Source organism: Flavobacterium shii, from assembly GCF_025847235.1.
Lineage (GTDB): Bacteria > Bacteroidota > Bacteroidia > Flavobacteriales > Flavobacteriaceae > Flavobacterium > Flavobacterium shii.
In genome coordinates, this window is the sequence record NZ_JAOZEW010000015.1 from 1 (window position 1) to 57,671 (window position 57,671).

A 57,671-nucleotide genomic window follows, 5' to 3' on the forward strand; every position below is an offset into this window, starting at 1 on the left:
AAAATTAGGATCAAGACATAAATGAATCAGGATCAAAAGTTGGGGATTAGGTAAAAATCTATTTTTCTCACTCTATAAAATTGAGATCAATCCCAAAACCTTCAAACAAAAAGCCACAAGACCATCTGTTTTTTGTATTTTTAATCCCAAATAAATTTTATCATGAGATTTTACATCAATACTGAGTATTTGAAAAAAGAAATTGAATATCCTAAACGATATCAGTCTCAAAATCTTATAAAAAGCTCAGTTGTTGTGTTTCTGATCATTCTAATTTTTCTTTTATTGTTCAAACCATTTGGAGTCTACGATCCGGAACTTAGGATGCATTATTTTTTTATTTGTTTTTTGCATGCCTTCATTCCTGCTCTGGTTTTATTACTTTATTTTGGAGTATTATATTATTTTAGAAAAGCAAAAAACAGGATCAAATGGACTTTACTCAAAGAATACATTAACATTGGAATCCTATTTATTGTAATAGGCACATCCAGCTTTTTAATTCGGGATTTACTTTATAACAATCCAAACAACTGGTCGTGGAATTATTTTTTTGAAGAAATCAGAAATTGTTTTGTTGCAGGTATATTTTTTTATTTTGTTCTTAGGTTATCAAGTTTTTATTTTGAATCAAAAAAAGGATCTTCATTTGTTCTTCAATTTATTCCTTTGGTGGCTGAACCGAAAAAAACAAGTTTAAACCCCAATATTTTTATTAGTACGCAGGTAAAACAAGATGATTTCAGCCTGGATATTGATCAATTACTTTTTGTAAAAGCAGATGGCAACTATATCGAGTTGACAAAATACAGCGGCGATCAAATTACCACAGAAGTAAAGAGAATTTCTTTAACTCAATTCGAAAGTCAAATAGCTGATTACCCACATTTTTTTAGATGTCACAGAACCTATTTAGTTAATATCTTTAAGATTCAAAATGTAACCGGAAACTCTCAAGGGTATCTATTATCTTTTAATGAAACTGATCTGAAAATTCCAGTTTCCAGGAAACAAATCGATAGTTTTAATAATTATTACCAAGAGCTTCGCAAGAAATATATTGCCTAACTTGTTACTCATCACAAAAGCTAGTTCGCAGTAACAAGCCTTACTGTAACTGTACTTTCTTGTTGTACGTTTGCCATAAATAACGATAACCCAATTTATTATGTCAACCGCAACTGTTACCTTAAATGAAGATTCTGGTGCTTCAAATCAATTACTATACATAGACAATATAAAAGTGCTATTGACAATATTAGTAGTGCTTCATCACACATTTATTGCTTATAGTTATTCTGATGGCTGGTATTATTTGGAACCAACTAGTTCTATTGTAGCACAAATTCCTATGACAATGTTTATAAGTATTAATCAGTCCTTTTTTATGGGATATTTTTTCCTGTTGGCGGCTTACTTTACCAGTTCTTCTTATTCAAGAAAAGGAACTTCGAAATTTATTAAAGACCGTCTTGTTCGATTGGGAATTCCAATAGTATTCAATTCCTTTATTCTTTCCCCGTTTATCAGTTATCTTGTTTATTATTTCGCAAAAGAAAATCATATCAACTATATTGAATATCTAAGCAGATACGATAGCTGGATTGATTTAGGGGTTACATGGTTCTTGGCCGCATTACTTCTTTTTAGTTTAATATATGTAGCGGTAAAAAAAATATTCAAAGTTAGTTTCAGTAAATCATTAGCAGTACCGAACACTTGCACCATTTTATTGTTTGCATTAGCATTAGGTACAATTAGTTTTTTGGTCAGAATATTTTTTCCTGTTGGATGGGTTTTGGAACCAATCGGATTTCAGCTTGGGCATTTTTCGCAATATATTGCTTTATTTATTATTGGATTACTGGCGGCTAAAAATAATTGGTTTGATCAATTTTCTGACAAAACAGGCAAACAACTTAAAAGATCGGCTTGGTTGTGTTTATTATTTTTTCCGGTATTTTTTATTATAAAGTTTAAACTCAACACACCTTCTTCTTGGTTTTCTGGCGGTTTTCACTGGCAGGCATTATTATATGCAGTCTGGGAGCAATGGATTGGCATTTCTATATTAACATCATTATTAATTAAAGGAAAAAGAAATTGGAATACTACTTCCAAACTGCTTACTAACGCGTCACGCAGTAGTTTTGCCGTTTACATTTTTCATCCGTTAGTAATTGTTGTGTTTACATTAGCTGTAAGGAACTGGACTATTGATCCTGCAATAAAACTTTTGGTTGTGGCACCTTTAATAGTATTAGGTAGTTTTGTATTTGGTTTGCTTATTTTATTGATCCCAGGAGTCAAGAAAATTATTTGATATATCATTTAAGTGACTGAAAACATAATTTAGAATTCATTTATAATCTTCAAATTTTCGAACAATTGGTTCGGATTTTGTGCCATCAGGGCCATAAGTATATTGTAAAAGCCTGTAAATATTTTGTTTACAGGCTTTTTTTGGTTCGATAAAATCATCTATAATTTTGATCAAAATCCTTATTTTGTTGAGTTTAGCGGTTCGAGTCCTTTAATTTTTTTGAACTTAGATGTTAAACTTTTGTACGCACTTGATTTATATCATATCTTTTTTTTTTAGCTTAGCCACATTTCCAATTTTAATTAACTCGCTGTTTGCTTTTTATGAGTTCTTTTACATTGGATGGGCAAATAAAATACACTGACAGTGTTAAGTGAGACATCCTTATTTTTCATATTTGTTTTTATTTGAATATTCAATGTTCACATATAAAATCAGAGTATCTTTGGCCATGATTAATAAAGAATATGTACATGATTGAACAGCTTTTCTTTTTATAACTCAGAATTTTTGTTTCGAGTCATAAAGTTATAATAAACAAAATTTAATAAATAATAACGATTGCTAGTTCTAATTCCTTTAAGGGTTTTTATTAGTTTTCACATCCAACCTTAACAGTTATAACATATGACTTTGATTTCCAAAGAAAAATTTTCTAAAGCGGCCGGCCTTTCTAAAATTCCTATTCCCGGATTGTCCCCTTATTTAATGAAAATAATGAAAATTGACAATTTAAATACTATTGTAAAAGAGGCAGGCAATCTTGAGGGAGCTGATTTTGCTAATTATGTTTTAATGAAAATTGGTGTGAAAGTCCAATTTGATGCTGCTGAATTCCTAAATATTCCTCGCGAAGGAGCATTTGTAGTTGTTGCAAATCATCCCTACGGTGGTATCGAATCATTAGCTTTATTAAGTACAATTGCAAAAATACGTCCTGATACAATGTATATGGGAAACTTTTTGCTAAAGGAAATTCCAAATCTTGAAAAATGTATTATTGGAGTAAATCCATTTGAAAACGTGCAAAATTCTGCGAGTATTACGGGATTAAAAATGACACTCAAAGCTCTTGGAGATGGTATTCCTGTTGCAATATTTCCTGCGGGAGAGGTTTCATCTTATAATTTTAAGACGAGTGAAATTACAGACCCGGAGTGGCATCCTGTTGTAGGGAAAATTATTAGTAAAGCAGGTGTGCCTATTTTACCTATATATTTCCACGGAAATAATGGTTTTTTCTTTAGTATGTTAAAATCAATTCATCCTATGTTGCAAACTTCAAAACTGATCTCGGAACTTTTTAACAAACAAGGATATGCTCTAAAGATGACTATTGGAGAAGCTATTGTTTTACCAGAGACAAAGGGCAAAGCCTTCGATCCTTTAATGTTGAAAAATCTACGAAATAAGCTATACGCTCTTAAGACCAAGCATCTAATCAATTAGACAAAACTTAAATAAATCTATGAGGAAAAGTAATTTAAAACTCGCACCAGAAGTATACGTTTTAAATTAAGAGGTGTAGATCTAAGTCTATTTAATCCTCATTGCAAAGGTTTAAAATCAAATGCTTTTCTTTTAAATTTTTGTAAAATGGACTGAAATATGAAAATATTTAAGTAAAAGCTTCAAATTTTCAGTAAGATGCACAATAAAAAAATCTCCTAAATTCATTGATTTAGGAGATTTTTTTTTGGCTCCAATGTTGATTGCAAATTAGTGTGATTGTTGCCCTGCATGCTAAGGATGTTTAAGATTTGAAATGAAAATAAGTATTTAATGTCAATGTATTCTGGTGGTTTTGTAATGACCATAATTCTTACTAATCTTATTTTAAATTGTTAATGATCTCGTTGTTTTGTTTAAAATAGGAGTCAAACTGCTCTATTTTTCGTACCTTAAAAATCTAACCAATAAAAACGTGAGATGAAAAAATTACGAATTTCATTAATCAATATTCATGGACTCTTGAAAGGTTCAGGTCTTGAGATTGGTAGAGATGCTGATAATGGCGGACAAACTAAGTATGTTTATGAACTTGCTGAATTTTTATCGCAACATGAAGCTGTTGAACATGTCCATTTATTTACAAGATTGATAGATGATAAGAATCTTTCTCCAGAGTATGCTGTGCCTATCGAAATCATTAATGAAAAATTAGACATAAGACGAATTCCTTTTTTAGGAAAAAAATACAAAGCAAAAGAACAATTATGGGAAGGTTTGGACACTTTTGTGGATGGGGTTGTTCAACATATTAAACTTCATGATATATTCCCCAATTGGATTCATTCACATTATGGAGATGCAGGATATGTAGCTAGTGAATTATCAACAATATTAAATATTCCTTTTGCTCATACGGGACATTCTTTGGGTTTTCATAAAAAGAAAAAATTACTCGAAAGTGGTTTGAGTGAAGATGAAATTGAAAAGAAATTTAAATTTGAACAAAGAATTGCTGCTGAGGATAAAACATTAGAATTATCGGAATTTATTGTTACCTCTACAGAGCAAGAAATTGAAACTTATAAGCCCTATAAAAATTTTGAATTAGCGAAGTACCATGCGATTTCTCCTGGAATTGACACCAGTAAATTTGTTCCCTATTATCATCAAGAACAAGATTCGGATAAACAAATGGAAGAAGAACAAAGAAAATATTGGGTGTCTGAAACCATTTCTAAATTTTTAATAAATCCGCATAAACCTTTTATTCTAGCTCTTTCAAGACCTGATCGTCATAAAAATTTGCATACACTCATAGAGGTTTATGGTAAAGATAAAGAACTACAAAGCATAGCCAATTTGGTCATTTTTGCAGGGATTCGAAAAGATATTTCAAAAATGCCGGAATCTGAAAAAGATGTTCTAACAGATCTATTGTTATTAATGGATAAGTATGATTTATATGGGAAAATGGCAATTCCCAAGAAGCATGATGTCGAAAATGAGGTTTCGATTATTTATCGATATGCTGCAGAAAAAAGGGGTGTATTTGTGAATTTGGCATTGCATGAAAATTTTGGATTAACAGTCATTGAGTCTGCAAGTTCCGGATTGCCTGTTGTAGTTACTAAAAATGGTGGACCGTCTGAGATTATTCCCACGTGTCAGAATGGAGAATTAGTAGATCCGCTGGATGAAAATGAAATTAAGAAAGCATTACGGAATATTTTAACCAATGAAAGTCAATGGAAATATTACTCAAATAATGGAGCAATTAATATTCAAAAACATTATAGTTGGTTAAGTCATGTCAATCAATATGTTGAATTGGTTAATGAGAATTTATCATTATCATCAGGTTCAGGAATCAAGAAACAACATTACCCCAATATTAATATTGAGCGATTAAAAAGAAAGGTGGAGCATTTATTTGTTTCAGATATTGACGGGACACTTATCGAACCAAAGTTAAATAATCCGGGATTAAAAGAATTAAAAGAGCATTTAATTAATCGTACTGAAAAAATGGCCTTTGCTTTGGCGTCAGGAAGAAATTTGGCACTGGTTAAAAAAGTAATAGATGAGGAGCAATTTCCTTTACCGGATTTCATTATTTGCTCTGTTGGGACTGAAATTTATTATACAAATGGGAAAGATTATATTTTAGATAAGGGTTGGGCTACTTTTTTGGCAGGTCGTTGGAAAAGAAATGATATTGCAAATCGTTTGAAAGAGATTCCTTGGTTGCGATTACAGGAGAAGGAAGCACAAAATCCGTATAAAATCTCCTATTATTATGATGAAGAAAAATACAATCACGAGCAATTAATAGCCGTTCTGGGAAAAGAATGGTATAAAATAAATATTATTCCAAGTCATGGCGAGTTTATTGATTTTATCCCCAAAAGAGCATCAAAAGGAAATGCAGTTAAATTTTTGTGCCGTAAATGGGCTATTCCTTTATCGAATGTAATTGCGGCAGGTGATTCAGGAAATGATATTGATATGTTCAGAGGTTCTATTAAAGGAATTATCGTAGGTAATCGAAGTTCAGAATTGGCCAAATATGAAACAACCAAAAGTATTTACGTGGCTAAGGGTTCAGCTTCTTTAGGGATTTTAGAGGGATTAAAACACTATAAAATAATTAAGTAATATGTATTCAGGCTCAGGTTTTAGTAGTTGGGAAATAGGCGACGTAGATGTATTTATAGATGAAAACGGAGTTCATCATTTGTTTCATTTGATAATTCCAAATCATGATTACATTGCGCATGCAGTATCAAAAGATGGTCTCTCTTGGAAAAGAGTAAAAAATGCTTTGTTTGTTGGAGATCCCGGGGATTGGGATGATGATATGTTATGGACGATGCATGTTAGTAAAAATGCTGAAGGAGAAGGTTACGAGATGTACTATACAGGTTTAAAGCGGAAAGACAAAGGAGTTATGCAAAAAATAGGGAGAGCAGTTTCTCCTGATTTATTTCATTGGACAAAAGAAAATCGATATGGTTTGCCTTTAAAAAGTAAAGCACCTTATTATGAAAGCTCAGATAATAATCCCCGTCAATGGCTTAGTTTTAGAGATCCTTATAAATACCAATTTGAAGGAGAAGATTATTTACTTATTTGTGCTCGAAGCGCAGTAGGACCTACTTATAGAAGAGGTTGTATTGGCGTAGCAAAAAGAGATGCAATAGATGGTTTTGTTCTTCAAAAACCGTTGCATGTTGCTTATGTGTATGATGATATAGAATGCCCCTGCGTGGTAGAAATAAAAGGAATGCATTATTTGTTAGGTTCAATTCGGGAAGATATTAAAGTTCGTTATTGGTTTTCTCCAGATTTTAAGGGAGAGTACCATGCTTTTCATAACAATGTGTTGATGCCACAGGGTAATTATGCAGCAAGAATTGTAAAAGAAGGGGAATATTATTTAATTTATAATTTTTATTTTGTTGGTGGAAATGTTAATACACTTCGCGTAATTCCTCCTCCTAAACAGTTGGATGTTGATTCTAATGGAAGGCTTTTATTAAAGACTTATCATCATTGGCAAACACTTTATCAAAGAACAATTTTTCAAAAAAACTTACCAACTCCAGTCCCTATTTTAGGAAATCCTTCGGCAAATTTTGATATGGAGATTGAAGGTAAATGGAGATTTGGCTGTAGAAGTGGTTATGAGGTTTTTTGCTTCGATAAACCTTCAGAAAATTTTGTTTGGGAAGGTACATTGGCTGTTGAAGGAATGGGGAAAACAGGTTTTGTTATTGAATGTGATAAAGAGGGAACGGCATATTATATATCAATTGATTTTGTAAATGGCTTTGTTCAATTTAGAGCGTGGGGATTTAACGAAAAGGATGTGAAGAATAATTTTGTTTTTGAAAACATTCAAACAAATCAATTTGAAATAGTAGAAAACAAAGAAATTTATTTTAAGATCATTCGTTATGGGAATTATTATGAGCTTTCTATCAATGAAATTGTAAAATTAACATTGTTGGATTTTAAATATAGTGATGGTAAAATAGGTGTTTATGTTTGTTCTGCTATTGTATCATTAAGTGATTCAAAAATTCACATAATTCCAGAACCCGAGAATGAATACGCTACTTCTGACCCTACTAAAGCATTAGATGAATATAATAAAATAACCCAAATTTAGCTGTATTTGATTTGATAGATGGGATATAGTTTTTTTGTTTTTAGTTGGTGAAGATGTTATTCTTGCCAGTTTTATGGCTAAAAAAAAGTAGAGATGATTTTATATCGTCTCTACTTTTTTTTAATCAAATTTTAATTTTTTATCCAAAATAGATAAAAAATTAGTTTGTATTACACTTTAAAAATCATTTTGTTTTTATAGAAAACCCATAGTATAACCGACCAGAAAATGGCATATGATATCGCATAAGTTAATGATGAGTTTAATGGATTTTCAAAGCAAGTTGCAATTCCAAATTTGTAAATTAAAGTTTGAAGATTGATTTGTTCTGCAGCCATTTCTGGATTTTGAACTTTAATAGAGCTTAAAACTCTTGGGATTATACCCGAAAAGAAAAATACAATCATAGGATTTACTCCCCAAATTAAAAATAGGTTAGTCCATTTTTTATAGTTTGCTACATCTATTATGTAATATAATAAACTCAAACATAATGTTGCTATACCAGCGGTATACAAGACATAAGAACTTGTCCAAAGTGATTTGTTTATTGGGAATATGATGTCCCAAAGTAAACCGGTAAGCAATAGAACAATTCCTGTGATTGCTGTTTTTTTTAGAATTTCGATTTTGTTAATCTGTAAGTTTAGTATTTGTCCTATGAACATTCCAAGAATTCCTGTACCTATTGCTGGCAAAGTACTTAAAATTCCTTCTGGATCCCAAGTTTTAGAAAAACTCCATAAGTGTCCGTTTAAGAGCAAATTGTCTAACCAAGCAGCTAGATTAGTTCCTTTTTCAAAATTGGCAGCACCAAAACCTGGAACAGGTACAAAAGCCATTAGAATCCAATAACCCAATAAAATTGAAGCGGCAATTAGAAGTTGTGTTTTTAGGTTTGTTTTTAAATATAAAAGTGAGGTAAAGAAATATACAATTCCTATTCGTTGTAAAACACCCGGGATTCTTACGTCTTGAAATTCTTCGATTTGACTGTATGCCAAAAATAGTAGTATTGCCAAGATTCCTAAAACAAGGTAGGTTTTAACTTTTAAACTAAAATTTCCTAGAAGAGCATAAGCTACTGTAAAAGTTACTGTTAGTCTAAGTAGTAATAAAGGTATTCCTTCTAAACCAAATAGAGAGATTCTGCTAAAAGAATTCAAAAATAATCCTAAACAGAAAATTCGTAAGGAACGAACCATAATTTTATTAAAAACACTTAAGTCAAAATGTTTCGTAGGCATTGCAAATGGGATTGCGGTTCCCATTATAAAAACAAAAAAAGGAAAAACTAAATCGGTAGGAGTACAGCCGTTCCATTCTGCGTGTTCTAAAGGCGGATAAATGGAGGCCCAGCTTCCCGGATTATTGACAATTGTCATCAATAAAATGGTGAATCCTCTAAATACATCTAGTGAAATTAAACGTTCTTTTGTCATTGGTTTTGGTTTATTTTTTGGTTTCATTAATTATAAAAGTTTAAAACTTTTAATTGGTTTTTATTTTCTAGCTAGGAAAAGATATTTTCCCCATTGATACGGATGGAATTCCTTTGCGTGTTCCAAAATCTGAAGTCCCACCAGAAATGGTTTCATTTGCTAAAATGGCAAATAATATGGCTTCTTTTGCATCTCCGGAAATTCCTAAAACATCGGTGTTTGAAAATGTGCAAGGCAATAGTTCTTTTAACCAATCTACTAATAATGGATTGTGTGCCCCTCCGCCAGACATATAAATTGTAAAACTTTCAATAGGATATGCCGTATTGGTTATGGCTGTATGTATGGCACTGGCTATTGTTTCGGCACTAAATCGGGTTAATGTTGCCAATAAATCTTCAATAGTAATGTTTTGTGTTTTACTTTGAGCTTGTGCTTTTTTTACATATTCTATATTAAAAAGTTCTGGACCTGTTGTCTTCGGGAAAGCTGCAAGGAAGAACTCATCGGCTTTTAAAGCTTCCAAAAGAGAAAGGTTTATGGTACCTTGTTTTGCTATTTCGGCATCTTTATCATAGGCTTTGTAGGGAAACGAAAGTCTGGTAAAAGCATCAATTAAGGTGTTTCCTGTCCCTGTATCGGTAACAAAAACTTCTTCGGGATTACTACTTGATGGCAAGTAGGTAAAATTTGCAATACCTCCCATATTAAGCATAATACGATTCTCTCCTTTTTTTCCAAACAAGAAATAATCTCCATATACGGCAAGTGGTGCTCCTTCTCCACCTGCAGCAAGATGTTTTTGTCTAAAATCCGAAAGAGTTATAATTCCCGTTTTTACAGCAATATGATCTCCGTCGCCAATTTGTAAAGTAGCATTTGGAAATTTCTCTTGTTGGTGTAAAATCTTTGGAGCGTGAAAAACAGTTTGCCCATGTGAAGCTACCAAATCTATTTTATCGGTTGGGATTCCCCAACGATCTAAACATTCCAAAATCATATTGGCATGAAGAACTCCAATCCATTCATTTAATAAAATAAGTTTCTGAAAATTAATTGTTTGTTTCGCAAATACGGTTCTGATTTCTGATTTTATTTCTTCAGAATAATCAACGGTGTCAAATTGGATTAATTGGACTTCTGTGCTTTCACCAGAACCTGAGATTTCGCATAAAGCCACATCCAGTCCATCCAAAGAAGTACCAGACATTAATCCGATAATTGTTCGGGAAGGTTTTTGGGCAATTTTATGTAGTAATTCCAGATTTGCGTTCATGATTTTGGTTTTAAAAAGGTCATTTTAATATATTTTTTAAACCATGTAAGTAATGTAAGTTCATTTAAGCAGTATTTTGAGAAGGCTCTAATATGAACTTATATTTCTTATATGGTTAAATTTAATACAGGTTTTATTTAACGTTTGATTGATATAAATAATTCTTTTAATTCGTTTTTAGTGTAATTATTTTTTAACACATAACATAGCTTTTAAAACTCAAAATATTTTTTAAACCATGTAAGTAATGTGAGTTCATTTAAACAGTATTTTGAGAAGACTCTAATATGAACTTATATTTCTTATATGGTTAATTTTATCTTGATTTACTTGACCATAATAGCATCTTGAATTATTTGCTGAATATCTTCTCTAATTTTTCCTTTTGCTAATTTATTATCATCATTAATAGTACTCGGATAAGTTCTATTGGATAAAAACACATAAACAATTTCTGTTTCCGGATCAACCCAAGCGATGTCTCCTGTAAATCCTGTGTGTCCAAAACTAGAAGGAGAAACACAGGCGCAAGTAGGACCTTTTTCGGCTATTCTTTTATCAAAACCTAAGCCTCTTTGAACTCCTTTATCGACGTAATAGCAAGTGTTGAAGGTATCAAATGTTTTTGCTGAAAAATATTGTTTATTGCCGTAATTTCCTTTTTGTAAATACATTTGCATCATTTTGGCTACGTCCATAGCATTAGAAAAAATTCCTGCATGTCCAGCAATCCCACCTTCCATTGCTGCAGCCATATCGTGAACATATCCCTGAATGACCTGATGTCTGAAATAAGTATCGATTTCGGTAGGAGCAATGTTATTTTTATCAAATCGGTCTAGGGGATTGTAAAGTGTATTATTCATTCCGAGTGTGCTGTAGAAATTTTGCTGACTCAGAACTTCCAATTTTTCATGGGTTTTTCTTTCTAAGTATTCCTTAAGAATGATAAAGGTGAAATCACTATATCGGTATTCTTTTTTTAAGGATAACGGACTATCGGCAATGATTTTCATGATGGTGTCGTGATAGTCATTTCTAATAAAAAGATTATCTGCAACTTTTGTCGAAAAGTTGGATTCGGCTACTTTACGATAATATTTTTCCGAAGGCTTTCCTTCACTATCCAGTGTTGCTTTGTAAAACGGAATCCAGGCTTGAAGTCCTGCATAATGGGTTAGTAAATCCTTGAAGCTGATGTTTTCTTTATTTGTTTTTGCAAAAAGCGGAACCATATCTTTTAATTTGGTGTCCAGATTCACTTTCCCATTATCGTATAATTGCATCACATTAGGCAACGTCGAAATTATTTTTGAAATCGATGCAACGTCGTATAAATCTGAGTTTGTAACTTTTCTAGTATTATCATAGGTTTGACTACCGTATGATTTCTGGAAAATAACACTTCCTTTTCTAGCAACAAGAACTTGCATTCCGGGAGTCATTTTACCATCGATTGCTTTTTGGGCTACAGCATCAATTTTTGATAAAATAAGCGGATTCATGCCTACATTTTCTGGCTTTGTAAAACCCAAACGATTTATTTTTTCGGTGGATAAACCATCATTTACATTAAAGGATGTATTTATGGATACGGGTAATTTTCCTTTGGCTTCGATAGCTCCAAATAGTAATTCTGCAGAAACAATCTGGCTTATATCTGAGTTTTGGTATGAGACTACTAATCCTTCGATATCATCAAAATTTGTGATTGGCAATAGGGAATATGGTTTTGTAAAAATATCCAAAATCACTTTATTGCGCTTTGCAATTTCTTGTAACCAAAGCAATTCAGTATCTGTAAAATTCTGTTTTTCCCAAGGTTTATTTACCTTGTGAAAACCAATGATAACCGTATTGTAATTTTTTAATTCTTTGTTTAAACTATCAAGATTAGTGCTGGCTAATTCTGTAACTTCTGTATATTTTTTCAATGTGGTTACAAAATCACTGTTAACATCATCTCCTAGTTTTATATATGCAATTTTCTGATCTAAGTTTTTGATAGGAAGTATATCCTTTTCATTTTTTAAAACGGTAATAGCATTTTCATATAATTTATAATGCAAGGCATCATTTTTCGATGGATTAAGATCGTTGTATATGTTTGCCATATCCACAGGTTTGTATTTATTTAATCCTGCTTTAAATTTATAATGCAATATTTTTTTTGTTGAATGTGCCAAACGCTCCTCAGTAATAACCCCTTCATTATAGGCTATTTCCAATTTCTGGACGGCTACAGGTACATTATCGGAACAAAGTAAAATGTCATTTCCGGCAAGAAGCATAGCTATTTCCAGATCACCGGGGGCTTTAAAATTACTTGCACCTTTCATCGCTAAACCATCGGTGAAAATCAAACCTTCAAAACCTAATTCTTTTTGAAGCAGGTTTGTGACTACATTGTAAGAAGCTGAAGAAGGAACATTTGGTGTTGGTTCTAAGCTTGGAATATTAAGATGGGCAACCATAACAGATACTAAACCTTCATCGAAGATTCGTTTGTATGGATATAATTCGACTAATTCCAGTCGTTCTTTTGAGAAATTGACCAAAGGCAATGCATAATGCGAATCCGTTGATGTATCTCCATGTCCAGGGAAATGTTTTCCAGTACTAAAAACGCCCTGACTTTGTACGCCTTTCATTAACGCAATGGCTTTGTTGCTTACGTTAACTTTGTCTTCGCCAAAAGAGCGATTTCCAATAATTGGATTTTTAGGATTGGTATTGATGTCAAGAACTGGAGCGAAATTAAAATGGATTCCAATACGTTTGTTTTCGTTGGCCATGTTTCTTCCAACATTTTCAATTAAATTTAAGTCTTGAATTGCGCCTAAAGTCATATTCCAAGGATAACGATAAGTAGAATCTAATCGCATTGCCAATCCCCATTCGGCATCAATTCCTATGAATAAAGGAACTTTTGCTTTGGATTGGTATTGGTTGGTTAATCTGGCCTGACGAATGGGACCGCCTTGAAAAAAGATTATTCCGCCTACTTTATAGTCTTGAACTAATTTATTAATTTGATTCGAATGAACAGAATCTTTATTAGAATAGGCTGAAATCATAAACAGCTGACCAACTTTTTCCCGAAGTGACATCTTATTGTAAATACTGTCGACCCAAGCAGTTTCTCTATCAGAATCTTTAAAGAAAGTTTTTTTTTCTGATTTGTTTGGAGCAATATAAACGACTGTATCCTTTGAAAAAGAGTCTTTTTTTAAATCTTTAATCGTGTTATTCTTTTTGGAAACAGCACAATTGGTGATTAAAAATAAAAATGTGGCACAAAGGCTGATCTTTATGATGTAATCTTTCATGGTAATTATTTTTTGGCAATTGAATTCTAATTATTTTTAGTTTCCAATTGGTTAGTCGATTAGTTATGTTTTTAACGTGGTTTTAAAAACTTATTTTTTCGCTACTACGGGAACTTGTCAGGAATAATCCTAAGTAGGTTATTAGTCCGTTTAGTACTATTAGTTCATTATCGAATACATATCCGGAAAATAATATTTTTGAATTTTCATTTATTAAATACGTGAAGAAAGGGGATAACAGGCATATTAACGGAACTAGTTTATCATTTACGTTTCTTGATTTTTGGAACAGTCCAAATGCATATAATCCTAATAATGGGCCATAGGTATATGAAGCAACTTTGAATATCATTCCAACAACTGAACTGTCATTGATGGAATTAAAAATGAGTATTACGAAGAAGATCAATGCAGAAAAACTGATATGAACCAAATGTCTTACGCGTACTGAGTTTTTCTTATTGCTATTCTCGGCTTTATCCATGCCTAAAAAATCGACACAAAAAGAGGTTGTTAATGCTGTTAATGCCGAATCGGTCGTGGCAAACGTTGCTGCAATAATTCCTAATAAAAATACAATTGCCGGGATTGTGGCTAAATGATTTAAAGCAATTTCTGGAAAAAGTAAATCGGTTCTTGGTTTACCTGTGATTAAATCAACTGGGATCGCGATTCCGTTTTTATTAGCATAGATGTATAGTAAAGCTCCAACACTTAAAAAGAAGATATTGATAATAACGAAGATTCCTGTAAAGGTAAACATGTTCTTTTGTGCTTCGCCTATATTTTTACAGCTCAGGTTTTTTTGCATTAAATCCTGATCTAATCCTGTCATTGCTATAGTTACAAACATTCCTCCTAATATTTGTTTTACAAAATGGAATTTGCTTCCCAGAAAATCATCAAAGAAAAATATCTTTGAATAATTACTGTTTTTCACTTCTTCAAAAGCGCCAATAGCACTTAAATCCATGCGGTCACAAATAAAATAGATGGTAAGGAAAACCGAAGTAACAAGGAAAAAAGTCTGTAAAGTATCTGTTATAATGATTGTTTTTAATCCGCCTCTGTAGGTATAAGAAAAAATTAGAATTAAGGATATTAATACTGTAAAAGCGAAAGGAATACCATAATAATCAAATACGAAACGCTGTAAAACAATTACCACTAAGTATAGTCTGAACGCAGAACTTACGGTTCTGCTAATTAAGAAAATAGAGGCAGCTGTTTTGTAGCTGTAAAGCCCCATTCTTTGTTCTATATATCCATAAATAGAGGTTAAATTCATTCGGTAATATAGCGGTAATAATAACTTTGTAATTACTATAAATCCGATAGCGTTACCCAATACAAATTGAAAGTATTTGAATTGTTCACCACTCGGAGCACCTACTTCTCCCGGGACAGATATAAAAGTTACTCCGGAAAGAGCAGTTCCTATCATTCCAAAAGCAACTAAATACCATTTGGAGTTTTTATTGGCTGTAAAAAAAGCAGCATTTCCATCATCTTTTTTGCTGACTCTATGTGAGATATAGAATAATGTTCCGAAATAAATGATTATAAGGATAAGGATAGTGCTTGGTGTCATTTTATATCTTTAGAGGTTTATTCTTTTATAAAGCTATAAAAGATTTTAAATAGTTTAGGTGTTGTTTCCAGATTTTTATTTTTAGCAAGTAAAACGGCTTTTACGCTTTTATGTTTTTTAATAATTCCGATGCTAATTTCTCGTTAATCTGGATTGATGTTTTTCATAATAAATAAATTGTGGTTGTATTATAAAAAATCGAGGCATATCAAGATGCCTCGATTTCAGGAGGTTTTATAATGCAGGATCGGCAGGGGTGTTAGAATTATTATTTCTCTCAGAATCTGGGTAAGGATACCAATTGCGGTTTCTTTCGGCTCCAGTTGTTCCTGCAGCAGGACGTTCAAATCTTCTGCTATCTTCGAATTTTAGACTTGACATATACATTTCGATACAACGGTTTCTGTAAATTTCGGTAAGAATACCAGTTTTTGTAATATCTCCGGTGTATGGAGGAAGGTTTGCTCCAATTCCGTAAGCATCTGCTGCTGCTGTTTTTGTTAAAACTTTATTTAGTTCTATAATAGCTTGAGGTAAATTGTCTTTTCGGGCATATGCTTCTGCTACAATTAGCATCATTTCACCTGGTAAATAAACGGGTATTGATTTAGTATTAGAATCAAAAAAGCCAATTGCAGTTGTAGGATTTGAACCTGGTTTAATATAGAAATTTAGTCTTCCGTCAGAACTTACAGGAGCTAAACTTGCAGGTAATCCCAAGGTTAAATCTACTGGTTGAAATACATTGTTAGTCGTAATAGAAATGTACGCAATCGGGTTGGCACTAATTTGATCGAAAGCAAATACTGATTTTGCAGCGAGATCAACCTTACCAGCATATGCGATAGCGTTATCATAGTCTCCAATCATTAAATAAGTTCTGGCCAAAAGGGCGTAAACAGTATTTTTATAGTTAATCGTAGTTACCAAACCTGAAAATCCAGTTGCTTTGTCGAGAAGCGGTTCTGTTGCTTTTAAGATTTTAATAGCTTCGTTTAATACATCGGTTCTGGAATCAAAAGTGGCATTTTTTCCTGTTTTTAGAGGAACACTTTGAAAGTACTGTACAAGAGTATTGAGTGCTAGTGCCTTAAAAATAGTAGCATGAACGAGAACGCTTGCTCTTTCATTTTCTGCAGTTAAAACATCGACATGATCTATTACTTTTTGAGATTCAGATTTAATCACCAAGCATTGTGACCATAGATTATTTACAACCGTATTTTTTGTAGAGAGTACATCGCCACCAATAGAAAGTTCACCTTCATCTACATTTCCTGCGTTTATAAGTCGTAGTTCTTTTGTTGTAAACCCGTTGCCGGTAATGGTGTTGTAAAGGGGACTTGCTCTCTCAATAGTCCAAAGTTGCTGCAATCCATTTGCTGCACCAATGATACCATCTCTATTTCCAAAAACTAATTCTTGTGATGGTTTAGTCGGGTCTAAATAATCTTCATTGCAACCGGTTAAAAGGAATGCAAAGGCTACTATAGGGATGAATATTTTTTTCATGATATTTTTATTTGATTAAAATTGAACTTTTACTGCCAATGAATATGAGCTAGGAATTGGCACTGTTCCAAAATTATATTTCGCAACAGAAGATTGTCCGCCAGAATTTGTTTCTGGATCGAAACTGGTAAATTTATCCCATGAAACTAGGTTTCTACCACTTGCGGTAATCGTTAAATCATCAAAGAACTGGTTTAATTTTCCGAAAGAATAATTTAAAGAAACTTCTCTTAATTTTAGGTAACTTCCATCAACTACTCTAAATTCTTCGACGTTGTAAATAGACCAGATGTATCCACGAGGTAATTCTCCATTAAGTTCTTTGGTAACCAATGTTCCTGATCCAACACCTTGTCTGGTTCTGTAATCAGCATCAAAAACATCTACTCCCTGAACGCCATCAAATAATACTGATAAACCAAATTTTTTGTAATTAAAATTTGCCCCAAATGAAATAATATAATCTGGATTTGGATTTCCAATTTGTTTGTTCAAAATCGTTCCTGTAGGTTGCCCTGAAGCATCTCTTTGTGGTGCTCCTGTGTTTACGTTTCCTTTTTCGGTTTGAGGATATCCACTAGGAGTTAACAATAAACTGCCGTCTTCATTTCTTGCAAAGTAAGTACCGTAAAAAATCCCCACTGGTTTGTCCATTTCAACAAAAACGGGTGCTCCTGCTAAATTACTGTCTAGTTTAAAACGTGTTTGTGGTAATCCTGTTACTTTATTTCTATTACTGCTATAGTTTACAAAAAAGTCAAGATGTAAGTTCTCTTTTTTGATAAGATCATATTTAAGATTCACTTCGAATCCTTTATTGTTCATTTTTCCAATATTTTGAATCGTGTTTGTAGCTCCTTCAGAAGCAGCTAATTGAACAGGTAATAACAAGTCATCAATGTCGGCATTGTAATAACTAAAGGATAAGTTTAAGCGATCTTTTAAGAATCCAAAATCACCACCAACTTCATAAGTAACACTCTGTTCCGGTTTTAGATCTAAATTACCTTGTTTGAATCCCTCGATAGTAAAAGTACTATTTCCTAAAAGTGTTCCGGTAGAATAATTAGTAAAACGAGCATAAGGTTTAATCGCAGTTAAGCTTCCTGATTTTCCCCAAGATCCTCTAAAACGAACTGAACTCACAACATCATGAATGTTTTCCATGAATTTTTCATCAGAAAGAACATAACTTAAACTTGCTTTTGGATAAAACTGTGATCTGTTATTGCTGGAAAATATAGTCGAAGCATCTTGTCTTCCTGCTAACGTTATATATAATTTATCTTTAAAGCCAAAGGTTTCCTGAAGGTAATAACCCCATAAATTGTATTTTGACTGGCTAGAACTTGGTGAACCCGGAATTAAAGTGTTGAAAGCATTTATGGTTTCAATAAATGGTTTTAAGTTTCGACCTTCAATAGCTGCAAAATCATCACGGTAGGTTTGTACATTATATCCTGCGTAAGTTGTCATTTTCCAGTTTTCGTTGATATTCCAAAGATATCTTAAATTCAAATCGTTATTAAATTGTACAACCCTGTTAGTTGCTTCAGAAACGTAACCATCATTATAATAGGCAGGATTAACCACATATGGATATCTTGGAATAAATACATTTCCTCTTTGGTTGTAATTGTCTATACCAAAAATCAAATCGGCATTGAAGTTTTTAAAGGGCACGTAGTTTAATTGTAAATCGGAAATAATACGATCTGTATTTTGCTTTATTTTGAAAGTTTCGATTATAGATAACGGATTAATCCTGTTAGGGTCAACGCCTAATAAATTACCATTAGCATCTCTTCGACTAATATCATAAGTGTTATTGGTAATGTTAATAGAGTTAATTGGGCTCCAGAAAACGTTTCCATCCGGTTTTTCATTTGAGCTTGAATTAATATAATTCAATCCTACTGTTGCAGATAATTTCGAATTAAATTCATGTTTCAATCTTACTTTTGCACCTGCTCTTTTAAAATCTGTATTTTTTATAATTCCTTCGTTTACTAAATAGCCAAGTGAAGCAAAATATTTAGTTTTTTCATCTCCGCCCTGTAGCGAAAAGTAAGTGTCGGTTCCAATACCTGTAGTGAAAATATCATCTTGATAATCATATCGTTGAATGTTGGTGGTTCTGGTTTCTAGATCTCTTCCCAATACATTAACGGTAGTTGGACTGGCAGGATTTCCTTGTATAGGAAACAAAGCTGGGGAAGTACTTACAAATTGTTTATCGGACATATTCATGTCTAATTTTTTTCGAATTTGGTTTGAGGTCACACTAGTCGAAAATGTATATCTGGTTTCTCCGGCAACTCCTTTTTTAGTTGTAATTAAAACAACACCATTTGCAGCTCTTGAGCCATAAATCGCTGCGGCGGCTCCTCCGTTTAATACTTCGACACTTTGTATGTCGTTAGGATTAATATCTGATGATCGGTTTTGACCAATTTGCATATTAGAGTTTCCCGAAGTTACATTTAAGTTGGTAACGTTTGTAGTCGCATTGTTTAAAACAACTCCATCAATAACATATAATGGATCGGAAGATCCTAATATAGAAGAAGTTCCTCTAAGTTTAATACTGAATCCTCCGGCAGGATCACCTGAATTTTGAGAAACCTGAGCACCTGCAATTTTTCCTTGCAAAGCAGTCGAAAGACCTCCTGGTTGTGCCTTTACCAAGTCTTCACCTTTTAAGCTTGTAACAGCGTTTCCAAGCTCTTTACGAGTTGCACGAACTGTAGATCCTAATACTACAACTTCGGAAAGAGCGTTGAGTTCTTCGGTCATTTTAGTATTAATGACACTAGTGGTGGCTGAAATTTTAACTTTTTTAGAAGCAAATCCAACAAAACTAAAAACAAGTGTTTCATTTTCATTTGCAGCGATGCTAAATTTTCCATCTAAATCTGTTGAGGTACTCTTAGATGTTCCTTCAATTAAGACAGATACTCCTGGTAGAGAAAGTCCGTCGGATTGACTTGTAATTGTTCCAGTAATTGTTTTTGTTTGCCCAAATGTTACTTGAATGAACAAAACCAATAATGAAATGAGGAATAGTTTTTTCATGATTATTTGGTTTTTTTAGTGGTTATTGAACAAATATATTTATTTATTGCATATAAATGCAGTATTTTGTATTTATTTTTTGGAATTAACTAAAATAATGCAAAACAACGCATTTATGCTTGAATAATGTCTTTTTGTATATAACTACAGGGGTGAATATGCAAACTATTGCAGTTACTGGTGCGCTCTCTGCTTTTGAATTGAATTATTTGATATATTTGTGTTGAATTTTTAATTTTTAAAAAATGCTGAAAGCCGAAAGACATAAATATATAATGACTAAACTTATAGAAGATCAAAAGGTTGTTACAACAGATTTGGCTTTGGCTCTGGATTTATCAGAAGATACAATAAGGAGAGACTTAAATGAATTGGACAGCAAGAAACTGCTAGAGAAGGTTTATGGTGGTGCGATTCAGGCTACAGAAAAAACAGTTGATGTTTTTAATATTAATATAAATGCTGAAGATGAAAAGATAAAAATTGTTACAAAAGCATTGTCTTTATTACATGATGGACAGGTTATTATAATGAGCGGTGGAAGTACTAATTTGGTTTTTGCTAGGCTAATTCCTTCCGATTTAAATGCAACGATCTATACATATAGCTTGCCGATAGCGATGCAGTTGTCACAGCATCCAAATATAGATTTAATATTTATTGGTGGTAAAATGCAAAAAAATGCGATGGTTACTATAGGTATGGATGTGATCCAGATTTTGTCGAAGATTAAAGCTGATATTTGTTTTATAGGTGCCAGTAGTATTAATGTAAAACAAGGATTGACAGAAATCGGGTATGAAGTTTCTATTGTTAAAAAAGCAATGATAGAGTCTTCAGACAGAGTTGTTTCAATGTTTTCTTCTGATAAATTAAATACTAAAATGCCACATGTTGTTTGTGAACTTAGCCAGTTGGACACAATTGTTACCGATTTGGATCCAGAAGACTTAAGACTGGAGGAGTATAGAAAATCGGGGGTTTTTGTGTTGTAATTTAAGGTTGAGTTAAGTTTTTCTACTTTGTTTCACGTTATTAGATTTTATTTTTGTTAAGAAAAACAAGGAATAATGTATTCGATTTTTTAGGTGTATTATTCTATCTAACTCATTGCCAAAGGAACGCGAATTATGCGGATTCGCTAAGGCGATAACACGAATTAAACGGATTTTATTTTTGGTTATTTTTAAATCAGTTTTTAATCTGCGGCTTTATTTTTGTAAATCCGTTTCATCCGCGTCCCATTTAGACAATTTAAGTTAGTAACTCTTTGTTAAAGATCTAAATGTACTTTCTTTAAATCTGTGGTGCATTATCTGGATTAAGTAAATTCTTTAAACTATTTATGGTTCTATCAAAGACGGTCTTGTTAAGATATTTGAATCATTGTTAATATGATAGTTTAGATAATATTCTTTTTTTTTATAATACACTACAGATAAAATGTTTTATTTTTTTTGGAATTAATTTTCCAGATTTTTATTTTCTGCTAGTAAAACGGCTCTTACGCTTTTGTGTTTTTTTAGTAATTCTGAAGCTCGTTTTTCATCAATATGGAGTTCTTCTACAATCATTTCCACTCCTCTTTGTACTAATTTTTTATTAGACAATTGCATGTCGATCATTTTGTTACCATAAATTCTCCCTAGTTTAATCATGACCGATGTTGAAATCATGTTTAAAGCTAATTTTTGAGATGTTCCGGCTTTCATTCTTGTACTTCCGGTTAGGAATTCTGGTCCTACAATTAATTCAATAGGATGATCGGCTTGTTTAGAAATCAAACTGGCGCTATTGCAAGAAATGCTACCTGTAACGATATTGTTTTCTCTAGCTTTTTTTAATCCACCTATAACATAAGGGGTATTTCCAGAAGCTGCAATTCCTATAACCACATCTAGACTCGAAATATCGTAGGCAGATAAATCTCTCCAAGCTTGGTTAATATCGTCTTCGGCGTTTTCTACTGCTTTTCTTATAGCTGAATCACCACCAGCTATGATACCAATAATCCAATTGTCGGGAACTCCAAAAGTAGGAGGGCATTCTGAGGCATCAAGAACACCAATTCTTCCAGATGTACCCGCTCCGATGTAAAATAATCTTCCGCCAAGTTTCATTTTAGAAACGATAGCATCTACTAATTTTTCAATATTTGGAATTTGTTTTTCAACGATATCGGCTACTTTTTTATCTTCGTTATTTATATTGGTAAGTAATTCATTAGTACTCATTTTATCTAAATTCGAATAAAGTGATTCACGTTCTGTATCTGGATTTATTTTTGCCATTTTTTAATTTTTAATTTAATTTTTTTAATTTAATTTTTTTGGAGGATAGATTTATTATTGGTTTTACGCTGCAATAAATAAAGAGTTGATTTAGTAGATTAGATACTTCATGCGCATTTTTTTAAATTCTTCTAAATCCTTCTGCCAGGTCTTTCTGATTTTATCTTCAGAAATTCCGCTTTCAATTTGTTGTTGCAATTTTTTTGTTCCAGCTAGTTTTGTAAAAAAAGGATTGAAGAATTTAGTTTTATCACTGGTATTTTGATAGGCTTTTATTAGCCATTTAAGTTCCAATTGTTTTAGTTTTGGATAAGTAGTTAAGTCTTCACCAAAGCATTTTTTTCCATTATAAATTGGGTCTTTGGCTCCAAAATTTGGTTTAGGAGTAAAACTGAAATTAGTTTTCGTTAAAAAAGGAGAACCGTAAATCTGAAATTGTTTTTCGGTTCCACGTCCCATGCTTACATTAGTTCCTTCGAATAAACATAAACTTGCGTATAAGTTTATAGATTGATCATTTGGTAAATTTGGAGATGGTTTTACAGGTAAGTTATAGTCCATTTTTCGGTTATAATCAGTACAAGGAATAACGGTTAACTTACATTGGACTTCATTTTTAAGCCATTTTTCTCCATTTATCATTTGAGCATATTCTCCAATGGTCATTCCGTGTAGTAATGGAATTGTGTGCATGCCCACAAAACTTTTAAATTCTTTTTCTAAAAGAGGTCCATCTACAATACTGCCGTTGGGATTTGGTCTGTCAAGAATTATAAGCAGAATCCCATTTTCTGCACAAGCTTCCATAATATAATGCAGTGAAGAAATATAGGTGTAGAAACGTGCACCTACATCTTGTAGATCAAATAACATAACATTGATTTCTGCTAATTGTGCTGCTTTGGGTTTTTTATTGTCTCCGTAAAGAGAAATAATCGATAGTCCTGTTTTTGGATCTTTTCCATCTACAACATGCTCACCTGCATCTGCGGTTCCTCTAAAACCGTGTTCGGGAGCAAAAATGGTTTGAACCATAATTTTCTTTTCTAATAAAAAATCTACCAGATGGCTTTTGTTAGTCAAAATCCCTGTTTGATTTGTAACAACTCCTACTTTTTTATCTTTTAATAAAGGCAGGTATTTATCATAATTATCAGCTCCGGTTTTAATTACTGGGGCATTGATTTTTTGAGGGTGACTTTTTACAACAGTCTGTAATGAACTGGAATAGGAGGAGGTGTAAAATAGAGATGCTATAATGAGTATACTTTGTGCTATGAATTTTATCATTTTAAATTATAGTTTAATAGTTAGAAGGTGAAATTTACTAAATAAAATTTTTGATTATTTAATTGATATTCAGTTTTTTGATTGTTGATGATGGAATGTAGCTTATTTCGTCTATGTCTTCGTTGTACGAATATATAATTTAAAAATACTACCTCTGAGATTATCTGTACCCAGAGGTAGTTTATTATTTTATCAGTTTAGTAATTTGGAATTACCAACCTGGATTTTGTTTTAATTCTACGCCTTGAGCTTTATATAAATCAATATCATTTGTTGGGATATTCATTAAATAGTGTTTGGCTTCAAAAGTTCTAGTGCTTGTTGGGTATATTTTTATATATCCGTTGCCATCTACTATAACTTGTGTTCCAACAGGAGTACCTATTCTTGCGCCAAGATTTACATCTAGATTTTTTGAAGTATCAAGGTAATCTCCTTTTTTCCAACGGTAAATATCCATTTGCCTAAGCGTTGTCCAGCTCATAAATTCAATTTGACGCTCACGACGTACTTCCCAGATAAGAGGATTAACAGCGCCCGAAATTTGTTCTAAAGTAGCTGTTCTTCTTGGATCATCAATTTGTACTCCTCCTGTAAAGGCATTACTCCCGTCGGTAGTTAATGGTGCTATTCCTGCACGAACACGTACTTTATTGATAGATATATCAAGGTCGGTATTTGTCGCAGTACCAAGTTCTGCACAAGCCTCTGCGTAATTTAAATATACTTCGCTTAATGTAAATATTGGCGCATCGGTATAATTACGGCCTCCTGTTGTTACATCTGGACCTGTTGTTGCAGGATTGTTGTATAATTCAAACACATATCCTGACATTGAAGTTAAGGCAGCAGCACTAAATGATTTTCCTTTATATCCATAATTGGCAGGATTTACAGTTTTACCTAAACGGGGATCTCTATTAGCAAAAGTTTTGGTAACGTTATCGTCTCCTGTAAATTGAGTATTTCCTGCTTGTTGTATCGGTAATCCATTTGTTGTTACATAGCTCTCGGCAGCCCATTTTGTTAAACCATATTGAATAGTAGATGTATTGGTATAGTTTTGAAGAGAGTGCATTAATACGTTTGTTAAATAACGTTTTGCAAGTATCACCTCAGAGTTACCAGCCAATTCAACAGAGTTGTAAAGAGATTTCCAATCGGTGTTTAATTTATAACTTGTATTGTTCATTATTGCCAATGAAGCTGTTTTGGCTTTATTAAGATAAGCGCTTCCATCTTGACCTAAATGGTATTTTCTATAAGTTCCTTCGTAGATACAAACATTACTTAAGGCAGCATAAGCTGTATATTTATTTACAGTAGTATTTTTATCACCAGTATCCAGTAACAATTTAGTTGCTTCTTCCAGCTCTGCAATAGCTTTATCTATAATATCTGCTCTTTTCATTGCTAGCGAATATACTTCAGGATCATTTTGAGATAAATATTTATCGATATAAGGTACATCTCCCATTTTTTGAACTAAACGGAAATAAGTATACGCTCTGAAAAATTTAGCTACGCCTATGTAATGATTCTTTTTTGCCTCAGGCATAGGAACAGTAGGTATTTTTTCCAGCATCAAGTTACAACGACGAATAAGGGTATAGTATTCATTCCATGAAGTTGTATTAGTCGCAATTGGTGTAACTGGCATTTGATAAAAAACGTAAGCAGCCAGGTTATCATCTACTTTGGAATCGCTACCATGGAAATAGAAAGAAGAAAGTCCAATTCCCGTGCCGTTTCCGTAACCATAGAATGTATCATAGTTAACCCATGAAAAAGTTTTTACATTGTCTTCTGATTGCCAAAAGTTTTCGTTTGTAAATTTATCTGCAGGATCATCTGTTAGATAGTCCGAACAACTTACTGCGTTCATTGCTACTATAGTTGCAGCAAATATCAGCAGTAATTTAGATTTTATAATTGTTTTTTTCATTTTAAAATTTTTGAATTGTTAGTATTAGAAAGATAGCTCAACACCAAAAGATATTGTTTTGGTAAATGGATAAGCTCTTCCCCAGAAAACTTCTGATTCGTCAATTTCTGGATCTACAGGAAGACGGCTATCTGCCCAAGTCACTAAGTTTTCTCCCGAAGCGTATATTCTTAATTTTTCTAATCCTGCTTTTTTGATAAAATCCTTAGGTAAAGAATATCCAAGAGTAACATTTTTAAGACGTAAATATGACATGTTAAGCAAGTATCTTGATTGAGTTATGAAGTTATTCATACCATTAGTAGCACCACCAAAAGCAGTCGATTCATTCCCTGAATACGGATTAGGCCAGTACGCTTCTGTATTTTCAGGTGTCCAATAGTCTGCTTGGTTTGCATACATTTGTTGTGGCGCACGGTAGAAAGGTAATGCAGCATCTGAGGCAGCCCAGTAGTCACGTTTACCAACTCCTTGGAAGAAACCGGAAATATCAAGTCCGCGATATTTTCCACCTAAAGTTATTCCGTATTTGTAACGAGGAGTTGAGTTACCAATTTTACTTAAATCTCCATGATCATCTGCAGTTCCTGCTCCACGTGATATAACACCATCACCATTAGTGTCTACATAATGCACATCTCCAGGGCCGTATTTAAAATTACCAAGCATTGTTTTAGAATAGTCAACTCCATTAACCGTTTTACCATTATTGGTAAACACGTCACTAGATTGCAAAAGTCTATCACTTGTTAAACCCCAGATCTGACCAATTTCGTAACCATCATAATAAGGATATACACCAGGTGAAACTAAGCCTAGTAGTTTAGAAGTATTATTCCATTTTGTAATTACAGATTTGTAATCTGATAAAGCCACATCAACAAATACCGAAGCATTTTCGCTAATATTTTTATTAAAGTTCAAAGACAATTCCCATCCTCTTGTTCTCATGTTTCCTGAGTTTGTTTGTGCTGCGTTCTGGCCAAATGACCCCGGAAGTGTTATACCAGGAGCCAGCATTCCTTTTGTATCACGTTGGTACCAGTCAAACGAAGCACTAAGCATATCAAATATTCTAATATCTATACCTACATCCTTAGTATATACTTTTTCCCAAGTTAATGCTGGGTCTACATTAGAAGGTAACTCTGTAGAAGGAGGTAGTACAGACCCGCTATTTATCCACGATGGATTTTTAGAATTTAATACAGATAAGAAGGCGTTGTTTCCAATATTTTGATTTCCAATTGCCCCTATAGAAGCACGTAATTTAAGGTCGTTTAACCAACCACGTGTGCCTTCCATAAATGATTCATTAACAATTTTATATCCTATAGATGCTGATGGGAAGAATCCCCATTGTTGGTCTGTTGGGAATTTAGAGGAACCATCATAACGGGCGTTCACTTCTAATAAATAAATTCCGTTATAATCATAATTGATACGACCAAAGAAACCTGCGATTGAATAGCTTGTTTCTGATGGGTTTAAATCAGTATTTGCAGCTCCGGAAACAAATTGTTCTCCTACTGCAAGATTGAACTCCGGTTTTGATTTGTCTAACAGTGTATTTCTTCTTGCATAAGTACGAGAGAAATCTTGCCACTCCGAGTTGAAACCTCCTAAGAATTTAATATTATGTTTATTAAATTGTTTTTTATAGTTAGCATAAATATTAACAACATTTGTTTTTGTTTCTGCCTTCGATTGGGAAACAAAATCATTTCCAGCTTCAAGAGTTGTAGGTATAGCAGTTTGGATTGTTGTAGCGTCATAAGGCATTGCCGACCAGCTATCCCAAGCTTGGAATTTACCACCGTTTTGTTTTCTTGAATAATAATCGGTAACACTGCTTATTTCGGTTATTAAATTAAGGTCTTTTGCTATTTCTGCTGTAAATTTAGCACTTAACCTGTTGTTATATTGATTATTTTCGTTCATAGAGGCATTAGATAAATACCCTCCCGCTGTACGGAAATTATACCCTCTGTACGTTCCGAAATTCGGAGTGTATTGTCCCCAACGTAACGCATAACCAAAATAACCTGTATATTTTGAGTCATCGGTACCAGAACCTCCATAATAATTAAAAGGCTGGCTGTAATTATTGCGAATTGTCATTACTTTGAAATCTCCTGTAAGCCAATCGGCTAGTTTTGTAGTGAATCCTAAGTTTATATTTGTTCTTTTTCTGGTTTCCTGATTCACTCTTAACATACCTTCTTGATCTGTAAGTGAAAATGAAGCGTAGAAAGAACTTTTTTCTCCCAGATTACCTTGTGCAGAAAAGTTGTGTGAAGTTTGAACTGCATTATTTGCATACATTTCTTTATTGGCATCCCAAACTCTGTAAAAATAAGGTGTACCATTTTTTATTTCCCAATCCTCACCATAAACCATTTCATTGCTGGTACGGTTATTAGCATATTTTTCTTTCCAGGTTTTAATTCCTGCTAGTAAAGTACTGTAATTTGCTCCGAAAAATTCTGGTGTAGCTCCTTCAGAACGTGTTCCTGCTGCGATCAAGCCCGGAATTTCTTCTGTTGGATCTAAGAATTGTAATGTAGAAATAGGATTGGTAAAAGCAGTATTTCCGCTATAAGAGAATCGAACTTTTCCCTCTCCTGTTTTTCCTCCTTTAGTAGTAATAAGTACTACCCCAAAAGCAGCACGAGCTCCATAGATAGACGCCGAAGCCGCATCTTTAAGTACAGACATCGTTGCTACGTCATTTGGATTAATAAGTGCTAAATCCGTTGGAACTCCATCAACTAATATAAGAGGAGCATCAGAACCATTAATAGTTCCCGCTCCACGTATGTTTATCTTTGCTGCACGGTTGAGGTTTCCAGAGTCAAAGTTAATGTTTACACCGGGTGTAGTGCCTTGTAATGCTTTACTTATATCTGTTAATGGTCTGCTTCCTATTGTTTTAGCAACATCAATAGAAGCGACAGCACCTGTTACATTAGTTTTTTTCTGGGAAGCAAATCCTACAACAACTACCTCGTCTAGTTTTGAAGTGGTTTCTGCCAGATCAACATTGATGGTTTGTTGCCCTTCAATTTTGATGTCCTTAGTTTCGTAACCCATATAACTGAAACTAAGAGTTTGTCCAGGAGTTATGGCGATGCTGAATTTTCCATCAAAATCGGTAGAGCTACCATTTGCACTTCCTTTAATAAGTACAGTAACTCCCGGTATAGGAATTTTGTCTGCTTTGTTTTTTACAGTTCCAGTAATTGTTTTTGTTTGCCCAAATGCTACTTGAGCGAACAAAACCAACAATGAAATAAGAAATGATTTTTTCATGATTATTTGGTTTTTTTAATGGTTGTTGAGCAAATATATTTATTTATTGCGTGTAAATGCAATATTTTGTATTTATTTTCAAAAATTAACTTTAATAATGCAAAATAATGCATTTTTAACTGAATGATAACTTGTATTTTGTAATTGTAATTTTAAATGCGCAAACTGTTGCGGTTGCTAGGGTGTTCTCCGCTTTTGAATTGAATTATTTGATATATTTGTGCTGAAATTTTAATTTTTAAAAAATGCTGAAAGCCGAAAGACATAAATATATAATGACTAAACTCATTGAAGAACAAAAAGTTGTCACAACGGATTTGGCTTTGGCTCTGGATTTATCAGAAGATACAATAAGGAGAGACTTAAATGAATTGGATAGCAAAAAACTGCTAGAGAAGGTTTATGGTGGTGCGATACAGGTTATAGAAAAGGCAGTTGATGTTTTTAATATTGATATAAGTGCTGAAGATGAAAAGATAAAAATTGTTACAAAAGCATTGTCTTTATTGCGTGATGGACAGGTTATTATAATGAGTGGAGGAAGCACAAATTTGGTTTTTGCAAAGCTGATTCCTTCCGATTTAAAGGCTACTATCTATACGTATAGCTTACCGATAGCAATGCAATTGTCCCAGCATCCAAATATAGATTTAATATTTATTGGTGGAAAAATGCAGAAAAATGCAATGGTTACTATAGGGATGGATGTAATCCAGGTTTTGTCGAAGATTAAGGCGGATATTTGCTTTATAGGTGCCAGTAGTATTAACGTAAAGCAGGGCCTGACAGAAATAGGATATGAAGTTTCTATTGTTAAAAAAGCCATGATAGAGTCCTCTGATAGAGTTGTTTCTATGTTTTCTTCTGATAAATTAAATACTAAAATGCCGCATGTTGTTTGTGAGCTTAGTCAGCTAGATACCATTGTTACCGATTTGGATCCAGAAGATTTAAGATTGGAAGAGTATAGAAAATCCGGGGTTTTTGTACTATAATTTAAGATTGAATCAATCTTTCGTGCATTATTTTACTGGATTATAATTTATTTTTATTAAAAAACGCAAAATAATGTATTCGTTTTGTTTTTTGTATATATTTGTTAAACTAATTTTTTAACTAAGAGATATATTATGAAAACCAATACTTCTTTGGCATACGACATACCCGGAAAATTTGAAGAAACACGATTTGAAAAAAATCATAATGTGATTTTTGATAATTCAATTGTAGGTTCAAAAGCAGTTGCTCAGGAAATAGCCGAATTAATACGTTCAAAACAAGCTAAGAATAAAACTTGTGTACTTGGTCTGGCAACAGGCTCATCACCTATAAAAGTATACGAAGAGTTAGTTCGAATGCACAAAGAAGAGGGGCTTAGTTTTCACAATGTTGTTACTTTTAATCTGGATGAGTATTATCCGATGACCAAAGAGAACCGTAAGAGTTATCATTATTTCATGCATCAGTATCTGTTTAATCATATCGATATAAAACCAGAAAACGTAAATATTCCAGACGGAACAGTGGTTTTAGACGAACTGAATCAATATTGTATTGATTATGAAATGAAAATAAAAGAGTCTGGAGGGCTTGATTTTCAACTTCTAGGAATTGGTCGTACAGGACACGTAGGATTTAATGAGCCAGGATCACACATTAATTCAGGAACAAGAATTATAACATTAGATCATATTACGAGAGTCGATGCCTCATCAGACTTTAATGGTATTGATAACGTTCCCAAAAGAGCTATTACAATGGGAGTTTCTACAATTCTTAGATCTAAAAGAATTGTACTTATGGCTTGGGGACAAAATAAAGCTGCAATTATCAAGAGAACCATTCAAGGAGATATAAGTTCAGAAGTTCCTGCTACATTTTTGCAAAATCATTCAAACGCAACTTTTGTATTAGATAAGTCTTCTGCATCTGAACTAACACGATTTGAAACACCGTGGTTAGTAGGCGGTTGTACTTGGACACAAGAATTAAAAAGCAAAGCAATCGTTTGGCTATGTAAAGAAACCAAACAATCTATATTAAAACTTACCGACAGAGATTATAACAATAATGGTATGTCAGACCTTTTGGCGCAAGAAGGTTCTGCTTATGATTTGAATATTAATATGTTCAATGTTTTACAGCATACCATTACAGGATGGCCGGGGGGAAAACCTAATACAGATGATTCACACCGTCCAGAGAGAGCCAATCCGGCAAAGAAAAGAGTCATTCTTTTTAGTCCACATCCAGATGATGATGTTATCTCGATGGGAGGAACATTTTCTAAATTAATAAAACAAGGGCATGATGTGCATGTTGTATATCAAACTTCTGGAAACATAGCGGTTACCGATGATGAGGCATTAAAATTTGCTGAGGTATGCAACGATTTTGTTACTGATGTCGATACTAAAATAAATTTTAAATTGGTGATTGATTTTCTGAATAATAAATCAGAAAATCAAATCGATTCTTTGGAAGTTCGAAAATTAAAAGGGCTTATCAGAAGAAGAGAATCCTATGCAGCTACAAGATATATAGGATTAAAGGACGAAAATACTCATTTCCTGGATCTTCCATTTTATGAAACCGGACAAGTCAAGAAAAACCCATTAGGTCCCGAAGATGTTGCAATCGTAAAAGATATTATCGCCAAAATAAAACCACATCAAGTATTTGCAGCTGGAGATCTAGCAGATCCACATGGAACGCATGAAGTATGTCTTAATGCCATATTTGCTGCAATGAAGGAATTAAAGTCACAACTTTATATGAATGATTGTTGGTTGTGGTTGTATAGAGGAGCTTGGCATGAATGGGATATCCACGAAATTGATATGGCAGTACCATTAAGTCCATCGGAAGTATTATTAAAGCGTCATGCAATTTTATACCATCAATCTCAAAAAGACAGAGTAATGTTTCAAGGAAATGACTCAAGAGAATTTTGGGTTAGAGCTGAGGATCGCAATAAGAATACAGCAATTTTATACGATGACCTTGGGCTTGCAGAATATGAAGCAATAGAAGCTTTTAAGCGTTTTGATTACTAATAAACAAATTCGATTAATAAAACATTGATTTCCAATAGGATTATGATCCTGCAAGATTTTGTACCGCGAACCTAACAGATTTTTAAAATCTGTTGGGTTTAATCTTGCTAACAAATAAGTTCAATAAAAGAACTTGAAGAATAATATAAAGATTAACCATTTTATATTTAAAAAAAAACAATACCACCATTAAATGTCTGACCCTCTTCAATTAAAACAATTATCTGATTCATTAGAAGGAACTCTTTTTTATGATGAGCTTCATAAAAAATTATATGCTACAGATGCTTCTGCTTATAGAATTATGCCACTTGCAGTGGCAGTTCCAAAATCAGAAGAAGATATTGTCAAGATTATTCGTTTTGCAGAAAAAAATAAGATTTCAATAACTCCCAGAACAGCAGGGACTTCTTTAGCCGGTCAAACGGTGGGAAATGGAATAATTGTAGATGTTTCTAAACATTTTACTAATATTGTGGCTTTTGATCCTATAAGTAAAATTGTAAGAGTCCAGCCTGGAGTAATTCGCGATGAACTGAATCTGTATTTAAAACCACACGGATTATTCTTTGGACCTAATACTTCGACCACAAATCGATGTATGATTGGCGGAATGGTAGGGAATAATTCATCAGGAACAACATCGATACGTTATGGTGTCACTCGCGATAAAATAGTCGAAATTAAAGCTGTTTTAAGCGACGGAAGCATTGTTGTATTTAAGGAAATGTCTTCGGAGGAATTTATAGAAAAGACAAAAGGGGATTCGCTGGAAAGTAAAATCTACAAAGCAATTTACGAGGAACTTTCGAATAAAGAAAACCAAGAAGAAATTGTAAAAGAATTTCCGAAACCTGAAATTCACAGAAGAAATACAGGTTATGCCATTGATTTATTATTAAAATCAGACTTATTTTCGGGTAAAGAAAACACAATAAATTTAGGAAAGTTACTTTGCGGAAGTGAAGGAACTTTGGCATTTACCACAGAAATCACACTGAAAGTAGATGATTTGCCACCAACAAATAATGTTATGGTTGTGGCACATTTTCATACTATTCAAGAAAGTTTAGAAGCTGTAGTTACTGCAATGAAACATCATTTGTATACTTGTGAAATGATGGATGATACGATATTAGATTGTACCAAAACAAATAGAGAACAAGCTAAAAACAGGTTTTTTATTGTGGGAGAACCCAAGGCAGTTATAATGCTCGAAGTAGGATCTCACCATAATATGGAAGATGCCGAATTTCAGGCAGATGCTTTGATTAAAGACCTTGAGGAAAATAATTTTGGGTATGCTTTGCCTAAAATTTATGGAACCGATATTGATAAAATAAATGAATTGCGAAAAGCAGGATTGGGGCTTTTAGGAAGTATTGTAGGCGATGATAAAGCAGCAGATTCTATAGAAGATACAGCGGTTGAACTAAGTGATTTACCTAATTATATTGCCGATTTCTCTGCCATGATGGAAAGTCATGGGCAAAGTGCTATTTATTATGCACACGCAGGAGCAGGAGAAATTCACTTACGTCCGGTTTTAAATTTAAAAACAAAAGAAGGATTACACCAATTTAGAAACATTGCTACCGAAGTGGCTATTTTGGTAAAAAAATATAGAGGTTCACTAAGTGGAGAACACGGTGATGGAATAGTTCGTGGAGAGTTTTTGCCTTTTATGATAGGCGAAAAGAATTACGAATTATTAAAACGAATTAAAAGCGCTTTTGACCCACATACAATTTTGAATGTTGGAAAAATTGTAAACGCTTGGAAAATGGACGAGAACCTTCGGGTAGAATCAGGAAGAGTAGAACCAGATATTAAAACAATTCAGGATTTCTCAGATAGTATGGGGATTTTGCGTGCTGCCGAAAAATGTAATGGTTCAGGCGATTGCAGAAAATTACCTTCGGCAGGAGGAACTTTATGCCCTAGTTATCGTGCTACCAAAAATGAGAAAGATACGACTCGTGCCAGAGCCAATGCTCTGAGAGAATACCTAACCCATTCGGAGAAAGACAATAAATTCGACCACGAAGAATTATATAAAGTATTTGAGTTGTGTGTGAGCTGTAAAGCCTGTGCGAGCGAATGCCCAAGTAATGTAGATGTAGCGACTTTAAAATCGGAGTTTTTATACCAATACCAAAAAGCAAACGGATTTTCTGTTCGCAATAAAATATTTGCTTTCAATTCTAAACTTAATAAGTTAGGAAGCATTGCGCCTTCTATGATAAATTTTGTAGCTAATTTAGGCTTGGTTAAAAAAAGCATGGGAATTGCATCTCAAAGACAAGTTCCATTATTGGCACCAACGACTTTTAGAAAGTGGTATGAAAAAAATAAAAAATCAGTAGGAAGTAATTCTTTCGAAAACGGAAAAGTCTATCTTTTTTGTGATGAGTTCACCAATTATTATGATGTTCCAGTTGGGATAGATGCCTATGAATTACTGACAAGCTTAGGCTACGAAGTAATTATTGTAGATCACGAAGAAAGCGGAAGAGCTTTTATATCCAAAGGATTCCTGGAAGAAGCACAAGAAATCGCCAATAAAAACGTAGGTATTTTTAAAGATTTAATTTCAGAAAATATACCGCTAGTTGGAATTGAACCATCGGCAATATTGACTTTTAGAGACGAATACATTCGATTGGCAAAAGACAAAGAAAGTGCCGAGAAATTATCGAAAAATACATTTACAGTTGAAGAGTTCTTTAAACGAGAAATAACAACAGGGAAAATTCATGCCGGACAATTTTCGGATGTGGAGAAAACAATAAAAATTCACGGGCACTGTCATCAAAAATCATTAAGTACTGTCGAAGCTTCTTTTGCAATGCTAAATGTACCTAAAAATAGTTCGGTTACCATTTATAATTCAGGTTGTTGTGGTATGGCGGGTTCATTTGGATATGAAAAAGAACATTACGAAATTAGTATGCAAATGGGCGAGGATACTTTATTTCCAAAAATCCGTACAACCGAATCAACTACGGCAATTGCTGCTGCAGGAACAAGCTGTCGGCATCAGATTTTTGATGGAACCAATAGAAAAGCAATGCATCCAGTGACGATTTTGAGAGAATGTTTACAATAAAAAACACCATAATACTATGAAAAAAACAATCTATACATTACTCTTAGTATTTCTATTTTTTTCGGCAAGAGCTGCTAAGATTGACACGATACAAGTGTTTAGCACTTCGATGAATAAAAACATAAAGACGTGTGTAATAGTTCCTGAGAATTACAAAAAAAGTAAGAAGAAATTACCAGTCGTTTACCTGCTTCATGGATATAGTGGGAATTATGCAACTTGGGTAAAAAGCTTTAAAGAAGTTGGCGAACAGGTAGATAAATATGGTTTTATAGTAATAGGTGTTGATGGTAATTATTCAAGCTGGTATTTTGATAGTCCGATTGATCCAACTTTTAAATATGAAACTTATGTTGTAGATGAACTAGTTCCATTTATAGATAAAAATTACAAAACGATTGCAAGTCGAGAAGGTCGTGCCATATCAGGTCTTAGTATGGGTGGACACGGAGCATTGTATCTTTCGTTTAAACATCAGGATGTGTTTGGAGCTGCTGGAAGTATGAGCGGAGGAGTAGATTTTCGTCCGTTTCCAGAGAAATGGGATATAAAAAAACGTTTAGGCTCAATAACTGAATTTCCTGAAAATTGGAACAAAAACACAGTAGTAAATATGCTTGGATTGGTAGAGAACAACAATCTAAAACTAATTATTGATTGTGGTGTAGATGATTTTTTTATTGATGTAAATAGAGAACTTCATACAAAGATGCTCGGTCTAAAAATAAATCATGATTATATAGAACGACCAGGAAAACATAATGGTGAGTATTGGGAAAACTCCCTAAAATTTCAGTTGCTGTTTTTTTATATTTTTTTTAATAGTTCTGTGAAATAGGTTTAAAGGGACAGAGAAACAAAGGTTTAAAGGTTTTCTGTAGAGACGCACCGCAGTGCGTCTAACACAACAATAACAACCAATAGATTTAATAATTGCTTATGAAACATTCATTTTCGATAATATTATTGATTTTTATAACTGCATCAGGGTTTTCTCAAAAGGCAGAAAAATCAGGAAATATCAAGTTTGTACAACTTACAGATTTGCATGTTTCTGTGGGGAACGAAAATGATTTTTTGTTGCAAAACATTATAAAAGAAATCAATAATTCGGATAATGAATTTGTTGTAGTAACGGGAGATTTAACGAATCGTGGGGCAGATGATGAACTAAAGCAAGTGCATTCAATTCTGGCTAAATTGAAAATTCCGTATTATGTAATCTCAGGAAATCACGAAACCAATTGGAGCGAAAGCGCAGGATTGACCTATAAAAAAATATGGGGAAACGATAGATTTGTTTTCTCAAAAGGAGATTATCTATTTATCGGATTTCCGTGTGGGCCATACATGAAAATGGGAGATGGTTTTGTAAAGCATGAAGATGTCCTTTGGCTTGACCAAACACTAAAAGACAGTCTTAAGAACAGCAATAAAAAAGTACTGAATTTTGCACATTACCCATTAGATAATAGTGTGAGTAATTATAAAGAAGTACTCTCTGTTCTAGAAAAGTACCCTACAGTTGTAAGTTTCTGTGGTCACGGACACACTTTAAAAAAATATGATTTCTCGGGTTTAAGCGGTATTATGGGAGCGTCGATTACTTCACGCGACGGAAAAACAAAAAGCTATAACGAAGTTGTAATCAGTAATGATAGTATTAGTGTTTATCAGAAAGTGATAGACAAAGCAGGAGTTTTTAATTTCTCCGTTCCAACAAAACCTTCAAAAATTGAAATTCCCAAAGATAATTTAGAAACTAATTTCTTTCCATTTATAAAAGACATTGCATCTATTTATAGTGTTCCTTGTTTTGATAAAAAGAGCCTTTATTTTACCAATTCTATTGGTGAGATACAATCGGTTAATTTGAAAAATAAAAAGCTGAATTGGAAAACAGAAACAGGGAATGCTATTTATTTCGCACCAATTATTGTAAAAAACAATCTTGTTATTGGTACGATAGAGGGGAATCTGTTAGGATTTGATACCGAATCGGGTAAACAAAAATGGAGCAAAGCTGTTGGCGGAGTTTTGGTAGGTTCGCCAATTGTCGAGAACAATAAAATTTATACAGCAAGTTCTACAGCATTTATTTGCATAGATGCCGCTAGTGGACAGGTAATCTGGAAGAATAACTTACCACAATCGTATTCGCAAGGAACACCATTGATACAAGGAGACAAAATCATTTTCGGAGCATGGGATGCTAATATGTATTGCTTAAATAAAAATACGGGAGCACTTATTTGGAAATGGAATAACGGCAATACAAATCAGCTTTTGTATTCGGCTGGAAATGTAAATGTAGTGTCGACAAAAAACAGACTTTACTTTGTTACTCCCGAACGTTTTTTGACCATTTTGGATATCGAAACAGGTAAAACACTTTTGAGAACTTCTAAATGGAAAGTTAGAGAATCGATGGGAAAAAGCCAAGATGGAAAGCGGTTTTATGCAAAAACAATGAATGGCGAATTGCTAAGATTGCCATTGAGTGATAATCTAGAATTGACAGAAGAAAATTTGATTGCCCAAAGCAAGATTCTAGATTTAAAACTAGGGTACGAACATAATCCGGCAGCAATAATAGAAAGCAATAATAAGATATATATAGGAAGCAGAAAAGGAGAAGTCGTAATTGTTGATGAGGAGAAATTTGAGATTATAAAACAAATTAATTTAGGAAGTTCGAGTGTAAACGGATTTTCAGTAGATGAAAAAGGCAACGTTTGGACATCGCTTATTGAGGGAGGAATTTATTTGTTAGAGTAAGTTGTTTCGTCTAGTTTGTCATTTCTTGAATGACAATATTAAGTGAAAACCTTTGCGTGCTCTGCAGTTAATTTTCCGCCACAGATTAAAGGATTAAATAGATTAAAAGTCTTTGCGAACTTTGCGTAAAATCTTAGCGGACTTTGCGGTTAATTGCCCTAGGATTAAACAGATTAAAAAATCTTTGCGAGCTTAGCGGTTAAATCCTCCGCTAAAGATTAAAAAAAATAACTAACCAAAAATAGAATTTATGAAAACCTTAAAAATTTTAATTCTAGTGTTGCTGATTCAAGCCAATCTTTTTGGACAGCAACCGCCTAAAAGAGAAATGCGGGCAGCTTGGATCTCTACTGTCGATAATATAGATTGGCCTTCAAAACCAGGTTTGTCAGATAAAGTGATGAAAGCTGAAATGATTGCGATTCTGGATAATTTACGGTCGTATAATCTGAACACTGTAATTTTTCAAATTCGTCCTACAGCCGATGCCTATTACAAATCGACAAAAGAACCAGCATCACATTGGATAACAGGAACACAAGGCGTTGCCCCAGGTTTTGACCCATTACAATTGATGATTGATGAAGCTGGAAAAAGAGGAATGAGCGTGCATGTATGGCTAAATCCTTATCGTGTACAAAAAGACACAACTAAGGATGTACTTGCCAAAACACATTTGTATTTTAAGAAACCAGAGCTATTCCTTACGTACGGAAAAACGAGATATTTTAATCCCGGTTACAAAGAAACCAGAGATTTTGTAGCTTCGGTAGTGGGGGAAATAGTTCGGAATTATGACATTCAGGCAATACACATGGACGATTATTTTTATCCATACAGAATTGCTGGACAAGAATTCCCTGATGAAGTTGCTTTTGCCAAAGAACCTCGACAGTTTAAGGACAAAGACGATTGGAGGAGAGACAATGTCGATTTAATAATCAAACAAATAAGAGATACTATAATTGCAAATAAACCAGAAGTCGAATTTGGAATTTCACCTTTTGGCGTATGGCGAAATATTGCTAAAGATTCAGAAGGATCAAATACGACGGCAGGAGCGACAAACTATGATGATTTGTATGCCAATGTTTTAAAATGGCAAAAAGAAAACTGGATAGATTATGTAACACCTCAAATATATTGGCACATTGGTTTTGACAGAGCAAATTTTGAAGTTTTGGCAAAATGGTGGGCAAAACATAAATATGGGACAAATGTGTATGTAGGTCACGGAGTTTATAAGCTTTCAAAAACGGCTAACGAAGTAGAGTGGAGAAGTCCAGACCAGATTGTGAAGCAAATAGAAATGGTTCGGTCTCTGCCTTTACTAGATGGCTCAATGTATTTTACAGCAAACAATTTTCTAAAAAAAGGAGATACACTTAGAAAACCGATTATCGAGAAAGAATATAAATATATCGCATTAACACCTGAGGCAAACAGAATTACAAGAATAACACCACAACCACCAATAAATGCTACAATTGCTAAAAGCGGAGATAAAGGATTGCTTACCTGGAAGGCTGGACTGAACAATAAAAAGTATGTGATTTATAGATTTTCCAAAGGAAAAATAACCGATTTCTCTAGCTCAGAGAATATTTACTACGTAACCACAGCAACAAAATTAGAAGTGCCAAACGCTAATTTTGATAAATACATCTATGCCATTACCGCTTTGAGTACCACACAAACGGAAAGTATTCCAATACAATTTTAACAAAACAAAAAACCAGAAAAGATGAAAAAAAGTATGCTACTAATCGCAGTTTTCTTGAGTTCCCTGAATGTATTACAGGCTCAGAAACTCGATATAATTCCGCAGCCAGTAAAAATAGAACAGAAAGAAGGAACATTTATAATTCCTTCCTCATTACAAATTATTGTAGACAAAAAGTTACAAAAAAGTGCCGATTATATAGGAAGTGATTTTTTTGCAACCACAGGAATTAAACCAATTGTTTCTATTGGAAAAAGCAATAAAAAAAATGGAATATCATTTTTAGTAGATGAAAAATTAAATCTTCCTAATGATGGATATGAATTAAGCGTAACCAAAAAAGGAGTTGTTGTAAAAGGAAAATCTTCAAACGGAGTCTTAAACGGACTTCAAACCTTATTACAGATTTGCTCAGCCAAAGAGGTAAAAAAAGGAACAATACCATTTGTAAAAATAGAAGATTATCCTCGTTTTGAATGGCGCGGAATGATGCTTGATTGTTCCAGACAGTTTTTTGATAAGCAAACGGTTAAGAATTATATCGACTGGTTGGCAGCACATAAAATGAATATTTTTCATTGGCATCTTACAGATGATAACGGTTGGAGAGCCGAAATTAAATCTATGCCAGATTTAACCTTAAAAGGAGCTTGGAGAGGACCAGGAGAAGTATTATTACCATCCTACGGTTCAGGAAACAAACGTTATGGCGGTTATTATACCCAAGCCGATATGAAAGAAGTAGTGGCTTATGCAGCAGCTCGTGGAATCTCAATTATGCCAGAAATCGAAATTCCGGGACACTCACGTGCAGTAACAGCAGCATATCCAGAAATAGGATGTGTTACAACTCAGGAAACAAAAAGTGTACAGGGAGAAGTAAAAAATGTATGGTGTGTGGGGCGTGAAGAAAACTATCAAATTTTAGATTCTATAATTAGAGAAGTTTCAGAAATGTTTCCTTTTGAGTATATACATGTAGCAGGAGATGAGGTAAACAGAGCCAATTGGGAGCATTGTCCAAAATGCCAGGCTTTGATGGCGAAAGAAGGATTTACAGATAGTTTTCAGCTTCAGAATTATTTCTTTAGAAGAGTTCAAACCATTGTCGATAAATATCATAAAAAAACAAATGGCTGGAATGAAATTTTAAAAGGTGGAGAAATAAATCCAAATACTTTAATTAGTGCATGGCAGGGAATAAGTTACGGAATTGAATCGGCTAAAAGAGGTCATGAAACCATTATGATGCCGGGACAATATACTTATTTTGATATGGCACAATCCGAAAATGAGCGTGGTCATCGTTGGGCAGCCATTACAGATACAAAAAGAGCCTATTCGTTTGAGCCAATTCCTAATGATGATTTAACGACAGAACAACAAAAACTGATAAAAGGTGTTCAGGGTGCTTTGTGGAGCGAATATTTGGATCGTCCAACACGATTTGTAGAGTACCAAAGTTACCCAAGAATCAGTGCCTTGTCAGAAATCGGATGGTCTAAAAAAGAAGATAAAAACTGGGATAATTTTTACGGAAGATTAACCAACAGCCATTTACAGCGTTTGGCAAATATGGGAATTGCTTTTAGAGATTTTCCACCAACAGCAATTTACAAAAGCGGAACTATTACCGTAACACCACCTTATGCAGGAGCAGTTGTGCGTTATGATGCGCAAGGAAACGAGCCTACAAGACAATCGCCTTTATATACAAATCCAATTCAGACAAAGGATTATGAGCAATATATGTTCCGTACTTTTTTTAATGAAGAAATTGCAAGTCCTGCTGTAAAAGTGGAAAAATTACCGGTAGCAAATTGGAATACCTCTAAAATTGAAGTTTTAAATATTTCGGAAGATATTTCAGAACACGTTGATAAAAGCGGGATTTGGTACCTTACTTTTGATTCAACAACTGACGGAAGCACAAGTGGAAATATTAAATCAGTTTCACTTTTTGAAAATGATAAATTAATCCAGACTTATGCAGAAGAAAAAGCCTTAAAATCAAAACCTCGTTTGCGATTTGTTATTGAAAATTATAGCGAAAAAAATAAGTATCGTTTGGATTTTACTGTTGATAATAAAGAAGTAAAAGAATCTTCGGCTAAGGTAAATTTCAATTGTTCGCCTTATTTGGAACCAGAGGTAAAAGTAACCTCATCTATGGCCGAAAATCCTAAATTTCCAATTTCAAAATTAGAAGATTATAATATAGAAACGTATTTACGTACCGATGTTGCGTGTGCAAATGGTGACTGGATTTTATACACTTTTACCGATCCTGTTGTTTCTTCAAAAATAGATGTATTAACAGGGATTCCGCATCATCCAAGATTTATTGTGAATGATGGTCATGTTGAATATTCGTATAATGGTGTTGATTTTGAAAAAGGAGATAGTTTTGATTACGGAAATGCTTCTATTTATCCAAAACAACCTGTAAAAGCAGTAAAAATCATGATTACTGCAACTAACAACGAACCCTTAATGGCTGCTCAGGATTTAAGAATTAATCCGTAAATTATGAGAAAGATAATATTTAGCCTCATCATTATTTCTTTTGTTTTTTTAGGAATGAGTTTCCATTCTCCTAAAAAAATAAATATTGACGGCGATAATAAAGAAAATGAAGCCTACATTGATTCGATGATGCAGAATGCACTTAAAAAAGGCTTTTTTCCGGGAGCACAAATTATTGTAGGAACTGGAGATTTTAACTTGATTTCCAAAAATTATGGCTATCATGATTATACTAAAAAGCAATTAGTAAAAACAGACGATGTTTTCGATCTGGCTTCGATGTCTAAAGTTTTAGGAGCAACGCTTGCTACAATGCGCTTGGTTGGAGAGAACAAAATAAAACTCACAGATCGAGTTGGAGAAATTGTTCCGTTTTATAAGAACACGGCCATTGCCGATTTAACGCTTTTTGAACTCTTGACGCATACTTCGGGTTTAACACCAAGTATTACTTTTTACCAAAGTTTACTTTCTACGCCAGACGGATCGCCTTTATTAAGGGATAAAAAATCGGAGAATTATCCGGAATTGTTCGATAATATGTATGTGAACAAAAACATCATCTACGATTCAAAATATCTTGTTTTTCAACCAAAAGAAAATTGGGTTCAGATTTATAAAAACATGTGGCTGAATCCGGAATTTTATAAAACGGTTTATGCGCAGATTGCAACAGCAAATACAAATCCAAGAGGAAAATATGTATACAGTGATTTAAATCTGCTTTTGGTGAAACAAATGATAGAAATCAAAACAGGCAAAAAATTAGATCAGCTGACAAATGAAATTTATAACGAATTAGGAATTTCAAAAATTGGATACAATCCGCTAAAATGGACTTCGATCGAAAACGTAATGCCGACTGAAGTAGATAATTTTTTCAGAAAAGATACCGTTAAAGGTTATGTGCACGATGAAGCTGCGGCGATTTTTGGTGGAGTTTCTGGAAATGCTGGTTTGTTTGCCAACGCAGAATCGATTGCCGTTATCTGCAAAATGCTAATGAACAACGGGAATTATAAAGGAAAACAAATTCTAAAAGCCAAAGTCGTAAAAGAGTTTACAGATTCTCCGCTTGCAAAAGAAGGTATTTATCGCGGATTGGGTTTTGATAAACGAAAACCAGATGAATTTTTTAAAGCAAATGATTTTGGACATACTGGTTTTACGGGAACTTTTTTCTTTATGAACCGGGATACAAACAGATTTCTGATTATTTTAACTAATCGCGTAAATCCAACCAGAACAAACAGATTAATGTATAAAGATGATTTTAGTGCTAAAATTTGGAGGCAAATTAATGAGTAAGGATTGGTCACAGATTATTTGTCGCCACGAATTCACGAATTAAATCTGCTCAATCTGCTCAACAAAAATCTTTTTAATCCTTTAATCTGTGGCAAAAAAACTAAATACTATGAAAAAACTAATTATAATATGCATACTGATCACGACAGTATCTTTTGCGCAAAAAATAAAAACAGGCGCAGAAAATTATACTGAATATTTGCCTTTGCTAAAAGGGAAAACTATTGGTATAGTTACCAACCAAACGGGAATTATTGATGATAAAATCCATCTTGTCGATTTTTTGGTTGAGAAAAAAGTAAAGATAAAAACTATTTTTGCACCGGAACACGGTTTTAGAGGTACTGCCGATGCTGGGGAAGACGTATCGGATGAAATCGATTCAAAAACAGGTTTGTCGATTACTTCCCTTTACGGGAAAAATAACAAACCAAGTCCAGAACAATTAAAAGGAATTGACATCATGGTTTTTGATTTGCAAGATGTTGGAACACGATTATATACGTATGTTTCTACGATGCACAGAATAATGGAAGCATGTGCCGAGAATAATATTCCGTTAATAGTATTGGATCGTCCGAATCCGAATATTGGTATTGTGGATGGTCCTGTTTTAGATATTGCTTTTCAAAGCGGAATAGGAATGCACAGAACTCCTTTACTTCACGGAATGACGCTAGGCGAAGAAGCCAAGATGATTAATGGAGAGAAATGGCTAAAAGATGGGATTCAATGTAAGCTGACCGTTATTCCGTGTTTGAATTATGACAGAAGCATGAGTTATAGTTTGCCAGTAAGACCTTCTCCAAACTTGCCTAACGACCAATCGATTAATTTATATGTTAGCTTATGTCTTTTTGAAGGCACCAATGTAAGCATGGGACGTGGAACCGAAAAACAATTTCAGATTTATGGATCGCCTTATTTACCAAAAAGTGATTTTGCTTTTACTCCGAAACCGAATTTTGGAGATAAAGATCCACTATATAATGGAGTAGAATGTAATGGAGAAGATTTGTCGGCAATTCCGAGAATTAATAAACTAGAAATTAAATGGTTGATTAAGGCATACCAAACCACGGCAGATAAATCTAAGTTTTTCGACAAAAGAAAATTCTCTATACGAGCAGGAAATGAAAAATTGCAACAACAAATAGAAACAGGAACCTCCGAAGAAGAAATCAGAAACAGTTGGAAAGAAGGTTTGCGAGACTTTAAAAAAATGAGAGTGCAATATCTGATTTATAGCGATAAATAAGAAAAAAAAAACATAAAATCCACTCAATTGAGTGGATTTTATGTTTTATATACTTTTTTAAATTACTATAACTAGATTTTGTAATACTCACTTTTACTGACTAGAATTACTTAATAATTATCGTTTTCTATAAACAAGAAAAACAAGTTTTTATTTAGGAAAGATTAGGAGACATTTGCAGTCGTTAGATTCAAAAATCTAATATTCCCAAAATAAAAAAAACAAATTTAAATTAACCTACAATGATTACAAACATTAAAAGGTGGCTCTTTGCCAGCTTATTAATTACAGGTTTTCTCATTTTTACAAGTTGTAATGATGACGACCAATCTACTGCTTACAATGCTAGTTATTTACCAAGTATTGACGCAACAAATTTACCGATTGGAAACAGATCTATGACAATGTTTGAAGATGACGAAAGTCCTTCAAAAATGTACGATAAGCAAGATCGTTGGTTTCGAGTAAATGAGCCTATGCAAGTAATTCAAAAAGGAAAAGATTCAGTACAGATTTCTCTTTATTCGCCTGTTGGACTTACAGATGTAAGAATCTATGCTAAATTGGCTAACTATGACAAGAAATTTTTGATTTATAATTTCACCAAAATCCCTGCTTTTCATCGTTCGTTTCATCAAATTCCTATGGTCGCTGGAAAAAATGATTATTTACTGGAAACAGGAAATGCGGTTACAATTGATAAAATTACTGGTTTTTCTTCTGGTGCAATTGAATTTTCGGTTGAGTCAAGTGATCCTTTATTTGCAAAATTCAAAAAAATTAAGTCTTCACATTTAGTTCAGTTCAATGATGGATATCATATTAACGAACTTGGTAAATATTTGCCAATGAATCCTGTTTTGGCTAAGGAGGCGATTGCAATGATTATTAACTATTCGTATGCCTTAAGCCACCCAATATACTACGATACCTTTATTAATTTTAACAGATATAAACAAGAGCAAGCTACTCAGGCGGGTACAGTTGTAAACGGAGCAACCGATTGGCATGGTAATAATGAAGATGTTGATGGAAAGTATGATTATCTTCCTAAAACCGAAATAGAGAAAATATATTGGAACTATCTTGACAATAGAACCGTTTATATGGCAATGGTAGGTGGCGATTCTGCTTGGGGAGGCGGTCCATTAGCTTCTCAATGGGAATCTGGTTATGTAACAGGTCATTGGGTTGGCGAAATGTCAGTTTGGTCGCATGAATATTCTCACCACATTGGTTTCAGCCATAGTAGCAACTTAGCCAATAGTGGTGAAGGTGGTGGACAACAAGAAATGTTAACCCATTTTTACAAATACTTAATTTACCTAAAAGACCTTCCTTTTACTGATCCAGAAGTATTAAAAGGATGGACCAAAACAAAATATCTTACTGGTACTTATAAAAAACCAGTTTTTAATATTAATCCAAAAAACCCATTCTTATTAAAATATAAAGGAGATGGAAAATGGAATTAACATATCAAATCAAAATGAATAAAATAATTTTTTTTATATTATTACTTTGCCTTTTTACAAATTGCAGCAAAGATTCTTACGATGGAAATTCTCCAAATTCTAGTTATTATTACCCTACTGATGAAGCAACAATTACAGCAAGTCAAATTGGAAATGGAACTGGAAAGTTTGATCCTAAGGGTATTGCTGTAGCAAATGGCAAATTGTATATATGTAATGGTGACGTACTTGAGGTTTTCAATGCTGAAACATTGGCTTACATAAAAACAATAACAAACTACACCAAAGGAACTACTACAATTCCGTTAACGCAACTTTCTTCAGTATGTGTTGATAATGGCAGAATTTATATTGGAAGTGTTGAGTCCAGACTTTTTGTTATTGATGAAGTGACAAATGCTGGGATTAGTACAGTAGGAAACGGTCAGTGGTGGGAAACTTTTGTGCACGTTTTTGGAGTTGTAGTTAAGGACGGATTGGTATTTGTTAAAGAAAAAGAAACTAGTATTAAAGTTTTTGGAACATCACAAATTACCGATAAAAGTGAATGGGATTTAGCTCCTATTGCTAAATTAAATACCTTAAAAGGTTATGACGAAGTTTATTCAATGGATGTTGCAGATGGAAATTTAGTTGTAGCCGGGAGAAATGCAAAGGGATATTTGTATTATAACATTGCTGGTATTCGTGCCAATGCTAAATTTTCGCTTGATAGTCCTATACAACCAGTAGTAACACCCTTTGGAGAGGCAAAACCCCTTGCTGTAGCTATTAGTACAGATTGGGCTATTACATCGGAAAATGTTGGGGACTTGAATTATCTACGTCTTTATCCTAAAAGAGAATTTATGGATAAAATTTACAAGCCAAGAGTAAATGCTTCGGATGTTATGGGGGCAAATATTTTTGGAAGTATTGTAAGTACAGCACAACTTAATGATCGTCTTTTTTTAGCAGATAATACAAATAAAAAAATAAGAATAATTAAGCTTAATCAATCAGCAATTACAGAGCAAAGATAAATTAGTCATATTTATAGAAGAGATTCCTATTTAAAACCACTCATTTGAGTGGTTTTTTATTTTATGTATTTAGGCAAATAATGCATCCCGATTTTAATATGTAAAGCAAGGCTAGATTTTTTTGTGGTTATAAAGGTTTGATTATTTAGTTTTAATTCTAAATAGATATGTTTAAATTGCATACTCAATTTAATTCGGAATAATTAAAAAATATATTTTATGAAAATCATTTTATCAATACTAGCATTTATTGTACTTGGGTTATCTCCAACTTATGCTCAAAAATATTTACAACCATCAAATAAGTATATGAAGGAATCTGTTAAAGGTGTTAGCGTTACATATAAAGACGGTTATATAATCATAAAAAATAATTCAAAATATGATTTGGGAGGTTTTGAATATTTCGGCTGATTATAGTGGATATAGCGATATAAATGGGATGGTATTTTTTGAAGATTTAGCAAAAGGAACTACCCAAAAACAGAAAATGGAATTTAGTACTTTTAAAGATGATAAACATATTGATTATAAAACACTAAAACCCGAACTACTAACATTTTCTTATTTTAAAGCAGTAAGAGATAAATAATTGTAATATTTTAATGGTGAGTACTTTTTGATTATGTCTAATGAAATGTTACTAAATTTTATTTCGAGTGTAGTTAGTTTTAAAGTTACTTTGTAGTAAGATAATAGAAATAAAAAATGGAAAAGACAGATAAAATATCAATTGCTACTGGGAGAAATCAATGGTTTATACTAGCTATTATTATCTGTACTATAATTCCTGTGGCTATTGATGCTACTATTTTGCATGTCGCTATTCCTACACTAACATTGTCTTTGGGAGCGTCAGGTAATGAAGTGCTTTGGATTATAGATGTCTACCCACTTATTATGGCAGGTTTGTTATTACCAATGGGAGTTTTGGGAGATAAAATTGGACATAAAAAATTACTGCTATTTGGGATAACTATATTTGGATTAGCATCATTTTTGGCTGGAGTTTCTTCTACACCAACATTTCTGATTTTATCACGTGGATTTTTGGCATTAGGAGGAGCAATGATAATGCCAGTTACTCTTGCTATAATTAGTCAAACATTTACAGATGATGTAAAACGTGGTACAGCATTGGGAATTTGGGCAGCCATAGGTACTGCTGGAGCTGCAGTAGGCCCTGTTATTGGCGGGATCATTGTTGAAAATTATTGGTGGGGAGCGGTATTTTTAATTAATATTCCGTTAATTTTAATTGTTATTCCATTAATATGGATTGGTATTCCAAAAGGAATATCAAATCCTAATAAGCTTTGGGTTTTAAAAGATGCAGCTTTAGTATTAATTGGTGTAATTTTATTTGTTTATAGTATTAAAACTGTTTTTAAAGAGGGACATCCTTTATGGATAAGTATTGTCATTGGAATAGTAGGATTTATCTTTTTGCGATTGTTTTTTAAAAAACAAAAGATATCATCTTCACCAATGATAGACATGGAATTGTTGCAAGACAGAAGAATTCTTTTGGGAATGTTGTTATGTTTTGTTCCAATGTCGGTTATCGTAGGTTTTGAGTTTTTATTGGCACAAGAACTTCAATTTGTGCATAAATTAAGTCCGATAAACGCAGGATTATTCATGCTTCCATTTGTAGCATCTTCAGCTATAGCCGGACCAATTACTGGGGCAATAATGCAGAGAATTGGTTTCAGAAATGTTATAATTACCGTATTGTCTTTATCATCATTGTCTTTCTTTATGTTAAGTCGTCTAAATTTTAGTTCGCTTACAGGTAGTTTATTATTTTGGTTAATAACTTTAGGATTTAGTCTAGGTATGGTATTAGTAGCTGCAACAACAGCTATTATGTCTGCTGCGCCATTGGATAAAGCAGGAATGGCTGGTTCTATGGAATCGATCTCTTATGAACTTGGAACTGGATTAGGGATTACTTTTTTCGGAATTATATTATCTCAAATTTTTATTAAAAAGTTTGTCATCAGTGAGGAGTTGTTAATTGAATTACCAAAACAAGTGAATAATTCGATTGGTGATGCAATGATTGTTGCGAATGAAATAGGAGGTGAGAAAGCCGAGATAATAAAGAAAGCTGCCATGACTGCTTTTCAAGATGCGCATAATATCGTTTTAATTTTGGCAGGATCTGTATTGGCTATTTTAACCTTGATTTTGGTATTTATATTGCCTAAAGAAAAGAAGTAAAGTCACTTACATCTTTGTTCTTAAAGCATCTTATCCAGCAGGAAATGAAGAAGGTATTTATAATGTTGATTATGATATTAATTGGAAAGAGTTACCAAAATACAAAAATAAATAGTAAAAAAATATGTCTGGATTAACTCTCTAAATTTTTTTTTTGTCCTGTTATTTATAAATGAGATTGTTAACTTTGTTTTGTTCTAATATAATTTTAATTTTTTAAACAATAAAAATTATGGATAATCAAGATTTTACCACAATTATTTTAGTAGACCAAAATCCAAAAGAAGTATTTGATGCAATCAATAATGTTCGAGGTTGGTGGTCTGAAGAAATCGAAGGAGATACAAATAAATTGGGGGATGTGTTCACCTACCATTATAAAGACGTTCATATTTGTAAGGCGAAATTAATAGAAGTTGTTCCTAATAAAAGAGTTGTTTGGGATGTTTTGGAAAATTATTTTAGTTTCACTGAAGATAAAAGCGAATGGATAGGGACACAAGTTATTTTTGAAATTCATACTAAAGGCAACAAGACCGAAATTCGTTTTACGCACCATGGTCTGGTTCCTGACTATGAATGCTATGATATTTGTTTTAACGCTTGGACCAATTATATAAATAGCAGTTTATACAATTTAATTACTACAGGTAAAGGTACTCCTAATCCGAAAGATGAAGTAGATAGTAATTAATTTACATGAGTTGTTTTAATTATATAAGTATAAGTTCATTTAAGTTTTATACTCATTAGTCGGGCTTATATTTACTTGCATAACTTATATTGTTAACTTTTTGTTTACTTTTACTTTCACAAGAAACTTCCAATTATGCAAATCAAAGTAACTTCATCTCTCAATTTTATTTTTTTTATAAGTACTCTTTTCTTTGTTGTTCCTATAAATGCTCAAAATGAAACCTATGCAAGTGATGTTAAACAGGTTATCGTAGATACGACTTTCGTTAATTTAAAAGATTACAGTAAGGATTTTGTGTATGATATGAAGTATGCTACAGAAGATAATTTTCTTAAAGCTAAGGTTTATGATTGTGCCGAATGTTATTTGCGTTTAAAAACAGTAAAAGCATTAGTAGAAGCGAATAAAAGCTTTATGAAGAAAGGATATAAAATCAAATTGTTTGATTGTTACAGGCCTTTATTTATTCAAAAAAGGATGTGGGAAATAGTTTCAAACCCCAAGTATGTAGCCGATCCAAAAAAAGGCTCCATCCATAATAGAGGAGGAGCCGTAGATATTACTCTTGTTGATCGTAACGGTAAGGAATTGGATATGGGAACTCCTTTTGATTTTTTCGGTAAAGAAGCCAGTCATAATTATACCGATTTATCGGATACTGTGAAAGCCAATCGACAATTATTGAAAAAAATAATGATAAAATACAATTTCAATTCCTTTGATTCGGAGTGGTGGCATTATAATTTAAAAGCAGGTTTAAATGACAAAGTTTCGAATACAAAGTGGAATTGCGATTAAATTATTCTACACATCTTATATTATCCATAAAAAATGTTTCAGGGCGATATACCTTGTTATTTAATTCTGATGTGAATTCTTTTTTCATGACATAATCTTCAGTATCGGTTAAGTATTTGATACGTATCATGGAGATAGGAGAGGTTTTTAAATCTTGAAAATTATCTTTTAAAAACATAAAAGTACCTGGCGTTACTCGGTTATCAAAGCCTTTGTCATCACGAATTAATGATCCGCAATTTTCTTGGTCAATATGAATTAAAGTTACTATTCTTCCATTACTTAATTGTAAAAATAATTTTGAATTCTTGTCAAAGCAATTTGCTTTAGTAAAATCTTTACTTTTTTTAATCATTTGCACATTTAGTGTTGGTAAACCATCTGTTTGTGCCAAAGAAAAGAAGACATAACTCGCAGTTCCTGCAAAGTTTTTTTCGGAAATCATTGTTTCTTTGGTAGCTTTATAAGTTCCTAAAGAATCGGTAACGTTTACAGAGTATTCGCAATCTTTTTGGGCAAATAAATTAAATGTTAATAAGAAGAAAGTTAAAGTAATTAGTTGTTTCATTTGGTTATATTTTTTTACAAATTAAAACTATTTTATTGTCATTTTTATCAGTTGTAAAAAAACAATATGAATTTCCACCATCTTTTATTTTCCATTTTTTTCGAATGGTTTCTACGTTATCAGGAAAATTCCTAGTAGTGATATTTGCCTGTTTATTGGAGAGGTATAATTTTATTTCATTTTTGGTGTACGAAATAGTGTTTTGAATCTCAAATGCTCTTCCGGGAAATTCAATTAAATCATCTGAAGTGTATAAATGGGAATGTTTGTGGAGCTTGTCTATTTTATAAATAGAACTCACTTCATCAAATCCTCCCGATTTCATAATTGCACTATTGGGTTCATATAAATATTTTTTGGGAAGCTCGTAATTTACAAATTCAGGTTCTTCATTTAATGCAAATTCAAAAGTATCTGTTTTGACCTTTAGAATATTAGCAGTTTTTAATGTTATTTTACCAAAATAGTCTTTGTGTATCTCCCATAATAATTCTTTAACCTCATTTTCGAGAGCAATTATATGAATGTTTTTTACATTTTTTAGTTCAGCTAGTCCAGCAGAAATGTCAAGTAAAGGAGCAGTTTTTATTAAGATAGAATTTGAATTTGTAAAATAGAAATCTAATAAATCAGGTACGTTCGGCAAGCAATCTTTTAGCATGAATACTTTTCCTTTCGCATCATTTCGTCGGGAAGGATCAATATAAATCCAATCCCATTTTTTATTTAGTTTTTTTAAAACATCAAAGCTATCTTCGGCATAACAAGTGCAATTGTTAACTTTTAATTGGTTAAAATTGTGCTGCACAATTGCCGATAAATCCTTGTTTATTTCGCAATGTACAACTAGTTTTGTTTTTTGGGAGAAATAATAGTCATCTACGCCAAAGCCACCGGTTAAGTCTATCAGGCTTTCGCCCGAAACTAAATTGGCTTTATATTCGGCTGTTTTTTCTGATGACGTTTGTTCAACAGATATTTTACTTGGGTAGATTATATTTTCGGTAGCAAACCAAGTCGGTAATTTGTCTTTTGCTTTAGCTTTAGCTTCAATTTGATTTAATATAGTTATCCATTCTATTTCCGGAAAGGGATTTTTTTGAAGAGCTAATTTTGGAATAGATTCATTAACTTTTTTATTTATAAAATCCTGAACAGAATTATGTAAAAGGGATAAACTCAAAACTATATTTTTTCGGTTAATACAATAACAACTTTATTGTTTGGAAAAAATTCTTTGGCTATAACTTTAAGGCAGGTATAAAATGGAATTGCAATAATCATTCCGACGATTCCAAAAGTTATTCCGCTTATTAAAGTAATTAAAAATATTTCCAGCGGATGCGAATTTACACTTTTTGATGAAATAATTGGTTGACTTACGTTATTATCAATCGCTTGAACTACTAAAAAGCCTACTACAATGTATATTGTTTTTGGTAAAATTTCAGTTTGAAAATCACCACCAATTAAACTTAGCATCGTTAAAATAGCGGCAAGTATAGTTCCGATTATAGGACCAACATATGGAATGATGTTTAGAACAGCACATAAAAAGGCAATTACAAAAGCATTTTCACTTCCAAAAATAACAAGCACAATGAAATATAGTATGAATACCACGGTTAATTGTAGTAACAAGCCTATAAAATAGCGTGTTAATAGGTGGTTGATTTTGGTAATTGAGTTTAATATTTTATCTTCATTTTTATCTGGTAACACCCTCTTTGCATTTTCTTTAAATATGCTTTGATCTTTAATAAAGAAAAAAGTAATAAAGAATACAGAAACCAGTCCCATTCCAAAACCAGCCAGCATATTTACGATAGAATTAATGAAAGCAGTAAAATAGCTAAAATCGAGTTTTGAGGTTATTTCAGGTTTCTTTAATAAAGTTTGCCAGTCGAGGTGCTGTAAATTGAAATAGCTCTCAAAATCGCGTTCTATCAATAAAAATTGTTTTTGGAGACTGTCAGTATCTAACAGGGAAAGATTATTTGCCTGAGAGATGATTAAGGGGACAAATAATAATATGAAACCAATCATCATTAATATAAAAAATACGATAGTTGTTATGGCAGCAAAGGAACTATTGAATTTTAATTTTTCTTTTAAGAATTTTACAAATGGGTTTGCTATTAAACACAAGATTAGGGATACACATAGGTATACAATTACAGTTTGAACTTGATATAAAAAATACAAAATAAGAGATACACCCAGTATAGTTGTTATGGCCCTTAAAATCCCGTTTGAAATTACTTTAGATGTAATCATAGTTTATTTTCTTTAGAGCATAAATATAGAAAAAAGAAGGGAAAGATTACATTCTTAAAATAAAAAAAGCGAGATATTTAAATCTCGCTTTTAATAATTATTAACTCATTAAATTATTAGTTTTTATTTTAGATACCAAAAGCAGCTCTAGCTCCTCCAGTTACAAATATTGCAGCCATTCTAGATTTTTGACCTAAAGTGAACATATACATTGCATTATCATCTGTATAATCCATATAGTTCATAGTCATTTCTACAGGAGTTCCTGTACAAGTGCTATAATGTGGATAAGCAGGTACACCATAATTTGCAGTATTGTGTGTAGGAGTATCACTTACTAAATCGCTTCCACAAGTTGCATCTCCCCAGATATGACGAAGGTTCATCCAGTGACCAACTTCATGAGTTCCAGTTCTTCCTAAGTTATATGGAGCAGCAGCAGTACCTGATAATCCAAAATATTTAGAATCAATTACTACGCCATCTGTAGCAGATGCTCCACCAGGAAATTGTGCATAACCTAATATTCCACCACCAATTGTACAAGCCCATAAATTAAGCTTTGTAGTTGGAGTTGTTGGATCAAGACCACCAGAGGCAGTTTTTTTCATGGTATCAGTAGTTCCCCATGAAGTTTTTGTAGTAGATTTTCTGATAATTTGATCTAAAACAAAGCTAATTTCAACATTTGCTTTTACTCCAGCGAAAAGTGTAGGAACACTTCCGTAATCAGAGTTAGCAGCATTAAAATCTTTGTTTAAGACATCAATTTGTGTTTGAATTTGCGCGTCAGAAATATTTTCTGCGGTAGTTCTATACAATACATTTACCACAACAGGAATTTGAATTTTTCCATTTACTAACTTTCCAGTTAATATTTTGTTTTCAGTAAATGCTTCGATTTGATTCATTCTGATAGCTAATGTAGGATCAGCTTTCAATTGTGCTTCTAGAACATCTTGTGTTGCGCAACCACGTTGTGCAATTGTTGCTGAAGCTTCAAGGTTTTTAGATTCGGTTTGGTCATTTTGACACGAAAAAAGCAGCAACGCTGCAAATGCAGATAAAACAATCTTTTTCATAATAGTTTGGGGTTTTGTTATAAAAAATTAGGTTGGTTAATAATTAACGCAATTTTATAACAAAAAAATCTAACAGGCAAAAAAATATTATGATTTTTTTTGTCAGAATTTTAAAATCCCTTGCATACCTTAGTTCTTACAAAAACAAGCGCCTTAAAATTAAGATGTAAATTCATACAAAGCTATACTTGCAGCTTGCACAACATTCATACTACTGTTTTTTCCAAACATATTAATGTGAACTATTTGACTCGAAATTTTTAATAATTCTTCTGAAATTCCATTTATTTCGCTTCCGATTATTAAGGCTATTTTTTTGTCTTTTGGTACTGTAACTTCTTTTAGCGGTTTACTCGTATTGGTGATTTCCAAAGCGATGATTTCAAAGTTGTTTTCAAGTAAATGTGCAATTAAATCTTCTGTTTTTTCAATAACAACATGAGGGACATGAAGATGCGTATTACGGGAGGTTTTGTTAATTTTTCTTGGGGTTAGTGGAATGTCTTTTCCTAAGAAAATAATATTTTCAACACCAAAAGCTTCACTGATTCTAAAAAGTGAACCAATATTTTGTTGAAAGTAAATATTATCGCAAACTAAAGTAATTGGAAATGTCTTTCTTTCAAATTGTATTTCTTCGTGAGTTAACTGCACTTTATTTAAATTAATTGGTAAAGATATAATTGATAATATTTGCTCCCATTTTTAGGGCTTTTAGACGAACTTCTAATGGGTCATTATGCACTTCGGCATCTTCCCAGCCATCTCCAAGGTCACATTGGTAGGTGTAAAGTAATACTAATTTATTTTCGATAAAAATTCCAAATGCCTGTGGTCTTTTTCCATCATGTTCATGAATCTTGGGTAAGCCATTTGCAAAAAGAAATGGTTTCTGAAAAATAGCATGACTCGCAGGAAGTTCTATCAATTCATTATTTGGGAATATCTTTTTTATTTCTTTTCGAATATATTGATCCATGCCATAATTATCATCTATATGAAGAAATCCTCCGCCATATAAATAATTACGAAGATTCGTAACATCGGTATCACTAAAAACTACATTTCCATGTCCCGTCATGTGTACAAAAGGATAGGATAATAAATCTGGATTGCCCGGTTCAACAGTCCCAGGTTTTGCTTTTATTCGGGTATTTATATTTGCGTTACAAAACTTTATCAAGTTGGGCAAAGAAGTAGGATTTGCATACCAATCACCACCTCCGCTATATTTTAGTAAGGCTATTTCTTGCGAAAAAGAAGAAATTGAAATAAATAAAAACAGCAAAAATAGTTTCTTCATAATGACAAAGTCTATGATTAGTATTTTTTTTAAATTAAATTGTTTCATTAAAGAAAGCAACACTATGACAAGCAACCATTGCGGCAGTTTCGGTGCGTAATCTTGTATTACCTAATGAAACTGGTTGAAAATTGTTTTCAATGGCTAATGCAATTTCTTTTTCCGAAAAATCACCTTCGGGTCCAATAAGTAATGTTATATCTTCATTTGGCTTTAAAACAGATTTTAGTGATTTTTTATCAGTTTCCTCACAATGTGCGATTAATTGCAAACCACTATTTTTACGTTTTACAAATTCTTTAAATGAAATAGCTTCATTAAGTTTAGGAAGATATAATTCGTTTGCTTGTTTCATGGCAGATAATATAATTTTTTCAAAACGCTCAATATTAATTACTTTACGTTCCGATCTGTCACAAATAATAGGGGTGATTTCTTGTACTCCTATTTCGGTAGCTTTTTCCAGGAACCACTCGTAGCGATCATTCATTTTTGTTGGAGCAACAGCAATATGCAATTTATATTTTGATGCAGGTGCTTTCTCGAACGAAATTATTTTTACAGTACATTTATTATCAGAAGCCAATGTAATTTCGGTTTCAAATAAATAGCCCAATCCATTTGTTACGTGTAATATATCGGAATCTTTTTTTCGCAATACTTTTATAATGTGTTTGCTTTCTTCTTTATCAAAAGAAAATTCCTGAGTCGTTTCGTCAATATTTGGATTATAAAATAATTGCATAGTTTAAAATTGTATTCGTGCTTTAGAAACAACAGCTGAAGTTTCAAATTGTTTTGATAAATATTTTTGATAACCTACAATTCCAATCATTGCAGCATTATCGGTAGTGTATTCGAATTTTGGAACAAAAGTTTTCCAACCATATTTGCTTTCGCTCTCTTTAAGCCTGTTTCGAATCCCAGAATTGGCAGAAACACCTCCACCAATAGCAATTTGATTAATTCCGGTTTCTTTTACCGCCAATTTTAATTTATCCATTAAAATTTCGATAATTGTATATTGTATAGAAGCACAAATATCATTTAGATTTTCTTCAATGAAATTTGGGTTTTCTATTTTTTTCTTCTGAATAAAATATAATATGGCTGTTTTTAAACCAGAGAAACTAAAATCTAATCCCGGAACTTTTGGTTTTGTAAACGGAAATGCTTTTGGATTTCCTAGTTGTGCATGTTTATCGATAAGCGGACCACCGGGATAGGGAAGACCTAGAATTTTGGCGCTTTTGTCAAAAGCTTCTCCTACTGCATCATCGGTTGTTTCTCCAATTATTTCCATGTCAAAGAAACCGTTCACCTTAATGATCTGCGTATGACCACCACTTATAGTTAATGCCAAAAAGGGAAACTCAGGTTTGTCGTATCCTTCTTCATCGATAAAATGAGCCAAAATATGGGCGTGCATATGGTTAACCGCAATTAACGGAATTTT

The 57,671-nt window shown here is 33.0% G+C and carries 40 protein-coding genes (1 of these 40 running past the window's edge); 22 read left to right on the forward strand and 18 right to left on the reverse strand.

The window, feature by feature from the left end; translation table 11 throughout:
• The first annotated feature begins 162 nt into the window (after window positions 1-162).
• The 5 genes from OIU83_RS14225 (at window position 163) to OIU83_RS14245 (ending at window position 7,946) form a co-directional block, all read left to right on the forward strand.
• Entirely contained in the window at window positions 163-1,068 is a 906-nt protein-coding gene (locus OIU83_RS14225; protein WP_264206934.1) for a LytTR family DNA-binding domain-containing protein, read from the forward strand.
• 100 nt (window positions 1,069-1,168) lie between these two features.
• Window positions 1,169-2,323 carry an acyltransferase family protein gene (locus OIU83_RS14230; protein ID WP_264206935.1) on the forward strand — a complete coding sequence of 385 codons (1,155 nt, stop codon included), beginning with the start codon at window positions 1,169-1,171 and terminating at the stop codon, window positions 2,321-2,323.
• Between the two features lie 627 nt (window positions 2,324-2,950).
• Entirely contained in the window at window positions 2,951-3,772 is an 822-nt protein-coding gene (locus OIU83_RS14235) for a lysophospholipid acyltransferase family protein (protein ID WP_264206936.1), read from the forward strand.
• Between the two features lie 480 nt (window positions 3,773-4,252).
• A complete protein-coding gene (locus tag OIU83_RS14240; protein ID WP_264206937.1) occupies window positions 4,253-6,430 on the forward strand; it encodes an HAD-IIB family hydrolase in 2,178 nt (725 codons plus the stop codon).
• A gap of 1 nt (window position 6,431) precedes the next feature.
• Complete coding sequence (locus OIU83_RS14245; RefSeq protein ID WP_264206938.1) at window positions 6,432-7,946, forward strand: glycoside hydrolase family protein; 1,515 nt, start codon at window positions 6,432-6,434, stop codon at window positions 7,944-7,946.
• 170 nt (window positions 7,947-8,116) lie between these two features.
• On the opposite strand, the gene OIU83_RS14250 is transcribed toward OIU83_RS14245, so the two are convergent.
• The 6 genes from OIU83_RS14250 to OIU83_RS14275 form a co-directional block, all read right to left on the reverse strand.
• On the reverse strand, window positions 8,117-9,388 hold the full coding sequence (locus OIU83_RS14250) for an acyltransferase family protein (RefSeq protein WP_264207046.1): 1,272 nt from the start codon (window positions 9,386-9,388) through the stop codon (window positions 8,117-8,119).
• A gap of 67 nt (window positions 9,389-9,455) precedes the next feature.
• The gene (locus tag OIU83_RS14255; RefSeq protein WP_264206939.1) at window positions 9,456-10,664 is read right to left on the reverse strand and encodes an anhydro-N-acetylmuramic acid kinase; all 1,209 of its coding nucleotides are present in this window, start codon (window positions 10,662-10,664) and stop codon (window positions 9,456-9,458) included.
• A 326-nt stretch (window positions 10,665-10,990) separates the two neighbouring features.
• Window positions 10,991-13,993 (reverse strand): glycoside hydrolase family 3 N-terminal domain-containing protein, encoded by a 3,003-nt coding sequence (locus OIU83_RS14260; RefSeq protein ID WP_264206940.1) that lies wholly within the window; start codon window positions 13,991-13,993, stop codon window positions 10,991-10,993.
• An 82-nt stretch (window positions 13,994-14,075) separates the two neighbouring features.
• Window positions 14,076-15,584: a sodium:solute symporter gene (locus OIU83_RS14265; protein ID WP_264206941.1), complete on the reverse strand. Its 1,509-nt coding sequence runs from the start codon at window positions 15,582-15,584 to the stop codon at window positions 14,076-14,078.
• A gap of 234 nt (window positions 15,585-15,818) precedes the next feature.
• Window positions 15,819-17,096: a RagB/SusD family nutrient uptake outer membrane protein gene (locus tag OIU83_RS14270; RefSeq protein WP_264206942.1), complete on the reverse strand. Its 1,278-nt coding sequence runs from the start codon at window positions 17,094-17,096 to the stop codon at window positions 15,819-15,821.
• 15 nt (window positions 17,097-17,111) lie between these two features.
• A complete protein-coding gene (locus tag OIU83_RS14275; protein ID WP_264206943.1) occupies window positions 17,112-20,171 on the reverse strand; it encodes a SusC/RagA family TonB-linked outer membrane protein in 3,060 nt (1,019 codons plus the stop codon).
• Between the two features lie 245 nt (window positions 20,172-20,416).
• On the opposite strand from OIU83_RS14275, the gene OIU83_RS14280 reads away from it, so the two are divergent.
• Window positions 20,417-21,166, forward strand: a complete 750-nt coding sequence (locus OIU83_RS14280) for a DeoR/GlpR family DNA-binding transcription regulator (RefSeq protein ID WP_264206944.1) — start codon at window positions 20,417-20,419, stop codon at window positions 21,164-21,166.
• A gap of 468 nt (window positions 21,167-21,634) precedes the next feature.
• On the opposite strand, the gene murQ is transcribed toward OIU83_RS14280, so the two are convergent.
• From murQ to OIU83_RS14300, 4 genes are all read right to left on the reverse strand, one after another.
• Entirely contained in the window at window positions 21,635-22,462 is an 828-nt protein-coding gene (gene murQ, locus OIU83_RS14285) for an N-acetylmuramic acid 6-phosphate etherase (RefSeq protein ID WP_264206945.1), read from the reverse strand.
• Between the two features lie 90 nt (window positions 22,463-22,552).
• The gene (locus OIU83_RS14290; RefSeq protein WP_264206946.1) at window positions 22,553-23,752 is read right to left on the reverse strand and encodes an exo-beta-N-acetylmuramidase NamZ family protein; all 1,200 of its coding nucleotides are present in this window, start codon (window positions 23,750-23,752) and stop codon (window positions 22,553-22,555) included.
• Window positions 23,753-23,963: 211 nt separating this feature from the next.
• Entirely contained in the window at window positions 23,964-25,697 is a 1,734-nt protein-coding gene (locus OIU83_RS14295) for a RagB/SusD family nutrient uptake outer membrane protein (RefSeq protein ID WP_264206947.1), read from the reverse strand.
• A gap of 24 nt (window positions 25,698-25,721) precedes the next feature.
• On the reverse strand, window positions 25,722-29,009 hold the full coding sequence (locus OIU83_RS14300) for a SusC/RagA family TonB-linked outer membrane protein (RefSeq protein WP_264206948.1): 3,288 nt from the start codon (window positions 29,007-29,009) through the stop codon (window positions 25,722-25,724).
• A 245-nt stretch (window positions 29,010-29,254) separates the two neighbouring features.
• Here OIU83_RS14300 and OIU83_RS14305 point away from each other — a divergent pair, with 245 nt between their 5' ends.
• The 16 genes from OIU83_RS14305 to OIU83_RS14380 all read left to right on the forward strand — a co-directional run bounded on the left by OIU83_RS14305 (window position 29,255) and on the right by OIU83_RS14380 (window position 50,985).
• Window positions 29,255-30,004, forward strand: a complete 750-nt coding sequence (locus OIU83_RS14305) for a DeoR/GlpR family DNA-binding transcription regulator (RefSeq protein WP_264206949.1) — start codon at window positions 29,255-29,257, stop codon at window positions 30,002-30,004.
• 135 nt (window positions 30,005-30,139) lie between these two features.
• Window positions 30,140-32,065 carry a glucosamine-6-phosphate deaminase gene (gene nagB, locus OIU83_RS14310; RefSeq protein ID WP_264206950.1) on the forward strand — a complete coding sequence of 642 codons (1,926 nt, stop codon included), beginning with the start codon at window positions 30,140-30,142 and terminating at the stop codon, window positions 32,063-32,065.
• 193 nt (window positions 32,066-32,258) lie between these two features.
• Window positions 32,259-35,174, forward strand: coding sequence for an FAD-binding and (Fe-S)-binding domain-containing protein (locus tag OIU83_RS14315; protein WP_264206951.1), 2,916 nt, complete (start codon window positions 32,259-32,261; stop codon window positions 35,172-35,174).
• 16 nt (window positions 35,175-35,190) lie between these two features.
• A complete protein-coding gene (locus OIU83_RS14320) occupies window positions 35,191-36,012 on the forward strand; it encodes an alpha/beta hydrolase (RefSeq protein ID WP_264206952.1) in 822 nt (273 codons plus the stop codon).
• A gap of 101 nt (window positions 36,013-36,113) precedes the next feature.
• Complete coding sequence (locus OIU83_RS14325) at window positions 36,114-37,952, forward strand: outer membrane protein assembly factor BamB family protein (protein WP_264206953.1); 1,839 nt, start codon at window positions 36,114-36,116, stop codon at window positions 37,950-37,952.
• Between the two features lie 250 nt (window positions 37,953-38,202).
• Entirely contained in the window at window positions 38,203-39,675 is a 1,473-nt protein-coding gene (locus OIU83_RS14330) for a glycoside hydrolase family 10 protein (RefSeq protein ID WP_264206954.1), read from the forward strand.
• Window positions 39,676-39,696: 21 nt separating this feature from the next.
• Window positions 39,697-42,201 carry a beta-N-acetylhexosaminidase gene (locus tag OIU83_RS14335; RefSeq protein WP_264206955.1) on the forward strand — a complete coding sequence of 835 codons (2,505 nt, stop codon included), beginning with the start codon at window positions 39,697-39,699 and terminating at the stop codon, window positions 42,199-42,201.
• Between the two features lie 3 nt (window positions 42,202-42,204).
• Window positions 42,205-43,509: a serine hydrolase domain-containing protein gene (locus OIU83_RS14340; RefSeq protein ID WP_264206956.1), complete on the forward strand. Its 1,305-nt coding sequence runs from the start codon at window positions 42,205-42,207 to the stop codon at window positions 43,507-43,509.
• Between the two features lie 109 nt (window positions 43,510-43,618).
• Window positions 43,619-44,767 (forward strand): exo-beta-N-acetylmuramidase NamZ family protein, encoded by a 1,149-nt coding sequence (locus tag OIU83_RS14345; protein WP_264206957.1) that lies wholly within the window; start codon window positions 43,619-43,621, stop codon window positions 44,765-44,767.
• A 242-nt stretch (window positions 44,768-45,009) separates the two neighbouring features.
• Window positions 45,010-46,242 (forward strand): hypothetical protein, encoded by a 1,233-nt coding sequence (locus OIU83_RS14350; protein WP_264206958.1) that lies wholly within the window; start codon window positions 45,010-45,012, stop codon window positions 46,240-46,242.
• A 14-nt stretch (window positions 46,243-46,256) separates the two neighbouring features.
• Entirely contained in the window at window positions 46,257-47,264 is a 1,008-nt protein-coding gene (locus tag OIU83_RS14355) for an NHL repeat-containing protein (RefSeq protein ID WP_264206959.1), read from the forward strand.
• A 219-nt stretch (window positions 47,265-47,483) separates the two neighbouring features.
• Entirely contained in the window at window positions 47,484-47,678 is a 195-nt protein-coding gene (locus OIU83_RS14360; protein WP_264206960.1) for a hypothetical protein, read from the forward strand.
• Window positions 47,647-47,856 (forward strand): hypothetical protein, encoded by a 210-nt coding sequence (locus OIU83_RS14365; protein WP_264206961.1) that lies wholly within the window; start codon window positions 47,647-47,649, stop codon window positions 47,854-47,856. The genes OIU83_RS14360 and OIU83_RS14365 overlap by 32 nt, the downstream gene beginning before the upstream one ends.
• Before the next feature lie 116 nt (window positions 47,857-47,972).
• Complete coding sequence (locus OIU83_RS14370) at window positions 47,973-49,490, forward strand: MFS transporter (RefSeq protein WP_264206962.1); 1,518 nt, start codon at window positions 47,973-47,975, stop codon at window positions 49,488-49,490.
• 232 nt (window positions 49,491-49,722) lie between these two features.
• Window positions 49,723-50,184 carry an SRPBCC family protein gene (locus tag OIU83_RS14375; protein ID WP_264206963.1) on the forward strand — a complete coding sequence of 154 codons (462 nt, stop codon included), beginning with the start codon at window positions 49,723-49,725 and terminating at the stop codon, window positions 50,182-50,184.
• 135 nt (window positions 50,185-50,319) lie between these two features.
• Window positions 50,320-50,985, forward strand: coding sequence for a M15 family metallopeptidase (locus OIU83_RS14380; RefSeq protein WP_264206964.1), 666 nt, complete (start codon window positions 50,320-50,322; stop codon window positions 50,983-50,985).
• Window position 50,986: 1 nt separating this feature from the next.
• Here the strand turns inward: OIU83_RS14380 and OIU83_RS14385 are convergent, their stop codons facing one another.
• From OIU83_RS14385 to tsaD, 8 genes are all read right to left on the reverse strand, one after another.
• Window positions 50,987-51,553, reverse strand: coding sequence for a hypothetical protein (locus OIU83_RS14385; protein ID WP_264206965.1), 567 nt, complete (start codon window positions 51,551-51,553; stop codon window positions 50,987-50,989).
• Between the two features lie 4 nt (window positions 51,554-51,557).
• On the reverse strand, window positions 51,558-52,736 hold the full coding sequence (locus OIU83_RS14390) for a class I SAM-dependent methyltransferase (RefSeq protein WP_264206966.1): 1,179 nt from the start codon (window positions 52,734-52,736) through the stop codon (window positions 51,558-51,560).
• Between the two features lie 2 nt (window positions 52,737-52,738).
• Entirely contained in the window at window positions 52,739-53,830 is a 1,092-nt protein-coding gene (locus OIU83_RS14395) for an AI-2E family transporter (RefSeq protein ID WP_264206967.1), read from the reverse strand.
• 128 nt (window positions 53,831-53,958) lie between these two features.
• Window positions 53,959-54,912 carry a zinc metalloprotease gene (locus tag OIU83_RS14400; RefSeq protein ID WP_264206968.1) on the reverse strand — a complete coding sequence of 318 codons (954 nt, stop codon included), beginning with the start codon at window positions 54,910-54,912 and terminating at the stop codon, window positions 53,959-53,961.
• A gap of 159 nt (window positions 54,913-55,071) precedes the next feature.
• Window positions 55,072-55,566: a TrmH family RNA methyltransferase gene (locus OIU83_RS14405; protein WP_264206969.1), complete on the reverse strand. Its 495-nt coding sequence runs from the start codon at window positions 55,564-55,566 to the stop codon at window positions 55,072-55,074.
• Window positions 55,567-55,576: 10 nt separating this feature from the next.
• Complete coding sequence (locus OIU83_RS14410) at window positions 55,577-56,215, reverse strand: DUF4159 domain-containing protein (protein WP_264206970.1); 639 nt, start codon at window positions 56,213-56,215, stop codon at window positions 55,577-55,579.
• A 34-nt stretch (window positions 56,216-56,249) separates the two neighbouring features.
• Window positions 56,250-56,960 (reverse strand): 16S rRNA (uracil(1498)-N(3))-methyltransferase, encoded by a 711-nt coding sequence (locus tag OIU83_RS14415; protein ID WP_264206971.1) that lies wholly within the window; start codon window positions 56,958-56,960, stop codon window positions 56,250-56,252.
• Between the two features lie 3 nt (window positions 56,961-56,963).
• Window positions 56,964-57,671, reverse strand: partial view of a tRNA (adenosine(37)-N6)-threonylcarbamoyltransferase complex transferase subunit TsaD gene (gene tsaD, locus OIU83_RS14420; protein ID WP_264206972.1) — the 3' portion only. 315 nt of this gene lie beyond the right edge of the window; the window shows 708 of its 1,023 coding nt (coding positions 316-1,023); the start codon falls outside the window, past its right edge — the gene reads right to left on this strand; the stop codon is at window positions 56,964-56,966.

Excerpts from the sequence above, each read along its gene's own strand:
- OIU83_RS14305 (WP_264206949.1), top strand. The coding sequence starts at position 29,255 with ATGCTGAAAGCCGAAAGACATAAATATATAATGACTAAACTCATTGAA.
- OIU83_RS14325 (WP_264206953.1), top strand. The coding sequence starts at position 36,114 with ATGAAACATTCATTTTCGATAATATTATTGATTTTTATAACTGCATCA.
- OIU83_RS14245 (WP_264206938.1), top strand. The coding sequence starts at position 6,432 with ATGTATTCAGGCTCAGGTTTTAGTAGTTGGGAAATAGGCGACGTAGAT.
- OIU83_RS14400 (WP_264206968.1), bottom strand. The coding sequence starts at position 54,912 with ATGAAAAAGATTGTTTTATCTGCATTTGCAGCGTTGCTGCTTTTTTCG.
- murQ (WP_264206945.1), bottom strand. The coding sequence starts at position 22,462 with ATGGCAAAAATAAATCCAGATACAGAACGTGAATCACTTTATTCGAAT.
- OIU83_RS14265 (WP_264206941.1), bottom strand. The coding sequence starts at position 15,584 with ATGACACCAAGCACTATCCTTATCCTTATAATCATTTATTTCGGAACA.
- OIU83_RS14290 (WP_264206946.1), bottom strand. The coding sequence starts at position 23,752 with ATGATAAAATTCATAGCACAAAGTATACTCATTATAGCATCTCTATTT.
- OIU83_RS14350 (WP_264206958.1), top strand. The coding sequence starts at position 45,010 with ATGATTACAAACATTAAAAGGTGGCTCTTTGCCAGCTTATTAATTACA.
- OIU83_RS14385 (WP_264206965.1), bottom strand. The coding sequence starts at position 51,553 with ATGAAACAACTAATTACTTTAACTTTCTTCTTATTAACATTTAATTTA.
- OIU83_RS14280 (WP_264206944.1), top strand. The coding sequence starts at position 20,417 with ATGCTGAAAGCCGAAAGACATAAATATATAATGACTAAACTTATAGAA.
- OIU83_RS14255 (WP_264206939.1), bottom strand. The coding sequence starts at position 10,664 with ATGAACGCAAATCTGGAATTACTACATAAAATTGCCCAAAAACCTTCC.
- OIU83_RS14410 (WP_264206970.1), bottom strand. The coding sequence starts at position 56,215 with ATGAAGAAACTATTTTTGCTGTTTTTATTTATTTCAATTTCTTCTTTT.
- OIU83_RS14300 (WP_264206948.1), bottom strand. The coding sequence starts at position 29,009 with ATGAAAAAATCATTTCTTATTTCATTGTTGGTTTTGTTCGCTCAAGTA.
- OIU83_RS14370 (WP_264206962.1), top strand. The coding sequence starts at position 47,973 with ATGGAAAAGACAGATAAAATATCAATTGCTACTGGGAGAAATCAATGG.
- OIU83_RS14415 (WP_264206971.1), bottom strand. The coding sequence starts at position 56,960 with ATGCAATTATTTTATAATCCAAATATTGACGAAACGACTCAGGAATTT.
- OIU83_RS14355 (WP_264206959.1), top strand. The coding sequence starts at position 46,257 with ATGAATAAAATAATTTTTTTTATATTATTACTTTGCCTTTTTACAAAT.
- OIU83_RS14320 (WP_264206952.1), top strand. The coding sequence starts at position 35,191 with ATGAAAAAAACAATCTATACATTACTCTTAGTATTTCTATTTTTTTCG.
- OIU83_RS14260 (WP_264206940.1), bottom strand. The coding sequence starts at position 13,993 with ATGAAAGATTACATCATAAAGATCAGCCTTTGTGCCACATTTTTATTT.
- OIU83_RS14275 (WP_264206943.1), bottom strand. The coding sequence starts at position 20,171 with ATGAAAAAACTATTCCTCATTTCATTATTGGTTTTGTTCATTCAAGTA.
- OIU83_RS14330 (WP_264206954.1), top strand. The coding sequence starts at position 38,203 with ATGAAAACCTTAAAAATTTTAATTCTAGTGTTGCTGATTCAAGCCAAT.
- OIU83_RS14380 (WP_264206964.1), top strand. The coding sequence starts at position 50,320 with ATGCAAATCAAAGTAACTTCATCTCTCAATTTTATTTTTTTTATAAGT.
- OIU83_RS14375 (WP_264206963.1), top strand. The coding sequence starts at position 49,723 with ATGGATAATCAAGATTTTACCACAATTATTTTAGTAGACCAAAATCCA.
- OIU83_RS14235 (WP_264206936.1), top strand. The coding sequence starts at position 2,951 with ATGACTTTGATTTCCAAAGAAAAATTTTCTAAAGCGGCCGGCCTTTCT.
- OIU83_RS14340 (WP_264206956.1), top strand. The coding sequence starts at position 42,205 with ATGAGAAAGATAATATTTAGCCTCATCATTATTTCTTTTGTTTTTTTA.
- OIU83_RS14230 (WP_264206935.1), top strand. The coding sequence starts at position 1,169 with ATGTCAACCGCAACTGTTACCTTAAATGAAGATTCTGGTGCTTCAAAT.
- OIU83_RS14365 (WP_264206961.1), top strand. The coding sequence starts at position 47,647 with ATGATTTGGGAGGTTTTGAATATTTCGGCTGATTATAGTGGATATAGC.
- OIU83_RS14395 (WP_264206967.1), bottom strand. The coding sequence starts at position 53,830 with ATGATTACATCTAAAGTAATTTCAAACGGGATTTTAAGGGCCATAACA.
- OIU83_RS14270 (WP_264206942.1), bottom strand. The coding sequence starts at position 17,096 with ATGAAAAAAATATTCATCCCTATAGTAGCCTTTGCATTCCTTTTAACC.
- nagB (WP_264206950.1), top strand. The coding sequence starts at position 30,140 with ATGAAAACCAATACTTCTTTGGCATACGACATACCCGGAAAATTTGAA.
- OIU83_RS14295 (WP_264206947.1), bottom strand. The coding sequence starts at position 25,697 with ATGAAAAAAACAATTATAAAATCTAAATTACTGCTGATATTTGCTGCA.
- OIU83_RS14225 (WP_264206934.1), top strand. The coding sequence starts at position 163 with ATGAGATTTTACATCAATACTGAGTATTTGAAAAAAGAAATTGAATAT.
- OIU83_RS14345 (WP_264206957.1), top strand. The coding sequence starts at position 43,619 with ATGAAAAAACTAATTATAATATGCATACTGATCACGACAGTATCTTTT.
- OIU83_RS14240 (WP_264206937.1), top strand. The coding sequence starts at position 4,253 with ATGAAAAAATTACGAATTTCATTAATCAATATTCATGGACTCTTGAAA.
- OIU83_RS14335 (WP_264206955.1), top strand. The coding sequence starts at position 39,697 with ATGAAAAAAAGTATGCTACTAATCGCAGTTTTCTTGAGTTCCCTGAAT.
- OIU83_RS14315 (WP_264206951.1), top strand. The coding sequence starts at position 32,259 with ATGTCTGACCCTCTTCAATTAAAACAATTATCTGATTCATTAGAAGGA.
- OIU83_RS14360 (WP_264206960.1), top strand. The coding sequence starts at position 47,484 with ATGAAAATCATTTTATCAATACTAGCATTTATTGTACTTGGGTTATCT.
- OIU83_RS14250 (WP_264207046.1), bottom strand. The coding sequence starts at position 9,388 with ATGACAAAAGAACGTTTAATTTCACTAGATGTATTTAGAGGATTCACC.